Source organism: Kocuria sp. CPCC 204721, from assembly GCF_040980945.1.
Taxonomy (GTDB): domain Bacteria; phylum Actinomycetota; class Actinomycetes; order Actinomycetales; family Micrococcaceae; genus Kocuria; species Kocuria marina.
The window spans coordinates 1-57,671 of the sequence record NZ_JAVKPO010000011.1 but is presented as its reverse complement, the minus strand read 5'-3'; the positions used below and the strand labels follow the sequence as shown (position 1 = coordinate 57,671).

48 protein-coding genes, 2 pseudogenes and 4 riboswitches (1 of these 54 running past the window's edge) are annotated in these 57,671 nt (G+C 68.9%); of the genes and pseudogenes, 28 read left to right on the top strand and 22 right to left on the bottom strand.

The genetic code is table 11. The features are described from left to right. The 4 genes from purQ to cls form a co-directional block, all read left to right on the top strand. Positions 1–655 carry the 3' portion of a phosphoribosylformylglycinamidine synthase subunit PurQ gene (purQ, locus tag RF637_RS10395; protein WP_368844787.1) on the top strand. 137 nt of this gene lie to the left of the window's left edge, so 655 of the gene's 792 nt are visible here — the last part of the coding sequence; its start codon lies off the left edge, out of view; its stop codon occupies positions 653–655. 160 nt (positions 656–815) lie between these two features. Further along, entirely contained in the window at positions 816–3,113 is a 2,298-nt protein-coding gene (gene purL / locus RF637_RS10390; RefSeq protein ID WP_368844786.1) for a phosphoribosylformylglycinamidine synthase subunit PurL, read from the top strand. 39 nt (positions 3,114–3,152) lie between these two features. Next, positions 3,153–3,668, top strand: coding sequence for a GNAT family N-acetyltransferase (locus RF637_RS10385; protein WP_098053516.1), 516 nt, complete (start codon positions 3,153–3,155; stop codon positions 3,666–3,668). 13 nt (positions 3,669–3,681) lie between these two features. After that, on the top strand, positions 3,682–5,172 hold the full coding sequence (cls, locus tag RF637_RS10380) for a cardiolipin synthase (RefSeq protein WP_368844785.1): 1,491 nt from the start codon (positions 3,682–3,684) through the stop codon (positions 5,170–5,172). A gap of 181 nt (positions 5,173–5,353) precedes the next feature. On the opposite strand, the gene RF637_RS10375 is transcribed toward cls, so the two are convergent. From RF637_RS10375 to RF637_RS10365, 3 genes are all read right to left on the bottom strand, one after another. Then, a complete protein-coding gene (locus RF637_RS10375; protein WP_131332228.1) occupies positions 5,354–6,418 on the bottom strand; it encodes an alcohol dehydrogenase in 1,065 nt (354 codons plus the stop codon). Positions 6,419–6,575: 157 nt separating this feature from the next. Beyond that, positions 6,576–6,968: an SdpI family protein gene (locus RF637_RS10370; protein ID WP_222119037.1), complete on the bottom strand. Its 393-nt coding sequence runs from the start codon at positions 6,966–6,968 to the stop codon at positions 6,576–6,578. A gap of 285 nt (positions 6,969–7,253) precedes the next feature. Beyond that, positions 7,254–8,681, bottom strand: coding sequence for an LLM class flavin-dependent oxidoreductase (locus RF637_RS10365; protein WP_144997104.1), 1,428 nt, complete (start codon positions 8,679–8,681; stop codon positions 7,254–7,256). 77 nt (positions 8,682–8,758) lie between these two features. Next, a riboswitch (SAM riboswitch) is annotated at positions 8,759–8,873 on the bottom strand. Positions 8,874–9,001: 128 nt separating this feature from the next. After that, positions 9,002–9,093: riboswitch (SAM riboswitch) on the top strand. A 7-nt stretch (positions 9,094–9,100) separates the two neighbouring features. Between RF637_RS10365 and RF637_RS10360 the strand changes: the two genes are divergently transcribed. The 9 genes from RF637_RS10360 (at position 9,101) to RF637_RS10320 (ending at position 18,994) form a co-directional block, all read left to right on the top strand. Continuing rightward, entirely contained in the window at positions 9,101–9,904 is an 804-nt protein-coding gene (locus RF637_RS10360) for an ABC transporter ATP-binding protein (RefSeq protein ID WP_368844784.1), read from the top strand. Between the two features lie 4 nt (positions 9,905–9,908). Then, entirely contained in the window at positions 9,909–10,958 is a 1,050-nt protein-coding gene (locus RF637_RS10355; RefSeq protein WP_064846527.1) for an aliphatic sulfonate ABC transporter substrate-binding protein, read from the top strand. After that, on the top strand, positions 10,955–11,944 hold the full coding sequence (locus RF637_RS10350; RefSeq protein ID WP_368844783.1) for an ABC transporter permease: 990 nt from the start codon (positions 10,955–10,957) through the stop codon (positions 11,942–11,944). The genes RF637_RS10355 and RF637_RS10350 overlap by 4 nt, the downstream gene beginning before the upstream one ends. A 132-nt stretch (positions 11,945–12,076) precedes the next feature. Beyond that, positions 12,077–14,209: an AMP-binding protein gene (locus RF637_RS10345; RefSeq protein WP_368844782.1), complete on the top strand. Its 2,133-nt coding sequence runs from the start codon at positions 12,077–12,079 to the stop codon at positions 14,207–14,209. A gap of 9 nt (positions 14,210–14,218) precedes the next feature. Continuing rightward, positions 14,219–14,737, top strand: coding sequence for a DUF3995 domain-containing protein (locus RF637_RS10340; RefSeq protein ID WP_064846526.1), 519 nt, complete (start codon positions 14,219–14,221; stop codon positions 14,735–14,737). A 145-nt stretch (positions 14,738–14,882) separates the two neighbouring features. Then, entirely contained in the window at positions 14,883–15,857 is a 975-nt protein-coding gene (locus RF637_RS10335) for a succinate dehydrogenase cytochrome b subunit (RefSeq protein WP_064846525.1), read from the top strand. Beyond that, a complete protein-coding gene (locus RF637_RS10330; RefSeq protein WP_368844781.1) occupies positions 15,857–16,552 on the top strand; it encodes a succinate dehydrogenase/fumarate reductase iron-sulfur subunit in 696 nt (231 codons plus the stop codon). The genes RF637_RS10335 and RF637_RS10330 overlap by 1 nt, the downstream gene beginning before the upstream one ends. Before the next feature lie 370 nt (positions 16,553–16,922). Continuing rightward, a riboswitch (SAM riboswitch) is annotated at positions 16,923–17,020 on the top strand. Between the two features lie 61 nt (positions 17,021–17,081). Beyond that, positions 17,082–18,506 (top strand): O-acetylhomoserine aminocarboxypropyltransferase/cysteine synthase family protein, encoded by a 1,425-nt coding sequence (locus tag RF637_RS10325; RefSeq protein ID WP_167318005.1) that lies wholly within the window; start codon positions 17,082–17,084, stop codon positions 18,504–18,506. Continuing rightward, positions 18,503–18,994, top strand: coding sequence for a CoA-binding protein (locus RF637_RS10320; protein WP_167318004.1), 492 nt, complete (start codon positions 18,503–18,505; stop codon positions 18,992–18,994). The genes RF637_RS10325 and RF637_RS10320 overlap by 4 nt, the downstream gene beginning before the upstream one ends. Before the next feature lie 173 nt (positions 18,995–19,167). On the opposite strand, the gene RF637_RS10315 is transcribed toward RF637_RS10320, so the two are convergent. After that, entirely contained in the window at positions 19,168–19,353 is a 186-nt protein-coding gene (locus RF637_RS10315; protein ID WP_368844780.1) for a hypothetical protein, read from the bottom strand. 200 nt (positions 19,354–19,553) lie between these two features. Between RF637_RS10315 and RF637_RS10310 the strand changes: the two genes are divergently transcribed. Further along, entirely contained in the window at positions 19,554–20,828 is a 1,275-nt protein-coding gene (locus RF637_RS10310; protein ID WP_368844779.1) for a hypothetical protein, read from the top strand. Between the two features lie 136 nt (positions 20,829–20,964). Here RF637_RS10310 and RF637_RS10305 read toward each other — a convergent pair whose 3' ends face one another. The 3 genes from RF637_RS10305 to ilvD all read right to left on the bottom strand — a co-directional run bounded on the left by RF637_RS10305 (position 20,965) and on the right by ilvD (position 26,129). After that, a complete protein-coding gene (locus RF637_RS10305) occupies positions 20,965–22,455 on the bottom strand; it encodes an alanine/glycine:cation symporter family protein (protein WP_368844778.1) in 1,491 nt (496 codons plus the stop codon). Positions 22,456–22,585: 130 nt separating this feature from the next. Next, positions 22,586–24,250 carry an amino acid permease gene (locus RF637_RS10300; protein ID WP_368844777.1) on the bottom strand — a complete coding sequence of 555 codons (1,665 nt, stop codon included), beginning with the start codon at positions 24,248–24,250 and terminating at the stop codon, positions 22,586–22,588. A gap of 40 nt (positions 24,251–24,290) precedes the next feature. Continuing rightward, positions 24,291–26,129, bottom strand: coding sequence for a dihydroxy-acid dehydratase (ilvD, locus tag RF637_RS10295; RefSeq protein ID WP_167318001.1), 1,839 nt, complete (start codon positions 26,127–26,129; stop codon positions 24,291–24,293). 265 nt (positions 26,130–26,394) lie between these two features. On the opposite strand from ilvD, the gene RF637_RS10290 reads away from it, so the two are divergent. After that, on the top strand, positions 26,395–27,921 hold the full coding sequence (locus RF637_RS10290) for a gluconokinase (protein ID WP_368844776.1): 1,527 nt from the start codon (positions 26,395–26,397) through the stop codon (positions 27,919–27,921). A gap of 20 nt (positions 27,922–27,941) precedes the next feature. Here the strand turns inward: RF637_RS10290 and bioD are convergent, their stop codons facing one another. From bioD to bioB, 4 genes are all read right to left on the bottom strand, one after another. After that, a complete protein-coding gene (gene bioD / locus RF637_RS10285; protein ID WP_368844775.1) occupies positions 27,942–28,658 on the bottom strand; it encodes a dethiobiotin synthase in 717 nt (238 codons plus the stop codon). After that, complete coding sequence (locus RF637_RS10280; RefSeq protein WP_368844774.1) at positions 28,655–29,929, bottom strand: 8-amino-7-oxononanoate synthase; 1,275 nt, start codon at positions 29,927–29,929, stop codon at positions 28,655–28,657. The genes bioD and RF637_RS10280 overlap by 4 nt, the downstream gene beginning before the upstream one ends. After that, entirely contained in the window at positions 29,926–31,293 is a 1,368-nt protein-coding gene (gene bioA / locus RF637_RS10275; RefSeq protein ID WP_368844773.1) for an adenosylmethionine--8-amino-7-oxononanoate transaminase, read from the bottom strand. The genes RF637_RS10280 and bioA overlap by 4 nt, the downstream gene beginning before the upstream one ends. Positions 31,294–31,369: 76 nt before the next feature. Continuing rightward, positions 31,370–32,767: a biotin synthase BioB gene (gene bioB / locus RF637_RS10270; protein WP_368835932.1), complete on the bottom strand. Its 1,398-nt coding sequence runs from the start codon at positions 32,765–32,767 to the stop codon at positions 31,370–31,372. A 117-nt stretch (positions 32,768–32,884) separates the two neighbouring features. Between bioB and RF637_RS10265 the strand changes: the two genes are divergently transcribed. Further along, on the top strand, positions 32,885–33,514 hold the full coding sequence (locus RF637_RS10265; RefSeq protein ID WP_144997076.1) for a TetR/AcrR family transcriptional regulator C-terminal domain-containing protein: 630 nt from the start codon (positions 32,885–32,887) through the stop codon (positions 33,512–33,514). Then, entirely contained in the window at positions 33,511–34,005 is a 495-nt protein-coding gene (locus RF637_RS10260) for a GNAT family N-acetyltransferase (RefSeq protein WP_144997074.1), read from the top strand. Before RF637_RS10265 ends, RF637_RS10260 begins: the two co-directional genes overlap by 4 nt. Here RF637_RS10260 and RF637_RS10255 read toward each other — a convergent pair. After that, entirely contained in the window at positions 34,002–34,766 is a 765-nt protein-coding gene (locus RF637_RS10255; RefSeq protein WP_260850450.1) for a LysR substrate-binding domain-containing protein, read from the bottom strand. The genes RF637_RS10260 and RF637_RS10255 overlap by 4 nt on opposite strands. 51 nt (positions 34,767–34,817) lie before the next feature. Here RF637_RS10255 and RF637_RS10250 point away from each other — a divergent pair. Continuing rightward, a pseudogene (locus tag RF637_RS10250) lies at positions 34,818–35,501 on the top strand (NAD(P)-dependent oxidoreductase); the annotation flags it as partial. 79 nt (positions 35,502–35,580) lie between these two features. Here the strand turns inward: RF637_RS10250 and RF637_RS10245 are convergent. From RF637_RS10245 to RF637_RS10220, 6 genes are all read right to left on the bottom strand, one after another. Beyond that, positions 35,581–36,975 carry a short-chain fatty acid transporter gene (locus RF637_RS10245; RefSeq protein WP_167317995.1) on the bottom strand — a complete coding sequence of 465 codons (1,395 nt, stop codon included), beginning with the start codon at positions 36,973–36,975 and terminating at the stop codon, positions 35,581–35,583. Then, positions 36,972–37,853 carry a cytochrome c oxidase assembly protein gene (locus tag RF637_RS10240; RefSeq protein WP_368844772.1) on the bottom strand — a complete coding sequence of 294 codons (882 nt, stop codon included), beginning with the start codon at positions 37,851–37,853 and terminating at the stop codon, positions 36,972–36,974. The genes RF637_RS10245 and RF637_RS10240 overlap by 4 nt, the downstream gene beginning before the upstream one ends. Continuing rightward, entirely contained in the window at positions 37,853–38,377 is a 525-nt protein-coding gene (locus RF637_RS10235; RefSeq protein ID WP_368844771.1) for a DUF2243 domain-containing protein, read from the bottom strand. Before RF637_RS10235 ends, RF637_RS10240 begins: the two co-directional genes overlap by 1 nt. 150 nt (positions 38,378–38,527) lie before the next feature. Then, positions 38,528–39,718 (bottom strand): acetyl-CoA C-acetyltransferase, encoded by a 1,191-nt coding sequence (locus RF637_RS10230; RefSeq protein WP_368844770.1) that lies wholly within the window; start codon positions 39,716–39,718, stop codon positions 38,528–38,530. After that, a complete protein-coding gene (locus tag RF637_RS10225) occupies positions 39,715–40,392 on the bottom strand; it encodes a CoA transferase subunit B (protein WP_085107957.1) in 678 nt (225 codons plus the stop codon). Before RF637_RS10225 ends, RF637_RS10230 begins: the two co-directional genes overlap by 4 nt. Beyond that, entirely contained in the window at positions 40,389–41,183 is a 795-nt protein-coding gene (locus RF637_RS10220) for a CoA transferase subunit A (protein WP_368844769.1), read from the bottom strand. Before RF637_RS10220 ends, RF637_RS10225 begins: the two co-directional genes overlap by 4 nt. Positions 41,184–41,335: 152 nt before the next feature. Between RF637_RS10220 and RF637_RS10215 the strand changes: the two genes are divergently transcribed. Next, on the top strand, positions 41,336–42,022 hold the full coding sequence (locus tag RF637_RS10215) for an IclR family transcriptional regulator (protein ID WP_368844768.1): 687 nt from the start codon (positions 41,336–41,338) through the stop codon (positions 42,020–42,022). 212 nt (positions 42,023–42,234) lie between these two features. On the opposite strand, the pseudogene RF637_RS10210 reads toward RF637_RS10215, so the two are convergent. Next, a pseudogene (locus RF637_RS10210) lies at positions 42,235–42,984 on the bottom strand (3-hydroxybutyrate dehydrogenase). A 266-nt stretch (positions 42,985–43,250) separates the two neighbouring features. Further along, a riboswitch (SAM riboswitch) is annotated at positions 43,251–43,337 on the top strand. Positions 43,338–43,351: 14 nt separating this feature from the next. Here RF637_RS10210 and RF637_RS10205 point away from each other — a divergent pair. From RF637_RS10205 to RF637_RS10180, 6 genes are all read left to right on the top strand, one after another. Further along, complete coding sequence (locus tag RF637_RS10205; RefSeq protein WP_144997063.1) at positions 43,352–44,563, top strand: cobalamin-independent methionine synthase II family protein; 1,212 nt, start codon at positions 43,352–43,354, stop codon at positions 44,561–44,563. Positions 44,564–44,917: 354 nt separating this feature from the next. Beyond that, complete coding sequence (locus tag RF637_RS10200) at positions 44,918–46,345, top strand: MFS transporter (RefSeq protein ID WP_368844767.1); 1,428 nt, start codon at positions 44,918–44,920, stop codon at positions 46,343–46,345. A 198-nt stretch (positions 46,346–46,543) separates the two neighbouring features. Beyond that, positions 46,544–47,767, top strand: a complete 1,224-nt coding sequence (locus RF637_RS10195; RefSeq protein ID WP_144997059.1) for a thiolase family protein — start codon at positions 46,544–46,546, stop codon at positions 47,765–47,767. 7 nt (positions 47,768–47,774) lie between these two features. Then, positions 47,775–48,566, top strand: coding sequence for an enoyl-CoA hydratase/isomerase family protein (locus RF637_RS10190; protein WP_193519082.1), 792 nt, complete (start codon positions 47,775–47,777; stop codon positions 48,564–48,566). Beyond that, a complete protein-coding gene (locus RF637_RS10185; protein WP_368844766.1) occupies positions 48,563–49,429 on the top strand; it encodes a 3-hydroxyacyl-CoA dehydrogenase family protein in 867 nt (288 codons plus the stop codon). The genes RF637_RS10190 and RF637_RS10185 overlap by 4 nt, the downstream gene beginning before the upstream one ends. Before the next feature lie 71 nt (positions 49,430–49,500). Then, positions 49,501–49,947 carry a hypothetical protein gene (locus RF637_RS10180; RefSeq protein ID WP_368835926.1) on the top strand — a complete coding sequence of 149 codons (447 nt, stop codon included), beginning with the start codon at positions 49,501–49,503 and terminating at the stop codon, positions 49,945–49,947. A 91-nt stretch (positions 49,948–50,038) separates the two neighbouring features. Here RF637_RS10180 and rraA read toward each other — a convergent pair whose 3' ends face one another. Both rraA and RF637_RS10170 read right to left on the bottom strand, forming a co-directional pair. After that, positions 50,039–50,506, bottom strand: coding sequence for a ribonuclease E activity regulator RraA (gene rraA, locus RF637_RS10175; protein WP_064846504.1), 468 nt, complete (start codon positions 50,504–50,506; stop codon positions 50,039–50,041). 122 nt (positions 50,507–50,628) lie between these two features. Further along, positions 50,629–52,299 (bottom strand): XRE family transcriptional regulator, encoded by a 1,671-nt coding sequence (locus RF637_RS10170; protein ID WP_260849411.1) that lies wholly within the window; start codon positions 52,297–52,299, stop codon positions 50,629–50,631. A gap of 163 nt (positions 52,300–52,462) precedes the next feature. Between RF637_RS10170 and aceA the strand changes: the two genes are divergently transcribed. After that, on the top strand, positions 52,463–53,749 hold the full coding sequence (gene aceA / locus RF637_RS10165) for an isocitrate lyase (RefSeq protein WP_064846502.1): 1,287 nt from the start codon (positions 52,463–52,465) through the stop codon (positions 53,747–53,749). A 298-nt stretch (positions 53,750–54,047) separates the two neighbouring features. Here the strand turns inward: aceA and RF637_RS10160 are convergent, their stop codons facing one another. Beyond that, positions 54,048–54,530, bottom strand: coding sequence for a hotdog fold thioesterase (locus RF637_RS10160; protein WP_144997051.1), 483 nt, complete (start codon positions 54,528–54,530; stop codon positions 54,048–54,050). Between the two features lie 184 nt (positions 54,531–54,714). Here RF637_RS10160 and paaZ point away from each other — a divergent pair, with 184 nt between their 5' ends. Together paaZ and RF637_RS10150 are read left to right on the top strand one after the other, a co-directional pair. Then, positions 54,715–56,850, top strand: coding sequence for a phenylacetic acid degradation bifunctional protein PaaZ (gene paaZ, locus RF637_RS10155; RefSeq protein WP_368844765.1), 2,136 nt, complete (start codon positions 54,715–54,717; stop codon positions 56,848–56,850). Beyond that, positions 56,847–57,371 carry a GNAT family N-acetyltransferase gene (locus RF637_RS10150; RefSeq protein WP_368844764.1) on the top strand — a complete coding sequence of 175 codons (525 nt, stop codon included), beginning with the start codon at positions 56,847–56,849 and terminating at the stop codon, positions 57,369–57,371. The genes paaZ and RF637_RS10150 overlap by 4 nt, the downstream gene beginning before the upstream one ends. Positions 57,372–57,671: the final 300 nt, after the last annotated feature.

The following is a 57,671-nucleotide window of genomic DNA, read 5'->3' as shown; positions in this document are numbered from 1 at the left end:
CGCCGTCGAGATCGCCGGCGGCACCGCGGTGCCGCTGTGGTACGCAGACAAGGACCTCAACGGTGTGGACGCCATGATCCTGCCCGGTGGCTTCTCCTACGGGGACTACCTGCGCGCCGGTGCGATCGCCCGCTTCGCCCCCCTCATGGACAAGATCGTGGACGCTGCCAATGCCCGGGAGGGCATGCCGGTGCTGGGGATCTGCAACGGTTTTCAGGTACTCACCGAGGCCCACCTGCTGCCGGGGTCCATGATCAAGAACGAACAGCTCAAGTTCATCTGTCGGGACCAGGCGCTGCGCGTGGAGAACACGGACACTGCGTGGACCGGGCGATTCGAGCAGGGCCAGACCATCGTGGTGCCGCTGAAGAACCAGGACGGGCAGTACGTCGCGGAGCAGCGCACCCTGGACGAGTTAGAGGCCGAGCACCGGGTGGTCTTCCGCTACGCGGGCGGCAACCCCAACGGTTCCCGCAACGACATCGCCGGGATCACCAACGCGCGGGGCAACGTGGTGGGACTCATGCCCCACCCCGAGCACGCCGTGGAACCGGGCTTCGGCGCCGATCTTTCCGGCTCCGGTCCGGTCCAGATGCGCCAGGGAACAGACGGGCTGGACGTCTTCGTCTCCGCCCTGGAACACCTATTGCGCTGACCCGTCCACGCCGCGCTCGCCCGCAGCGAGGACCGCGGCGTCCCATCCGTTCGTCATCGGGCCAGTTCGGGGAACCGCACCCGGCCCACACCATGCCTCCGCGTGAGCGCCCGCCCGGCACCGCACGCCCCATCGTTCGCAAAGGGATCTAGTAGTCGTCATGAGCGAAACCCACTTCAACCTGGACACCGTGGAGCACGCCGCCTCCACCCCGGACACCGAGCTGCCCTGGGCGGAACTGGGGCTGAACGAGACCGAGTTCGAGCGCATCAAGGAGATCCTGGGCCGCCGCCCCACCGCGGCGGAACTGGCCATGTACTCCGTGATGTGGTCTGAGCACTGCTCGTACAAGTCCTCCAAGGTGCACCTGCGCCAGTTCGGGGACAAGGTCACGGACGAGATGCGCAAGAACCTCATGGTGGGCATCGGTGAGAACGCCGGCGTCACGGACATCGGGGACGGTTGGGCCGTGACCTTCAAGATCGAGTCCCATAATCACCCGTCCTACGTGGAGCCCTATCAGGGTGCGGCCACGGGCGTGGGCGGGATCGTGCGGGACATCATCTCCATGGGTGCCCGCCCGGTGGCCGTGATGGACCCGTTGCGTTTCGGCGCGATCGACCACCCGGACACCCAGCGTGTGGTGCACGGGATCGTGGCCGGCGTGGGCGGCTACGGCAATTCGCTGGGGTTGCCGAACATCGGCGGAGAGGTGGAGTTCGACCCGTGCTACCAGGGCAACCCCCTGGTCAACGCGCTCGCCGTGGGCGTGATGCGCCACGAGGACATCCGCTTGGCGAACGCGTCCGGGACGGGCAACAAGGTGGTGCTCTTCGGCGCGCGCACCGGCGGGGACGGGATCGGCGGCGCCTCGGTGCTCGCGTCCGAGTCCTTCGACGACTCCAAGCCCTCCAAACGCCCCGCGGTGCAGGTGGGTGACCCCTTCGCGGAGAAGGTGCTCATCGAGTGCTGCCTGGAACTGTTCAAGAGCTCGCTCGTGGAGGGCATCCAGGACCTCGGTGCGGCGGGCATCTCGTGTGCCACGTCCGAGCTCGCGTCCAACGGTGACGGCGGCATGCGCGTGGACCTCACCGAGGTCCTGCTGCGCGATCCGTCCCTGACCCCGGGCGAGATCCTGATGTCCGAGTCGCAGGAACGCATGATGGCCGTGGTCACCCCCGAGAAGGTCGCGGGCTTCGAGGCCGTGATGGCCAAGTGGGACGTGGAGTACTCGTGGATCGGCGAGGTCACGGACACCGGCCGCCTGGTCATCGACTACCAGGGTGAGGTCATCGTGGACGTGGATCCCCGCACCGTGGCCCACGACGGTCCCGTGTACGAACGCCCCTACGCGCGCCCCGAATCCCAGGACGCCCTGCAGGCAGCCCACTTCACGGGCTCCCCGGAGGACGCCGCCCGCCCGTCCGGCGCGGAGCTCGGCCCTGCGCTCGTGGAATTGATGGCCTCCCCGAACCTGTGCTCCAAGGACTGGGTCACCGACCAGTACGACCGCTACGTTCAGGGCAACACCGCCATGGCCATGCCGGATGACGCCGGCGTGATCCGCGTGGACGAGCGCACCAACCTGGGCGTGGCCCTTTCCACGGACTCGAACGGTCGCTACACCCGCCTGGACCCGTACCAGGGCGCCCAGTTGGCGCTCGCCCAGGCGTACCGCAACGTGGCCACCGCGGGCGCGCGCCCCGTGGCCGTGTCCGACTGCCTGAACTTCGGTTCCCCCGAGGACCCGGACATCATGTGGCAGTTCGCGGAGGCCGTGCGCGGCCTCTCGGACGGGTGCCAGACCGTGGGTGTGCCCGTGACCGGCGGTAACGTCTCCCTCTACAACCAGACCGGCGGCGTGGCCATCAACCCCACCCCGGTGATCGCCATGATGGGCGTGTTCGACGACGTCACGCGCCGCACGTCCTCGGGCTGGAGTGAGGATGGCCAGGCGATCTATCTGCTCGGCGAGACCGCGGACGAGCTGGACGGCTCCGAGTGGGCGCGCGTGCGCGGCCACCTGGGTGGGTTGCCCCCGCGCGTGAACCTGGCCCGCGAGCGCGTCCTGGGTGACATGCTCATCAACATGTCCCGGGACGGCATGATCGACGCCGCGCACGACGTCGCGGAGGGCGGCCTCGGGGCCACGCTCGCCGAGATGGCGTTGCGCTTCGGCGTGGGCGCCCGGATCGGCCTCGGTGAGGTCGCCGAGCGGGACGGCGTGGACCTGTTCACGCTGTTGTTCTCCGAGACGCAGGGCCGTGCCGTCGTGGCCGTGCCGCGCTCGGAGGAGGTGCGCTTCCAGGACATGTGCACCGTGCGCCGCTACCCGTTCGCGCGGATCGGCGTGGTGGACACCGAAGCCGGGGCCCTGGACTTCCAGGGCGAGTTCACGGTGGCGCTGGACGAGCTGAAGATCGCCCACGCATTAACCCTGCCCCGTCACTTCGGCTGACGGGCCGGGACCACAGCACGAGAACCCTCGGAGGGAGCCATGTTGGACGACATGCCGCGGCCGGTTCCGCCGCAGCCGTTGCGCACGCAGCGGTTGGAGCTGCGCGCGTTCACACCGGACGAACTCGAGGCCGTGGCCGGGGGCTCACGACTGCCCCAGTTCGCGCCGGGTTTCCCCACCCCCGAGAACGAGGACTGGGCCCGGGAGGCGATCGAGGCCGGTGAGCACTTCTTCACGGAGAGCGACTGCGCCCTGCTCGCCGTGATCCGGCTCAGCTCGGGGCAGATCATCGGCGCCGCGGGGTTCGCGGGACCCGCCATGGACCACGAACTGGAGATCAAGGGGTCCATCGTCCCGGAGCACCAGAACCAGGGGCTGGCCACCGAGGCCTTGCGCGCGCTCGTGGACCGCGCATTCGAGGACCCCGGGATCCGTGCGGTGCACGGCTCCGTCCCGGCCGACCACGAACCGGCACGCCGGGTGCTCGTGCGCTGCGGGTTCGTGAAACGACCCTCCGAGGGCTCGGAGGACACCTACTACCTGCGGCGCCCCTGACGAGCGGTCACGGATGTACCCCTGGATACCCTTCGACCTGCTCCCCGCGGACACCCTGCCGGAGTGGATCCTCATCATCCTGGCGGTCCTGGACCTGCTCCTGAAGATCCTGGCCCTGGGCTGGATCCCCCATCAGCGCCGTCCGTCCGTGGCGCTCGCGTGGTTGCTCGCCATCTTCCTGATGCCGTACGCGGGGCTCCTGTTGTTCGTGGTGATCGGTTCCACCCGGTTACCGCGTAAACGCATGGCCAAGCAGGCCCGGATGAACCACGTGATCCAGGAGAACACCCCCGAGCGCCTCCCGCTGGGGCCCGAGCTCGCCGAGTACCCGGAATGGGTGCGCACCACCGCGGAGCTGAACCAGAACCTGGGCGCCCTGCCCATGGTGGGCGGTAACGACTTCGAGATCCTCACCGACAATCACGATTCCATGGCCCGGATGGCCCGGGACGTGGACCGCGCCACGGACTACGTGCACTTCGAGTTCTACATCGTGGCCGTGGACCAGGTCTCCCGAGAGCTGCTCGATGCCCTGATCCGCGCCCACGAACGAGGTGTGCGCGTGCGGATCCTGATCGACCACGTGGGGTCTCTGGGTTACCCGGGGTACGCGGAACTGGTCCGCCAGTTCAACCGTTCCGGGGTGCCGTGGCGGCGCATGCTTCCCATCCGCCCGTGGCGCGGTGAGTGGCAGCGCCCGGACCTGCGCAACCACCGCAAGATCCTGGTGGTGGACGGCCAGGTGGCCTACACGGGCTCACAGAACATCATCCACCGCTCCTACAACAAGAAGAAGAACCTGCGGAAGGGCCTCGAGTGGAAGGACCTCATGGTCCGGGGCACGGGATCCGTAGTCACCGAGTTGAACGCGGTGTTCGTCTCGGACTGGTACTCGGAAACCGACGACCTCCTGCTGGACGAGACCCCCGCCGCGCTCGAGCACACGGCCGAGCCCATGTACGCCCAGGTGGTGCCGTCCGGGCCCGGGTTCGAGACCGAGAACAACCTGCGCCTGTTCAACCACCTGATCTACAACGCCAATCACCGCGTAGTGATCTCCAGCCCGTACTTCGTCCCGGACGAGTCCCTGCTCCACGCCATCACCACGGAGGCCCAGGCGGGCGTACGGGTGCAGTTGTTCGTGGGTGAGACCTCGGACCAGTTCCTCGCGCAGCACGCCCAGAACTCGTACTACTCCGAACTCGCGCGCGCCGGGGTGGAGATCTACCGCTACAGCTCCCCCACCGTGCTGCACGCCAAGTTCGTGCTCGTGGACGACATCGTCTCCGTGATCGGTTCCTCCAACATGGACGAGCGTTCCTTCGCGCTGGACCTTGAGGTCTCCGTCCTGATCGTGGACGAGTCGTTCCGCACCCGGATGGAGGACGTCGTGGGGCAGTTCCGCGCCAACTCCACCCTCTTGGACCTGGACGCCTGGGAGAAACGCTCGCTGGGGCGCAAGTTCGTGGAGAACGTCTGCCGCCTTACTTCCGGCCTGCTCTGACGCGCCCCGGACGACGACGCCGCGGAGCCGGGCGCGGCGTCGTCCGTCCCCTCGGTGCCGCCCACCCGGGGCGGGCGCGAGTGTCCGTTCCTCGCCCGGGTGCGCGAACGCCGTCGCCGCCCGCAGAGATCGGGGTGGCGACGGCGTCGTCGTGCACGGTGGGCACGGGGCCCGGTGCGGATCAGCCCGCTACGAGCACCGCGCGGCCGTTGAACGTGCGGTTGCGCAGGCCGTCCAGCGCGGAGTTGACCTCCTGTGCGGTGAGCGGGAGCTCCGTGATGGGCGGCTTGGGCAGATCCGTGTCCTGGGCGAGCGCCACGAGCTCCTTGAGTTCGGGAAGACTGCCCACGAAATTGCCGCGGATGTTCAGCAGGTTGAACGCGGTGAGCGCGGTGGGGAACTGGTACTGGCCCCCGAACAGGCCCACGCTGACCAGGGTCCCGCCGTTGGCCATGGCGAAGAGCGCGGCGTTGGAGGTGTCCCCGTTGTTGACGAGGTCGATGGCCGCGGCAATCTTCTCCCCGCCGGCCCGGACGATGTCGCCCACGAGGTCCTCGCCGCCCACGGCCACCGTGGCGGACGCGCCCACCGCCTGGGCGTTCTTCAACGCGGCCTCGCTCATGTCCACGGCCACGATGTTCTCGTGACCCAGGGCCTTGAGCACCGCAATGGTCATCAGCCCTACACCGCCCGCGCCGATCACGGCCACGGGCTTATCCGCGGGCAGTGGCATGATCTTCTTGACCGCTGAGTAGGAGGTCAGGCCGGAGCAGGCGAGCGTGGCGCCGAAGGACGGGTCGATGTCGCCCAGCGGCACCAGGTAGCGCTCGTCCGGCACGTGGACCTCCTCTGCGTAGCCGCCGCGGCGCTGCACCGAGAGGTTGCGCTTCTTCCCGCTGCAGTAGTTCTCGCGGTCCTCCGAACAGGCCTGGCACTCGCCGCAACCGATCCACGGGAACACGATGTACTTGGTGTCCCCGGGCGTCACCGTGGCGTCCGGTCCCGCGGCCACGACCTCCCCCACGATCTCGTGCCCGAGCACCACGGGGTACTGCGCGCCCGCCGCGGTCAGTTCGTAGCGTCCGGCGCTGCCGAGGTCGAAGTACCCGTCCTGGCAGTGCACGTCCGAGTGGCAGACCCCCGAGTTGGTCACGCGGATCATGACCGCGGAGCCTTCCAGTTCGGGCCGTTCCACCTCGAGTTCCTGGGCTGCTCCGCCCGGCTCCGTGTGCGCGAAAACCTTCATGGCCACTCCTTCGTTGCGTGTGTGTAAGTCGCCTTATCAGGTGAGCTGTGTCACTACTCTAGGCCGCTACGCCGAGTTGTCCACGGGTCCGTGCCCGTCGCATCGGGGGACGACGACGCCGCTGATGCGCCCCGGTCTCAGGCGCGGGGTTCCGGTCTCAGGCGCGGGGTTCCGGAGCCGACTTTTGCGCGGCCCGCCGAGCGGCGCGGTTGGCAGGCCCCACGGCGGACACCAGCACCGCGACCTGCAGCAGTACACCCGCCAGCCCGGCGACGATGCCCCATTCGGGCCGCCCCAGAACGAGCAACACGATCGCCGCCACCACGGCACACACGGCCACGGGAACGGACCACCGCACCCTCGGAAGGGCCGCGGCGTGACCCGCGGACCACGCGGCGTCGGACGCGCGCGTGTGCCGGGTCCGGAGGCCCACGGCCCCGTTGCGATCGAGCGAGCCGACGGCCGCTGCCCTGACGGTCACCACGGTCACGACGCACACCAGGACCGTGCTGAACGACAGCATGATCACTCCGAGCAGGTCCTCGTCCACGGTTCCCTCCGGGTCACGGGCATTTCCTCCACCCTACGACCGTCACGGATCCGGGCACTGCGGATCCGGTGACGTCATCCGCGAACGCCTCCACCGCAAGGTGCTCCGCCGCAGGGCAGAACCCAGTGGGGAATCCTGGTCGTCGTCAGCTGACACAAGGTCATGACGAGGTCGCTCTCTTCCGCATCGCCAGGGATGGGGCGGTCACGGTGACCGGGGTCGACGACGCCGCCCTGCCGGGCCTGCGGGACCGGGCGCGAGCGGCGTCGTCGTCGGAGGGAGGTGTCAGCCCACCAGCTCGCGGGACGGCGTGTCCGCGACGGAGGGCTCGCCCACGAACGCGCCGCGGTACTTCGCGGCGGGGTGGGTGTCCTTGACCCGCGGCTGGCCCTCGCCGTAGAGGGACTCGCGCAGGGTGGTGCCCTCGTACTCGGTGCGGTAGCGCCCGCGCTTCTGCAACTCGGGGACCACGTACTCCACGAAGTCCTCGAAGGAACCGGGGCTCACGTGGTAGGCCAGGTTGATGCCGTCCAGGCCGCCCTCGTCCACCCAGGTCTCGAGCTGATCCGCGACGGTCTGCGCGGAACCCACGAGCACGGCACCCATCCCGCCCAAGGCGCAGTGCTTGGCGATCTCCTCGCGCGTCCACTGCTTGTCCTTGGACTGCAGCGTGAACGGGGTCAGGAAGGACTGGATGGAGTCGGTCTTGATGTAGTTCAGGGCCTCGTCCTCGTCGAACTGGGACAGGTCCACGCCGGACCACCCACCGATGATCGCCTGGGAGGCCTCCAGGTCCACGTATTGCAGGTAATCGCGGTACTTCTCCTGGGCCTGCTCGTCCGTGTCCGCGACGACCACGGAGAGCATCGCGTAGATCTTGACGTCGTCACGGCTGCGGCCCTCGGCCTGAGCCCGGTCGCGGATCTTGTCAGTCACGAAACGCGTGAGGTCCGGGCGCAACCCGCCGATGAACACGGCTTCCGCGTGCTTACCCGCGAACGCCTGCCCGCGCGAGGACGCGCCGGCCTGGAAGATCAGCGGTGTGCGCTGCGGGGACGGTGCCGTGAGCCCCGCTCCGGGAACCGTGAAGTGCTCCCCGCTATGCCGGATGGGATGGACCTTGGTGGGATCCGCGTAGACACCCGTCTCACGGTTCTGAACCACAGCGTCCTCCTCCCACGAGCCCTCCCAAAGCTTGTAGCACACGTCCAAGAACTCCTCCGCGATCTCGTAGCGCGTATCGTGCTCAATCTGGCGCGGCAGGCCCTGGTTCTCCGCAGCGGACGGAAGGTAGGAGGTCACCACGTTGAATCCCACGCGGCCCTTGGTGAGGTGATCCAGTGTGGCGTACTTGCGGGCCAGGGTGTAGGGCTGCTCGTAGGTCACCGCGCTCGTCACGCCGAAGCCCAGGTGCTCGGTCACGGCGGCCATGGCCGAGACCTGCATGAACGGGTCGTTGACCGGGACCTGGGCCCCGTCACGCACGGCCGGAGCCGCGGAGTTCTTGTAGATGTCGTAGATGCCCACCACGTCCGCAAGGAACAGGGCGTCGAACTTGCCCCGCTCCAGCAGCTTGGCCAGCTCCGTCCAGTACTCGATGGTGTTGTACTCGGTGGCCCGGGACCGCGGGTGGCGCCACAACCCGAAGCTCTGGTGATCCACGCAGGTCATGTCGAACGCGTTGACGGAAATCCGTTTGCTCATCTCGGTCAGCCCCTCAGCAGGAACACGACCCGCGCCCCGTGCACCACCTACGGCGGCCTACCTTGCGGGTCCAGCGCGCTTGTGTGGCGCCGTACTTGCCGCATGCGGTGTGTCATGCGGCCCGATCCTCACCTGGGGCACCCCGCTACGGGAGAGGGTTGCCGTCCGACAAGCCAGGGCTAAACGTCGGCACTCGTGATCGTTGTGGCATCGATCCTAACGGGGATCCCCGGTCCTCGGAAACACCTCGGGTTACGGCACGTCACGACGGCGCCCCGGCGCGTCACACGATTTGCACCCGCGGGCTCCCGGCCCGTTCAATGGTGGGGTTCCCATCCGGAGCGGCTGAGAGACCTGGCTCGTTGACGTCGCAGCAACCAGCCCCACGCGGGCAAGGTGCTAATGCCAGGAACGATGGAGTTGATGAATTGAGCCATATCCTCACGCGCCCGGAATCTGCCGTCGACGCCGCTGCGGTCACCTTCGACCGGGTCGGCAAGTCCTTCCCCGCACACCACGGAGCGCATGTCCACGACGTCCTGAGGGACGTGACCTTCACGGTGCGTCCGGGCGAGATCGTCTCCGTCCTGGGCCCCTCGGGGTGCGGCAAGTCCACCCTGCTACGCGCCGTGGCCGGGCTCGGCACGGCGAGCGAGGGCGAAGTCCGGATTGACGACTCGGTGGTGCGCGAGATCGACCCGCGCTGCGCCGTCGGCTTCCAGGAACCGCGGTTGCTGCCGTGGCGCAGCGTGGCGCGCAACGTGGCACTGGGTCTGCCCCACGGGACTCCCGCCCGGGAAGGGAAGCGGCGGGTGGCGCAGCTGTTGGAGCTCGTCGGCCTGTCCCACCACGCGAATCACCGTCCCTCGGAGATCTCCGGGGGCATGGCACAGCGCGCATCCCTCGCCCGGGCCCTGGCACGGAACCCGCGGGTCCTGCTGTTGGACGAGCCCTTCGGGGCCCTGGACGCCCTGACCCGGATCAGGATGCAGGATCTGCTGCTGGACGTGCACCGCGCCGATCCCACGACCGTGCTCATGGTCACCCACGACGTCGAGGAAGCCCTGGTGCTCTCCGATCACGTGGTGGTGCTCGCGCGGGAAACGGCCACGGGCCCCGCGACCATCGCCGAGATCATCTCCCCCGAGCTGGCCCGCCCGCGCTCCCGCGAGGACAGTGAGATCACCGCGCTGCGCGCCCACCTGTTGGCCTTGCTCGGCGTGGAGCGCTGAGCGCATGGCGCAGTTGTCCCGACGCCGCGCCCTGCAGGCACTCGGCCTGTCCGCGCTAGCGCTGCCCCTGAGCGGATGCGTCATGGAGGGCGAAGGTCCGGGCCGCGGTGTGGCCGGCGGTTCCGCGCACGAGATCTACCTGGACTACGCGACCTACAACCCGCTGTCCCTGATCATCAAGGCCAAGGGCTGGCTCGAGAAGGTCGCCGAGGCCCACGGTCAGACCGTGACGTGGGTGTACTCGGCCGGTTCCAACAAGGCCAACGAGTCGCTACGCGCCGGGGTCGTGGACGTGGGCTCCACGGCAGGTTCCGCCGCACTGCTCGCGCGTGCCAACCGCTCGCCGATCAGGACGATCGACCTGTTCTCACAGCCCGAGTGGTCCGCGCTCGTGCGCACCCCGGACTCCCCCGTGCGCACCGTGGCGGATCTCGCGGGCACGTCCGTGGCCGCGACGAAGGGCACGGATCCGTACTTCTTCCTCCTACAGTCCCTCGGCGCGGCGGGCATGAGCGCCCAGGACGTCACCGTGGTGAACCTGCAGCACGCGGACGGGCGCACCGCGCTGGACACCGGTCAGGTGGCCGCATGGTCCGGACTGGACCCCGTGATGGCCGCCGCGGAGAAGGCGGGGGACGTGCTGTTCCACCGGCAGTTGGAGTTCAACACGTACGGGTTCCTCAACGCGCGGGAGGTGTTCCTGCAGCTGAACCCCACGGGTGCGCAGGACGTGGTGAACACGTACGCCTACGCGCGGCAGTGGGCGCTGCAGCACCCGGAGGAGGGGATCGCGATCCTCGCGGAAGGCGCGAGCATCGATCGCGACACCGCCCGGCGGGTCTGGCAGCGCACCCACCTGGACATCGACCCCGTTCCGGGCCCCGAACAGCTCGCGGTGCTCGAGCGGGTCGGGCCCATCCTGGTGGAATCCGGGGACGTCTCCTCGCAGCAGGACGTGGACGAGGCGCTCGCGAACATCGTGGAGCAGCACTACGCACAACACGCCGATGCGGCCGCCGTGGCCCAGGTGATCGAAGGGAAGCAGTCCTCATGAGCACTCACGACACCTCCTCCGCCGCACCGCGGTCCTCGGACGGCGCGTCCCGCGAAGCACCGGGCGGCACGTCCTCCGAAGCAGCTGGCGTCACTGCGGTGGCCACACTGTCCGACGACGACGGACGCCACGGGGCGGGCGCGGTGGCGCCCGGCGACGTCGCAGCCCCATCAGACACCCCTGCCGCGGCGGATTCCCGCACGCGTCCCAGCGCGCTGCGCAATCCTTGGGCCCTGGGGCTGATCGGGATCGTCCTGCCCGTGCTGCTGGTGCTCGTGTGGCACGCCCTCTCCACGAACGGGACCTTCTCCCCCGTGCAGTTGCCGCGCCCGTCTGCGGTGCTCGCCGCGGGATGGGAGCTGCTGCGCAGCGGTGACCTGTGGTTGCACGTGGGGATCTCCACGCAGCGCGTGATCGTGGGCTTCCTGATCGGCAGTGGGCTCGGGCTGTTGCTCGGCGCGTTGCTGGGGCTCTCCCCGTGGGCGCGGGCCATCGGCTCGCCCACGATCGGCGCGCTGCGCGCCGTGCCGTCCCTGGCGTGGGTGCCGCTGCTGTTGCTGTGGATCGGGATCGGGGAGAACTCCAAGGTGACCCTGGTGGCGATCGGCGCCTTCTTCCCGGTGTACACCACGGTGTCCGCCGCGCTGCGCCACGTGGACCGGCACCTGATCGAAGCCGCACGGTCCTTCGGGCTGCGCGGGGTCAAACTCTTCACCACCGTGCAGTTGCCCGCGGTGCTGCCCTCCGTGATCTCCGGGCTGCGTCTGGCCCTGGCCCAGGCGTGGTTGTTCCTGGTGGCCGCGGAACTGCTGGGTTCCTCCATGGGCCTGGGGTTCCTGCTCACCGATTCGCAGAACAACGGCCGCACGGACCGGTTGCTGCTCGCGATCCTGTTGCTGGCCGTGCTGGGCAAGCTCACGGACGCCCTGCTCGGCATCTTCGAGCGGTGGACGCAGCGGCGCTGGAGCGTGGCCGGAACCAGGTGACAACCCGCCCGGTTCCCGCCGGCGCCCGCCGTTCCACCGGGGCCCGGTCGTTCCACCGGGGGCCCGGTCGTTCCACCGGGGGCCCGGCCGTTGCAGACACCGACCGTTCGGATCGACATCACAGGAGGACTCGTGACCGGTACGCACTCGTACTCAGACCCCGCTCACCCCACACCGAACCCGGCGTTGATCTCTGACGACGCCCGGGTGCAGTTCTGGGTCGAGCAGGCCGGGCGGCTGGACTGGGCGCAGCCGTGGCACACGGCTCACCGGTTCGAGAAGCCGCAGCGCACGGGTGAGGACCACGACGGCAACCCCACTTACACCGTGCCCGAGATCGCGTGGTTCGAAGGCGGGAAACTCAACGTCTCGTACAACTGCGTGGACCGCCATGTGGCAGCCGGGCGTGGTCAGCACGTGGCCCTGTACTTCGAGGGTGAACCCGGGGACCGCCTGGTCTATACCTACGCGGACCTGCAGCGTGAGGTATCCAGGGCCGCCAACGCCCTGCTCCAACTGGGCGTGGAGAAGGGCGACCGCGTGGTCATCTACCTCCCGGTCATCCCGGAGACCGTGATCATCACGCTCGCGTGCGCGCGCATCGGGGCGATCCACTCGCTCGTGTTCGGCGGGTTCTCCGCAGAAGCCCTCAAGTTCCGGGTCGAGGACACCGGAGCCAAGGTCCTGGTGACCACGGACGGGCAGAACCGGCGCGGCGCCGTCGTCCCCGTGAAGACCAATGCGGACGAGGCCTGCAGCGGCGAGAACAGCATCGAGCACGTGATCGTGGTGCGCCGCACGTCCCGGCCCGGGCGCACCGATCTGCCGCGCGGCACCCGGGGCCTGCATTCCAAGGACGAGGAACTCGTGCCGTGGACCCCCGGGCGTGACGTGTGGTGGCACGAGCTCACCGCGGGCGTCTCGGACGTCCACGAGCCCGAGGCGTTCGACGCGGAGACGCCCCTGTTCATCATCTACACGTCCGGCACCACGGGGAGGCCCAAGGGCCTGGTCCACACGATGGGCGGATACATGGTGCAGACGGCATACACCCACGCCCTGCTGTTCGACCTGCTCCCGGACGTGCCCGACGCGTCCGGGGTGCTGCGCCCGGAGGAGCTGTCCGCCGTGAACGACCCCACCAAGGTGGACTCCACCGTGCACTGGTGCACCGCGGACCTCGCGTGGGTCACTGCACACACCTACGAGATCTACGGCCCGCTGGTCAACGGCGTGTCCCAGGTGATCTACGAGGGCACGCCCAACACCCCGGATTACGGCCGCCACTTCGAGATCATCGAGCGCTACGGCGTGACCAACTACTACACGGCACCCACCCTGATCCGCTCGCTCATGGGCGCGTTCCCCAAGGGGCTGCCCCCGGTCTACAACCTCTCCTCGATCCGGTTGCTCGGCTCCGTGGGCGAGTCCATCAACCCGGAGGCGTGGCGCTGGTTGCGCGCCCAGGTCGGCCGCGACGAGGTGCCCTTCGTGGACACGTGGTGGCAGTCCGAGACGGGCTCCTGCGTCGCATCCCCGCGCCCGCACGATCCGCAGTTCGCCCCTCCCGGCACGTTCGACGAGGCCGCAGCGCACACCCCCCTCAAGCCCGGTTGCGCTACGCGTGCGGTCCCCGGCGTATCTGTGCGGGTACTGGACGAGGCCGGTGAGGAAGTGGGCCCCAACCTGCAGGGCTATGCCGTGATCGACAAGATCGGCCCGTCCATGGCCCGCACGGTATGGGGCGATCCGCAGCGCTACCTGTCCTCCTACTGGGCGGCCTACGGCGAGCGCGGTTGGTTCCGGGCCGGCGACGGCGCACGCACCGATGACGAGGGCGACCTCTACATCCTGGGGCGGGTGGACGACGTGATCAACGTGAGCGGGCACCGGTTGTCGACGATCGAGATCGAATCCGCCCTGGTGACCCACCCCCACGTAGTGGAGGCCGGGGCCACCCCGATCCGCGACGCGGTAACGGGCCACGCCATTTTGGCGTGCGTGGTGCTCACGGCGGATGCGCAATCGCTGTCCACGGACGAGGTCCGCGAGGAGCTGCGCGCGCACGTGGCCCGGGAGATCGGCCCGATCGCCAAACCGCGCGAGGTCATCGTGGTTCCGGATCTGCCCAAGACCCGTTCGGGGAAGATCACGCGCCGCCTGCTGACCCAGCTCTACGAGGGCGAGCAGCTGGGCGACCGTTCCTCGCTGCAGAACGAGGAAGCGCTAAACGCGATCGCGGAGGTCTTGGCAGGGCGTGCTTAGCTTGACCACATGAGCTTGTTGCCCCGATCCCACGGCGGTCGCGGCTGGGTCTGGTTGGCGTGTGCGGCCGGAGTCGTGCATGCCGGATTCAGCCTCTACTGGGCTTTGGGCGGGCACTGGTTGCTGGACACCGTGGGGCAGTGGACGGTACGGCTGTCCTACGAGGCACCCCTGGCCGCCGGGCTGGGGCTGGGCATGGTTTCGCTTTTCAAGCTCATGGCGGCCGTCATCCCAGTGGCGGAAGCCTACGACAGGGTGCCCTGGCGACGGTTCTGGCGGGCCATAAGTTGGGTGGGTGCCGTGGTCCTGGTGGTCTACGGCGGGACCAACACGGTGATCAGCAATGCCGTGCTCATCGGGCTCATCCGCCCCGCCACCGGATACGAGCGACTAGCCATGATCGGTCACGCATGGTTGTGGGATCCACTGTTCCTGGTCTGGGGTGCCGCGCTGCTGATCCATCTGTGGCGGTCCCGGCCGGCGCGGACGCGCCCGCACGGCACACGTGAGTCACTTATCGGGAGGTGAACATCCGCACGAAGGAGACGACCGGGGAACCCACGCCGCCAACTGCGGATGACCACCCCCCAGGCTTCTTCCCGATCTGCGGGCATGACCGCGTGTGACCCCGCGAACTGTTATGCCCCGAAGGAACTTCTAGGATGGCTCAGTGATGAATTCCGCCGCGCAGCCCTCGACCGAGCGACCCGTCACCGGCACTACCCGCACGGCCACCGCCCCCGCGGACGCGTCCGTCACTGCCGGGATTGCTGCCGTGGCCGGCGATGCCTGGCAGCGCATGTTCGGGGACACCCACAGCTCCGACCTCAAGCTCGCCATGGCCGCCTCGGGCACCGTGTTGAGCGTGTTCACTGTGGGGCACATGGCCGGGAACATGCAGGTCTACCTAGGCCGGGACCACTACAACGAATACGCCGAGTTCATTCGCACGGTGGGCGCGCCGGTGCTGCCCCGCAACTCCGTGCTGTGGGTCGTGCGTATCGGGTTGATCGGAAGTGCTGCGACCCACGTGTTGGCCGGAACCGAGCTCACGCTGCGGGCCATGAGCGCCGAGGGCCGCACGGTCGCTGATGCGCTCCGACCCATCACGTGGCGGGTGGGCGCCGCCGCTCAGAAGATACGGAACGGTTTCCCCACCGCGCCTGCCCCGAGCGGGACGCAACGGTACCGGAAAGCGGCGTTCGACGGAGCCTTCCTGGCCAGCCACTTCGACCGCCACGCGCCACGTCAGCGTCCCCGAGGCCGACGCCGCTCCGTCCCCCGGATCATCGCTCGCTCGATGCGCTCCACGGGCGCGGTGCTCGGCCTGTTCACGGTGTACCACGTGCTGGACCTGACGGCGGGCGCCCGGCCTGCTGCTTCCGTAAGCCACACCCACGGTGACGCGTACGGCAACCTGGTGGCGAGCCTGTCCCGGCCGTCCGTGGCGGTGTTCTACACGGCCTCGATGGCCGCGCTCGCCGGACACATGATCCACGGCTTGCGGACCGCCGCGATGGACACCGGGGTGACCGGAACCGCGCGACGGGTACGACAGGTGGACACGATCGCTAAGGCCGTGGGCGGCGTCGTCGCCCTGGGGAACGTGAGCATTCCCGTGGCCGTACTGACCAAGGTGGTGCGCTGATGCTGTTGACCGTTCACGTGTGGCGCCAGGCGGGCGAGGACGAGCCCGGTGGCTTCGAGACCGCCCACCCCGTGCAGGCCCGCGAGGAGATGAGCGTGCTCGAATTGCTCGATGCCGTCAACGAGACGCTCGAGCGCCAGGGTGCAGAGCCGGTGAGCTTCGACGACGGCTGTCGCGAGGGCATCTGCGGCAAGTGCGGCGTGACCGTGGACGGCGTGGCCCACGGGCCGGAGAAGAACCGGGCCTCGTGCACGCAGTCGCTCAGAGCCTACCGGGACGGGGACGAGATCTGCATCGAGCCCCTGCGCGCGGGAGCATTCCCGGTCAAGAAGGACCTGTCCGTGGACAAGAAGGCCCTGCGGCGCGTGGCCAAGGAGGCCAAGTTCCCGGTCGCGATGAAGGCATTGAACACCGCTGGGTGCATCAGTTGCGGCGCGTGCGTGGCCGCGTGCCCCAACGGCTCGGGCCAGCTCTACGTGGGCACGCTGCTCAAGGAACTGCCGCCGCTCGCCAAGACGCCCGAGGAACGCGACGAGCGCTCGAGCAAGGTGCTCGACGCCGCCGAGCACGAGTTCGGCCCGTGCTCCCTGCTGGGCGATTGCACGGAGGTCTGCCCGGCGGGGCTGCCACTCGAGAACCTCACCGCGGTGGCGCGGGAGAACCTGCGCCGGAAGGACCCCGAGAAGTACGGCTGAGTTCCGCCCCGAAGCCAGCGAGCTCACCAGCAGTCGGCGACCCCACGGGCGGGAAGTTCACCGCTTTCACCGCGGGCCCCACCGACCGGGGGCCGAACCGCGGACGGGCGGGTCAGCCCTTGCGCCACCGGGGAAGGGGCAGCCGCAACGGCCCGGCGGGACGCGCGGTGGTGCGGGCCGCCGAGCGTGAGTCCTCGACCACCGTGGCATCCGAGATCCTGCGGGCCAGAGAACGCTGGAACCTGTTCTGTAGCGTGACCTTCGCGGCGGGGCACCCGTGGCGCGCGCCCTCTGAATCAATCGCACCCGCTTTCGGGTGGCTGCGATCCGCACGGTTTGGTCCGTCACCCACGCGCGCGACACAATAGACGCACCATCCCGAGCGGCCGAGAGACCTGGATCCATGACGCCGCAGCAACCCGCAGTGCTCGGCCAACTGCACGGTGCTACCGCCAGGACCGATGGAGTGCTGCGCGGCCCCGGGCAGCTGTCGGACGGGAGCCGTACCCGGCCGACGAGGAGGACATCCATGGCCGAGCACCAGTTCGGTTTCCGCACCCGCGCCCTGCACGCCGGCGGCACCCCGGACGCCGAGCACGGCGCCCGCTCCGTGCCCATCTACCAGACCAGCTCGTTCGTCTTCAAGGACGCCGACGACGCCGCCAACCTGTTCGCGCTGCAGAAGTACGGCAACATTTACTCGCGCATCGGCAACCCCACCGTGGCGGCCCTGGAAGAGCGCATCGCCTCCCTCGAGGGCGGGATCGGGGCGGTCGCCACGTCCTCCGGGATGGCCGCCGAGTTCATCACGTTCGCCGCGCTGTGTGGCCAGGGTGACCACGTGGTGGCCTCGTCCCAGCTCTACGGCGGAACGGTCACCCAGCTGGACGTGACCCTGCGTCGCTTCGGTGTGGAAACCACCTTCGTCCCCGGGACCGACCCGGCGGACTACAAGGCTGCGATCACCGAGCACACCAAGGCCGTGTACACCGAACTCGTGGCCAACCCGTCCGGCGAGATCGCCGATCTGGAGGGGCTCGCCGCGGTGGCCCGCGAGGCGGGTGTCCCGCTGATCGTGGACGCGACCCTCAACACCCCGTACCTGTGCCGCCCGTTCGAGCACGGCGCGGACATCGTGATCCACTCGATCACCAAGTTCCTGGGCGGGCACGGTAACACTCTGGGCGGCGTGGTGGTCGAATCCGGCCGCTTCGACTGGGGCAACGGGAAGTTCCCGGCCATGACCGAACCGGTTCCCTCGTACAACAACGTGACGTGGTGGGGGAACTTCGGTGAGTACGGATTCCTGACCAAGCTCCGTTCCGAGCAGCTGCGCGACATCGGGGCGTCCCTGACCCCGCAGGCCGCGTGGAACCTGCTGCAGGGTGTGGAGACCCTCCCCCAGCGCATGGACGCCCACGTGGCCAACGCGCAGGAGGTCGTGCAGTGGCTCGCCACGGATCCACGCATCTCCTACGTCAATTACGCGGGACTCGAGGACCACCCCCACCACGAACGCGCGCAGAAGTACCTGCCCCACGGCATCGGATCCGTCTTCGCCTTCGGTGTGGCTGGCACGGACGAGTTGAGCGGCCGTGAGGTGGGCGCCCGATTCATCGGGAGCCTGCAACTGGCCTCACACCTGGCCAACATCGGGGACGCCCGCACCCTCGTGCTGCACCCCGCGTCCACGACCCACCAGCAGTTGAGCTCCGAACAGCTCGCCGCGGGCGGGGTCAAAGAGGACCTGATCCGGATCTCCGTGGGTCTCGAGGACACCGCGGACATCCTGTGGGACCTGGACCAGGCACTGAGCGCAGCCAGCGGCAGGGACCGGGAGGGCGGCGTCGTCGCCCCCTCCGCCGCGCTCACGGGCGCGGCGCGCACCACCCTGGACCAGGGCAACAGTGCGGCGGCCTGCGCGCTGCCCGGAGACGAAGGAGAACAGGCATGAGCACGCAACGCACCTGGGTGGGCCCCAGCGCCCCCGAACGGCTCGGCATCCTCCGAGGCACGCGCTCGATCGCGATCGTGGGGATGTCCAACAAGCCGTCCCGTGCGAGCTACTTCGTGGCCACGTACCTGCAGTCGTCGAGCCCGTACCGCGTGTACTTCGTGAACCCCGTGCTGGACGAGGTGCTGGGCCAGAAGGCCTACCCGTCGCTCGCGGAGCTGCCCGAGGTCCCGGACCTCGTGGACGTGTTCCGCAAGGACGCGGACCTGCCCGGCGTGGCTCGGGAGGCCGTGGCCGTGGGCGCCAAGACCCTGTGGCTGCAGCTGGGCTCGTGGAACGAGGAAGCGGCGGCCATCGCGGAGGACGCCGGGCTGGACGTGGTGATGGACCAGTGCGTGAAGATCGAGCACGCGCGCTTCCACGGCGGTCTCCACCTGGCCGGGTTCAACACCGGAGTGATCTCCTCGAAGCGCCAGGTCCTGGCCTGAGACCGGGGCGCGACGGCGCCGGCGCGCGGCTGCCGACGCCGCTGACCGGCCACCCCCGCTGACGCCCGCCCCGGTAATCGTATTTCTCGTGGAGTAAAAGCAGATTTGGGCGCGAAACCCTGCTTTTACCCAGTTAAATCGCGAGGGTTACCGGCGCTGCGAGTGCGGGTCGCTCAGGGTGGAGTGCACCACGGGTGACCCCATTCGTCCACCTCGAAGCGCGAGTAGTCACCCATGGGTGCGTCGAACGATCCCGCCTCCCCGGAGCACACCAGGACCTCCTGCTGCGGGGCGTCGTCGCGGACGGCGTCCCAACCGGCCACCCAGCTCTCGAGATCTGCCTGCCACTGCTGCGTCACAGGGTGCGCCCTTCGTCGAATGCTCCACCTCCGCGTATTCCACCGACCCTTGAACCGGGAGGTGTCGGCATCATCACGTCACGGGCAGGCCACTGCCACGTGGCGCGGAGGAGCCCACTCCCTATGCTTGACCGGTAGAGAAGGCCCGGAATGTGATCCGAGCCACATAAGAACCGTCCGACCCCCGAGGAGTTGCTCCCGTGTCCGCCAAGAAAACCCTGCAAGTCACCCTGGCCTTCGTGGGCCTGCTGGTGGGTGCCGGTTTCGCCACCGGTCAAGAAGTCATCCAGTACTTCATCTCGTTCGGTGTCTGGGGGCTGGCCGGCGCGGTGGTCTCGGGGATCCTGATGATCGCCGCGGGTGCCGTGATCATCCACATCGGCAGCTACTTCCTGGCGGACGAGCACCGCCGGGTCTTCCGGTCCGTGTCCTCTCCCGTGGTGTCCCGGTTCCTGGACATCGCGGTGAGTCTGACCCTGCTGGCCATGGGCATCGTGATGCTCGCCGGCGCGGGTTCCACACTGGAACAACAGTTCGGGCTGCCCGCGTGGATCGGTTCGGCCATCATGGTGGTGCTCGTGATGGTCACGGGGCTGCTCAACGTCAACAAGGTCACCAACATCATCTCGGCGGTCACCCCGGCGATCTTCGTGGCCGTGATCGTGGCGTTCGGTTACACCCTGACCAAGCTCCCCGTGGATCTCGGATCGCTGCACGAGCTCGCGGTGCAGGCGGGCTCCCCCGTGAGCCCGTGGTGGCTGTCCGCGATCAACTACACGTGCATGGCCCTGATGCTGGGCGTGTCCATGTCCCTGGTGATCGGCGGCAACGCCCTCAACCCGCGCGATGCCGGCTGGGGCGGGCTGCTGGGCGGCGTGGTCTACACCGTTCTTCTGGCCATGAACGCCTTCGCCCTACTCGTGAACTTCGATGCCGTGGGCGGCTCCGAGGTGCCCATGCTCCAGCTCTTCCAGACCATGCACCCCTGGGCCGCACTCGGGATGGTTGTGGTGACGTTCGTGATGATCTACAACACGACCATCAGCATGTTCTACGCCCTGGGTCGCCGGGTCACCGTGAACCACCGCCACCGCTACGTCCCGATTTTCCTGGGCCTGTGCGCGGTGGGTTACGTGGTGAGCCTCGTGGGCTTCGGCACCCTGATGAGCGTGGTCTACCCGATCATCGGGTACGTGGGCATGGTCCTGGTGGTCGTCATGCTGTGGTGGTGGTTCCGTCACCGCGAGGACATCAGCGTCGAGGCCGGGCGCCGCAACCGAATCCGCGCCCTGCTGACCAAGCGTCGCGCGCAGGACAAGGAGTTCTCCGAGTTCAACGAGCACCAGCTCCGGGACGCGGCCCACGATTCCCCCGCGGACGACGACGCCCTCACCGGCGCGATCGGCACCCAGGTCCAGCAGGATCTCGCGGACGGCTCGGGCGATTCCCCGAGCCCCTCGCCCGAGCGCGGCTGAGCGCAGCCGTCGAGCGGTCCCCGCGAGCGGCGTCGTCCGCGCGCGCCGCGCACAGACGACGGCCTGCGCGCGGGAACGACAGCGGCGTCGTCGACCCTGCAAAGAGCCGGGGACGACGACGCCGCGTACGGGTCGATCAGCGGCGCGCCCCGTTCTTCTGGTTGGCGCGCTGTTCCCAGAACACGGGGAGCGTGACGGTGTCCGTGCCGTCCCAGGCGGAGAGACCGGTGATCCCGGGGACGTCCCCGGCCTTGAACACGGGCTCCACCCCGGCCTTGCGCTGTTCCATGTAGTTGGCCAGCACCTTGGCGGCGACACCCGCGAGCATGCACAGCGCGATGAGGTTCAGCGTGGCCATGAGGGCCATGAACAGGTCCGCGAGGGACCACACGAGGTCCAGCGCGAGCATGGCACCCAGGAACACGCACACGAGCACGGCGAAGCGGTAGATGTTCATGGCCGCACGGGACGTGGTCATGAAGCGGATGTTGGACTCGCCGTAGTAGTAGTTGCCGATCACCGAGGACCACGCGAACAGGAAGATCGCCACGGTCAGGAAGTGCACGGCCCAGTCACCCAGCTGCATGCCCAGGGCGCTCTGCGTGAGGGAAGCACCCTGGCGCTCGTCGCCGAACGTGGGGTTGGAGAGCAGCACGATGAACGCGGTGATCGAGCACACGAGCATGGTGTCGAAGAACACCCCCAGGGACTGCACGAAACCCTGCTTGGCCGGGTGGGAGATGGAGGCGGTCGCACCGGCGTTGGGCGCGGAACCCATGCCGGCCTCGTTGGAGAACAGACCGCGCTTCATACCCTGGATGATCACACCGAGCACGCTGCCCGTGACGAACTCTCGGATGCCGAACGCGCCCTCCACGATCATGAGCAGCATGCCGGGGACCGCGGTGATGTTCAGGACCATCACGAGCAGCCCCAGGACCAGGTACAGCACGGCCATGACGGGGACCAGGATCTGCGTCACGGAGGAGATGGAGCGGATGCCGCCGAAGATCACGGCCGCGGTGATGACCACGAGCGCGAGACCCAGGACCACGCGCATCCACATGCCCTGGCCGTTGGTGATGTCCACGTCGAAGGACCCGCTCACGGCGTCCACGATGGAATTGGACTGCACGGAGTTGAACACGAAACCGTAGGTCACGGTGATGATGACCGCGAACAGCAGACCCATCCAGCGCTTGTTGAGCCCGCGCTCCATGTAGTACGCGGGACCGCCCACGTAGCCGTCGCCGGTCTTGACCTTGTACAGCTGCCCCAGCAGGGACTCCACGAACGCGCTGGCCGCGCCGATCGCGGCGATGACCCACATCCAGAACACCGCACCGGGCCCACCCAGGCTGATGGCGATGGCCACACCGGCGATGTTGCCCGTGCCCACGCGAGCGGCCGCGGAGACCGTGAACGCACGGAACGAGGAGATGCCCTTCCGGCCGTTCTCGGCGTCACCGGGCGGATCGGTGAGCACCCTGAACATCTCGGGGATCCCGCGCAGCTGAATGGCCTTGGTACGGATGGTCAGGTACAACCCCACACCGATCAGGACCGCGAAGACGACGTACCAGATGTAACCGCCCAGCGTTCCCACGAGTTCTGTCAACGCATCCATGTGATTCCCCGGAATTCTGCCTCAAGACGGTTCCGGCCACTGCGCGATGGACAGCGGGGAACCGGGTGACTGATGTGTGCTGTTGCACTGATCTAGGTCACAGTAGCGGAAACAGGGCCCCGTGCGGGTGTCAGCGGGACGTGTCCGGGCCCTGGTGCCCCAGACCCTGGTCTCCCGGGGGCGGCGTCGGGGCACCGGCGGTGGAACCCGGCCCCGGGGCCCGATGCAGGGACGCCGTGGACGTGGTGGACCCGGAACCCGTGGAGTTCTCCCGGCCCACCGGGCGGAACGCGCCCACCGCGGGCCGCTCCGCGAGCACCGGGAACGCCCCCGTGAAGCCCTCGCGTTCGGCGGCGATCTCGCGCACCCTGCCCCGCACCATGAACCACCCGATCACCAGGATCGGGATCAGCACCAGGGAGGACGCCAGGGTGAAGGTGCCCACGGGGTAGTCCACGGCCATCAGCACAAGGACCCCCGCGAGGAAGAACATGGTCAGCCAGTTGGTGAACGGCGCCAGCGGCGCCCGGTAGGTCGGGCGGTTGTAGAAGCCCTTCCGCGCCAGGGAGACGTATCGCTGGTGGGACAGCGAGATCGCGGCCCAGCCCGCCATGGTGCCCAGTGCCGCGAGGTTCAGCACGATCTCGAACGCCTGCTCCGGGACCACGAAGTTCAGCCCCACGCCGAGCACGGCCACCCCGGCGGTCAACAGGATGCCGCCGTAGGGCACGCCGGACGCAGACAGCTTGCCCGTGAACCTCGGGGCGGAACCGGCCTGCGCCATGGAATGGACGATGCGCCCCGTTGAATAGAGGCCTGCGTTGAGCGAGGACAGCGCCGCGGTGATCACCACGAGCTGCATGATGGGCCCCGCCGCGTCCACGCCAATGGACGAGAAGAACGTGACGAACGGGCTCTCGGTGGCGCTGTAGGCGGTGTAGGGCAACAGCAGGCACAACAGCAGGACGGAGCCCACGTAGAACACCGCGATCCGCAGGATCACCGTGTTGATGGCCCGGGGGATGACCTTCTCCGCGTTGCGGGTCTCCCCGGACGTGGTGCCCACGAGCTCGATACCGGCGTACGCGAACACCACACCCTGCACCACGATGAGCGCCGGCAGCACGCCGGACGGGAAGAGGCCCCCGTTGTCCCGGATCAGGGAGAACCCCACCTCGGAACCGGTGGGCGTGCCGAACAGCACGAAGAACGTGCCGATGACCAGGAAGACCACCAGGGCCAGGACCTTGATCAGGGAGAACCAGAACTCCAGTTCGCCGAACACCTTGACCGAGACCAGGTTCAGCGACACCACTAGGACCACCACGATCAACGCGAGGATCCACTGCGGGATCCCCGCCACGAACGCGCTGTATTGACCGAACCACTTGATGTAGATCGCGATGGCCGTGGCGTCCGCGACCGCTGTCATGGCCCAGTTCAGCCAGTACAACCACCCGGAGACGTACGCGGCCTTCTCGCCGTAGAACTCACGGGCGTAGGAGACGAACGAACCGGAGGACGGCCGGTGCACCACGAGTTCGCCCAGTGAGCGCAGGATCAGGTAGCCGAAGAAACCGCACACCGCGTACAGCAGGAACAGGGACGGACCGGCCTGCTCCAACCGGCCACCGGCGCCCAGGAACAGCCCGGTCCCGATCGCGCTGCCGATCGCGATCATCTGCAACTGACGAGCGCCCAGCCCCTTGTGGAACCCCGCCGTCTCGTCCTCGAAGCGCCGCCGCAGGACGTGTTTCTCCTGGACCTCGGTCAACCGCGGGCCGTTCTGGGACATATCCGTTCCCTTCGTCCTGACCGCCCGGGTCGGACCGTCCTCAGTCCTCTACGACGCGCACTGCGCCCTTGTCCGCGGAGGTCACCATGGAAGCGTACGCCCGCAGCGCCTTGGACACGCGACGTTCACGCGGCTTGGTGGGCTTCCAGGGGGCGTCACCCTTCTCCTGGCGACGGCGCGCGAGCTCGGCGTCGTCCACGTTGACCCGCAGCACGCGGTTCTCCACGTCGATCTCGATCTCGTCACCGTGCTCGATGAGACCCACGGCACCGCCGGCCGCTGCCTCCGGGGAGATGTGGCCGATCGAGATCCCGGAGGTTCCCCCGGAGAAGCGGCCGTCCGTGATGAGCGCGCACTTCTTCCCGAGCCCCAGGCCCTTGAGGTAGCTCGTGGGGTACAGCATCTCCTGCATGCCCGGTCCGCCCTTGGGTCCCTCGTAGGCGATGACGACGATGTCCCCCTCCTTCACGTTCTTGGAGAGGATCTCGTGCACGGCCTCGTCCTGGGACTCCACCACGAAGGCCCGGCCGGTGAAGTGGAACAGGTCGGGGTCGATCCCGGCGGTCTTGATCACCGCGCCGTCCTCGGCGATGTTGCCGAACAGCACGCAGAGCCCACCCTCCTTGGTGTAGGCGTGCTCCACGGAGCGGATGCAGCCCTCGGCGGCGTCCACGTCGTGGTCCTCGTACTCGTTGGCCTGCGAGAACGCCTGGGTGGTGCGCACGCCGCCCGGTGCCGCCAGGAAGAACTCCTTGGCGGCGTCGGATGCCTTGCCCGAGCGGATGTCCCACTCGTCCAGCCACTCGCCCATGGTCTGCGAGTGCACGGTGTGGACGTCCTCGTTCAGCAGCCCGCCGCGCCGCAGTTCACCCAGGATCGCGGGGATGCCGCCCGCCCGGTGGACGTGCTCGATGTGATACTTGGTGGAGTTCGGCGCCACCTTGGCCAGGCACGGGACCTTCCGGGACAGCGCGTCGATGTCCGAGAGATTGAAGTCCACCTCGGCTTCCTGCGCGGCGGCCAGGATGTGCAGGACTGTGTTGGTGGAGCCACCCATGGCGACGTCCAGGGCCATGGCGTTGCGGAACGCCGCCTTGGTCGCGATGTTGCGAGGCAGCACGGAGTCGTCGTCGTGCTCGTAGTAGCGCTTGGCGGATTCCACGATCCGCCGCCCGGCCTCCAGGAACAACCGCTTGCGGTTCACGTGCGTGGCCAGCGTGGTGCCGTTGCCGGGCAGGGACAGACCCAGCGCCTCGGTCAGGCAGTTCATGGAGTTGGCGGTGAACATCCCGGAGCACGAACCGCACGTGGGGCACGCGTTCTCCTCGATCTGGGCCAGCTGCGCGTCCGTGACGGACTCGTCCACGGCCAGGGCCATGGCGTCCACGAGGTCCACGCGGTGCTCCACCACGCCCTCCACGCCCTCGCCGGATTCCATGGGGCCGCCGGAGACGAAGACCACGGGGATGTTCAGGCGCAGCGCGGCCATGAGCATGCCGGGGGTGATCTTGTCACAGTTGGAGATGCACACCAGGGCGTCCGCGCAGTGCGCGTTGACCATGTACTCCACGGAGTCGGCGATGATGTCCCGGGAGGGCAGGGAATACAGCATGCCGTCGTGGCCCATGGCGATGCCGTCGTCCACGGCGATGGTGTTGAACTCCTTGGCCACGCCTCCGGCCTCGCGCACCGCGGAGGCCACGAGCTCCCCCATGTTCTTCAGGTGCACGTGACCGGGGACGAATTGCGTGAAGGAGTTCGCGATCGCGATGATCGGCTTGCCGAAGTCCTCGCTGCCCATGCCGGTGGCGCGCCAGAGGGCGCGGGCACCCGCCATGTTCCGACCGGTGGTGGACGTTGCTGAACGTAGCTGCGGCACTGTGACCCCTTCCCGAAGGCTGGACCGGGACGTGGACGGCGCGAAATGCGCCGTTCTCCCGGCAAAAAGTGTTCCCTCCAGGATACGCGTGACCCCGACACAGTTTTCACATAGCAGACAGCCGTCTCACCATTCGGAACGAGAGGACGACGACGCCGCCGTCCGTCCCGCGCGCCCCGGACCCCGGCGCCGTCGTCCGCCGAGCGCACACCGGGCCCGTCCCTAGACTGGGAGGACGGCACAACCGCGAGGGAGCAAGACGCAGATGGGCAAGCACAAGAACACACCGTGCACGGACGACGGCGTGGACTTCGCCGTGGAACTGGACCGGGCGCAGGACCCCCTGGTGATGACCCTGGACATCGGCTCCACCGCCACCCGCGGCTCCGTGCACGACGCCACCGGGACCCCCGTGCGCGGGTACCGCCACAAGATCCCCCACGCGTTCACCACCGCGGCGGACGGCACCTCCGTGATCGACCCGGACCAGGTCGCTGACGAGATCAGCGAGATCCTGGATGTGGTGTGCGACCGGAAGGAGCTCGCGGGGCGGGTGCGCGGCGTCGGCCTGGATTCCTTCGCCTCCTCCCTGGTGGGTGTGGACGCGAACGGTGACCCCGTGACCGAGTGCTTCACCTACGCCGACTCACGGTGCGCGCCGCAGCTGAAACAACTGCGCGAGGAACTCGACGAACGCCAGGTCCAGCAGACCGTGGGCGCGCGACTGCACACGAGCTACCTGGCCCCGCGTTTCCGGTGGCTCGCGGAAACGCGCCCCGAGGACTTCGAGGCCGCCGCGCGCTGGTTGAGCATCGGCGAGTACGTGTGGCTGCGCCTGCTCGGTACCACTGCCGCCGGTACCGCGACCGCCGCGTGGACGGGGCTGCTCAACCGCCGTTCGGGCAACTGGGACCGGCGGATGCTCAAGGCCGCCGGCATCACCGCGGACGTGCTCTCCCCGATCCTGGATCCCCACCAGCCGCTCCCGGACGTGGATCCCGAGCGCACCGCGCGTTGGCAGGGGCTCGCGGACGCGCAGTGGTTCGCGCCCGTGGCGGACGGGCTGTGCGCCAACCTGGGGGTGGGCGGTTCGGACGAGCACACGATCGTCGCGTCCGCTGCGACCTCCGGCGCCATGCGGGTCTTGCTGCACCACCGCCCCCAGGACATCCCGCCGGGACTGTGGTGCTACCGCATCGACTCCTCCCGGTGCCTGCTGGGCGGCGCCCTCAACGACGTGGGCCGCGCCGTGAGCTGGCTCCTCGACACCCTCGCACTCGACGATGCCGTGCTCGACGAGATCGCCGCCGCGGACCCCTCCCCGGACACCCCCGGGGTGCTCCCCTTCCTGACCGGCGAACGCTCCACCGGGTGGGCGGGCAGCGCACGGGCGGTGTTCGCGGATGTGTCAGCATCCACGGATGCCTCCGCGATGGCCCGCGGGATGCTAGAGGGGATCGCCGGTTCCTACCGGAGGGTCTCGGACGAGCTGGAACGGGCCGCCATGGACGTGGAGCGGATCGTGGCGGCTGGCCGGGTCACACAGGAGCTGCCGTCCTGGTTACAGATCCTGGGCGACTACCTGGGCACACCCGTGATCCACCAGACCATCAAGCGGTCCACGTGCCGCGGCAACGCCCTGCTCATGCTCGAGTCACTCGCCCCGGATGTGGAGCGCTCCTCCCCGGAACCCGCGGGGACGTACACGCCTCGCGATTCCGCGCAGGAGTACTACCGGGGTGTCCACGACCGTTTCAAGCGGCTGTACGGGGCGGTGGTGGAGGGCTCGTGAGCCCCGTCCATGTGCCGTCTTCAGCTCACGCCGACGTTCCACCCCGCGGGGACCGCGCCCAGTAGGGGGATGTGGCGGCCGCGCACATCCGGCAGGTCCTCCAGGTAGTCCCGATTGGATTCCTGCACCGGATCGGGGTGGGCTGGCCAGGATCCCAGCACGACCCCCGACGCCCGCACGCCCCGGTGGTGCAGGGCCTCCAGAGTCAGCAGGGTGTGGTTCAGGGTTCCCAGGTCCGGGCGGGTCACCACGACCGTCCCCACCTCTTCCCCCGCCCTTCTCTGCAGCTCCCGCCCCAGATCCGCGATCGTGTGCCGCTGCCCGTCCAGCTCCACGAGCACACCCCCGCTGCCCTCCACGAGTACGAGGTCGTGGGATTCGTGTAATTCCAGGGCCCGGTTCACGTGCGCAGTGATCGGCAGGAGATCCACCCCGTCGATCGCCGCCGCGGGAGGCGGGGCCATGGGCTCGGTGAGCCGCTGTCCCTCCGCCACGGTGAGCGACGCGGTCGGCACGCCGGCTGTATGAGCCAGCCGAGCGACGTCGTCAACGTCCCCCGGATCGTCGCCGCGCACGCCGGTCTGTTGGGGTTTGTAGACCGCGATCCGTTGGACTCCGGAGGACCACGCGGCCACCGCGAGCGCCGCGGTCGTGTAGGTCTTGCCCACGTCCGTGTCCGTCCCCGTGACGATGGTGATGCGGGGTAGGGGCGTGTGGGCGAGTGGGTTGCGAGTCATGCGGTGACCTCCTGGACGGATGGCGTACCTCCATCGGCACCGGAACCCGGGGCCGGAACGAGTCGCGACGGCGCGATCCGGCCGAGGCCGGCGCCCATTCCTGGCGTGGGCGGCTCCAGAGCGCGCAGAACCTCCCGCACCCGATCCACCGCCCCCGACAATTCTTGTAATTCCACGTTCGCGCGCGCCGTGAGACGCAGCCTGCTGATGCCGTCCGGCACCGACGGCGGGCGGAAGCATCCCACCGCCACCCCACGCTCACGCAGGGTCCGGGCGGCGTCCACGGCGAGTTCCACCGATCCCACGGGCACCGACTGCACCGCAGCGCGCGCGAGAGGCACGTCCAGCGCGCGGGCCACGAAGGCCGCGCGCTCGTGCAACCGGTCCGCAAGCTCGGGCCGCCCGAGGACGATCCGGGCGGACTCCGCGGCGGCCGCGGCACTCGCCGGTGCGAGGGCGGTGTCGTACACGAACGGGCGCGCACGGTTGAGCAGGTGGTCGCGCAGCAGCTCGGACCCGAGCACCGCCCCGCCCTGCGCGCCGAGCGCCTTGGACAGCGTCACGGTCAGGACCACGTGCGGCGCGCCCGCGAGACCGAGTTCGTGCACGAGCCCGCGACCACGGCCGGCGACCCCGATCCCATGGGCCTCGTCCACGAGTAACAACGCATCGTGCGCGCAACACACCCGCGCCAGCGCCTCGAGCGGTGCGTGATCCCCCCACACCGAGTACAAGGATTCGACGACGACGATCGCCCGCGACTGCGACCGCTCCGCCAGCAGCTGCTCCACGTGGGCCACGTCCGAGTGCCGCGCGATCCGCACGGGCGAGCGGGACAACCGGGCACCGTCCACGAGGGAGGCGTGCACGTGGGCGTCCGAGACGATGAGGGTGTCCACATCTCCCAACGCCGTGAGCACACCCGTGTTCGCCGCGTACCCGCTCGAGAAGACCAGGGCCGCGGGCTGACCCGTGAGCTCGCACAGGGCGCGCTCAAGCTCCTCGTGCACGGGCAATGTGCCCGTGACGAGCCGCGACGCCCGTGAACCGGCCCCGTACCCGTCCAGTGCGCGGTGCGCCGCGGCCACGACGCGGGGGTCCCGCGACAGACCCAGGTAGTCGTTGGACGCGAGGTCCACACACGGCCCTCGCATGGGCCGCAGTTCACGCCGCAGTCCCAGTTCGTCGCGTTCCCGCGCCCGGTCGTGAAGCCAATCGTCAAGGGGTCCCGCGGCGGTTCCGGCCGCGGCCGCTTCCGTGTGCGCGTTCATGCTCCGGCCTCCCTTGTCACGTCCCGGGCCGCGTGCACCACGGCGTGGGCGATGCGGCGGGCGTCGTCGTCCGAACAGATGTAGGGCGGCATCGCGTAGAGCAACCGACCGAAGGGCCGCACCCACACACCGTGCTCGAGGGCTGCGCGCGTCAACCGTGCACTGTCCGGGGCCCGATGGAATTCCACGACACCCACCCCGCCGATCACCCGCACGTCCTCTACCGCGTCGAGTTCGGCGGCCGCGGGGAGGATCTCCCGGAAGGCGGCTTCCAGTCGGGTGATGTCCCGGCGCCACGTGTCCCGGAGCATCCGCACGGACTGCAGGGCCACCGCGCACGCGAGCGGGTTGGCCATGAACGTGGGCCCGTGCATGAGCGCACGCTGCGGTGACGCCGTGATGACCGTTCCCACGAATCCGGACACCAGCACAGCGGCGAGGGTCATGTATCCGCCGGTCAGGGCCTTGCCCACGCACATCACGTCCGGGACCACCCCGGCCCACTCGCACGCGAACCACCGCCCGGTGCGTCCGAACCCCGTGGCGATCTCGTCCGCGATGAGCACGAGGTCCAGCTCGTCCGCGACCTCCCGCAGGGCTCGCAGACAGCGCGGGTCGTACGTGCGCATCCCGCCGGCTCCCTGCAGAACGGGCTCCACGATGACGCCCGCGAGCTCGTCCCGGTGCGCCCGGGCCGTGGCGCGCACGTCCGCGATCCACCGCGCGACGTCCTCGTCCGACCCCACCCACTCGTGATCCTCCCCCGACGACGACGCCGCGGGCGGCGGTGCCATGAAGAGCTGTTCCGCCACGAGACCCGAGAACTCCGCGTGCATCCCGCCCTCGGGATCGCACACGCTCATGGCGCCGGTGGTGTCCCCGTGGTAGCCGCCGCGCACCGTGAGGATGCGCCGGCGCTGCGGCCGGCCGCGCGCCGCCTGGTACTGCACCGCGAGCTTCAGCGCGACCTCCACGCTCACGGAGCCCGAGTCTGCGAAGAACACGTGCTGCAGCTCGGGCGGGGTGACCTCCACCAGCAGCTCCGCGAGTTCTACGGCCGGGCGGTGCGTGAGCCCCCCGAACATCACGTGGGAGAACTCGGTGATCTGGTCCACGGCGGCGCGGTCCAGTTCCGGGTTGCGGTAGCCGTGCACGGCGCACCACCACGAGGCCATGCCATCGATTGCCCGGATCCGGTCCCCCTCAGGAGTCTCCAGGGTCAGGGTCACGCCCTCCGCGGCCAGCACCGCGTGGGGTGCGGGTCCGTCCAGCGGTGCGTAGGGGTGCCAGAGCAGCCCGCGGTCACGAGCGGCGAGGCGGGTGGGCTCCACGGCGTCGTCACCCTGTTCTGCCGTCTCTGCCACGGCACCCGCGGCGGGGCAAGAAGCCTCCCCGCTGCCCTCGGCGGGCGCGGTGCCGTGTGTGATCTGCGGTGCCGGTTCAGGCATTCGGCGCCACCGAGGTCCCCGCACCACGACGCCGCACGGTCGGGCTCAGCTCGATCCTCACCCGGGTGTCGTTCTCGTCGCGTTCGGGCCCGTCGCCCGAGCTCAACAGGGCGGCGAGCGCCGCGGAGACCGGGGCAGCTGACCGAGCAGGGACCGGGCCCTGGGCGGTCGAGGGCAGCGCGGCGTCGTCACCCTGATCGGAAAAGACGGGGTCGAAGGGGGCCGGACCGCCGCCCGAGGTGGCATCGGGACCGGCAGCTCCACCGGTTCCGCACGTGGACCCGCAGGGCGTGCTCGCCGGGCCTGCCGAGCCCGTCTGACCTGCCTGGCCCGCCGCAGCCTGCTCGGGAGCCGTACCGCTCGAGGCGTGGGCGGGCGCCGCGGCGTCGTGCTCACGGGAAAGGTCTGGCCCCGCACCAAGGACGGTGAAGCCGGCGTCCGCGATCATGTCCAGGTCCGCCTGGGCCGCCTGCCCTTCGGAGGTGAGGTAGTCGCCCAGGAACAGGGAGTTGACCACGTGCAGGGCGAGCGGCTGCAGCGAACGCAAGTGCATCTCGCGGCCACCGGCCATGCGGATCTCCTTGTCCGGGCACACGAAGCGCACCACGGAAAGGATCTTCAGGCACTTCTGCGGGCTCAGCTGCCACGTGCCTGCCAGGGGCGTGCCGTCGAAGGGCATGAGGAAGTTCACCGGCACGGAGTCCGAGCCCAGGTCCCGCAGCGCGAAGAGCGCCTCAACGAGCTGCTCGTCCGTCTCCCGCATGCCCACGATCAGCCCGGAGCACGGGGAGAGCCCGGCGTCCTTCGCGCGCTCCACGGTGTCCACGCGGTCCTGGTAGGTGTGGGTGGAGCAGATGGACTCGTAGTTGGACTCGGCGGTGTTGAGGTTGTGGTTGTAGGCGTCCACGCCCGCGCCGCTCAGCGTCTCCGCCTGGCCGTCCTTGAGCAGGCCCAGGCATGCGCAGACCTCCACATCCGGGTGCTGCTCCTTCAGCGCCTCGACCGTGCGGGTCACGTTGCCCACCTCACGGTTGGACGGGCCGCGACCGCTCGCCACGAGGCACACGCGGCTCGCACCACCGCGGATGCCGTACTCGGCCTGCTCCACCGCCTTTTCGGGGCTCAGCCACGAGTACTTGAGGATGTCTGTCCCGGCGTTCAGGCGCTGGGAGCAGTAGCCGCAGTCCTCGGCGCACAACCCGGACTTCAGGTTGACCAGGTAGTTCACCTTCACGGTCATCCCGAAGTGTTCGCGGCGCAGCCGTGCGGCGGCGGCCACGAGGTCCAGCATGCCGGGGTCGTCGGTGTGCAGCAGCTCGAGGGCTTCGTCCGGGGTCACGGGGTCGCCGGCGAGGACGCGCTCGGCCAGCTCGGCAGGGTTCTTGAACATTGTTCAATTATTGAACGCCGTTCAAGAAAGTCAATTCTCCGACGCCCGCCCCGCGCCGCACCGGCCGATCGGTAGAGTCACACGCAGCACCCGACCGAGCACCCCGAGAGGAGCACCGTGGCCCTGAAACGCGATGACGTGGTGGATGCCGCGTGGCACATCCTGCAGAGCTACGGCCTGGGTGATCTCTCCATGCGCCGCCTCGCCAAGGAGCTCGAGGTCCAGCCCGGCGCCCTCTACTGGCACGTGGCCAACAAGCAGGAGTTGCTGGCGGTGCTCGCCCAGCGCATGGTCGCACCGCTCGCCGCCGACCGCGCGGTGCACGACGACGCCGCTCCCCGCGCCGTCCGCTCGGCCGGTCACGACGGGGCGGGTCCGGGGCACTCCGATAACGGCCGCACCGAGCCCGGCCACCTCGACCCCGCTCGGGTGGCCGCGGAGTTCCGTCGGCTGATCCTCGCGGTGCGCGACGGCGCGGAGGTCGTCGGCGTGGCCCACGCCCTCGATCCGCTCGACCTGCCGCCGGTTCCGCTACTCGTCGCGGCCCTGTCCGCCACGGGTCTCACGCAGCGGACCGCCGAGAACACGGCCCTGACCCTGGTCCGGTTCACACTGGGCTCCGTCACCGCTCAGCAGACCCGCGAGGCCATGGGGCTGCCCACCACTGACAGCGCTCCGCGGTTCGAGGCCGGACTGGCCCTGATCCTCGGTCGTGAGGCAGCGCCCCTCGAGAGGTCCGACCCATGACACGGCCCGCCTTCACCATCCGTCTCCCCGAGCCCGACGACGCTCCCGCCCTCGCCGCCGTCCACGTGCGTTCCTGGCGTGAGACGTACGCGGGCATGCTCCCGGAGCGCTTCTACGACGAGACGGCGCAGCGGCGTCGTCGCACCATGTGGGACGGACTCCTGCGCGATGAAGCCGGCCGGAGGGCGGTGCGCGTCGCGGAGGTGGCCGGACGGATCGTGGGCTTCGCCGCGGTCGGTGCACCGGAGGAGGCGCAACCGGCGCGGGAGACCGCGCTGCGCATGGTGTACGTTCTGCGCGAGCACCACGGCGGCGGAGCGGGACAGGCGCTGCTGGACACCGCACTGGGGGCCGAGCCCGCGCAGCTGTGGGTCGCCGCGGCCAATGCGCGCGCCATCCGGTTCTACGAGCGCAATGGCTTCCGCGCGGATGGGACCGAGACGGTGGACCCGCGACTGTCGGACCTGCGCGAGCTCAGGATGGTGCGCTAGCGAGCGAGTGCGTTGGCGCGCGGACCCCGGCGCTCGCCGCGGGGCCGCGCACGACCGGTGCCGGCTGAAGCGGCCAATTGGTCCTTCATGTCCTCGACCGCCGCCCGGAGCGCGTCCATCACGGCCTTCACCGCGGGGCGCTTCAACAGGTCCGGGCGCGAGACCGCCCAGTAGGACGCACGGAACGCGAACTCCTCGGGGAAGAGCCGCACGAGGTCCCCGGCGCGATCGGCCAGGTAGCACGGCAGCAGGCCGATACCCGCCCCGGACCGGGTCAACTCCACGTGCACCATGGAGGACGTGGCCCCGATCGACTGGTGCATCCGCGGCAGATGCCGCACGGGATCGATCAGCTCCGGGACGTCCTGCATGGACTCGATGAAGTAGAGCAGAGGGTGCTCCTGCAGTTGGGCGGGGGACTCGATGGCCGGGTGGCGTTCCACGTACGCCGCGGGCGCGTAGAGCCCCAGGAAGTAGTCCGCCAAGTGGAACGACTCGTTCCGGGAGACCTCTGGGCGCCCCACGACCACCGCGACGTCGATCCCCACGAGGTTGGCGCTCGGGCGGCGCGCCGCGTTGATCATCTCGAGCCGCACACCGGGGTGGGTCTCGGACAGCCTGCACATGGCCTCACCCACGGCGATCCCGCCCAGGCCGTCCGGGGCCAAGACCCGCACGAGCCCCTTCACTCCGCCTCCCGCACCGCCCGATTCCAGGGCGAGGGAATCCAGGGCCCTCTCGATGCCCTCGGCGGCACTCACGAACTATCGACCCAGATCCGTGGGCTCCCACGCCCCGTCCGATCGGACCAGGGCGTCCTGGCGCTCGCCCCGAAGGACGCCCTCCTCATTGACAGTTCCACGATCGACGTGGAAACCGCCCTGGAGCTGCACAAGGCCGCGGCGGAGAAGGGTTTCGCGTTCGTGGACGCCCCGGTCTCGGGCGGGATCAGCGGTGCTGCGGCGGGAACACTCACGTTCATGATCGGGGGCGACAAGGACACCGTGGCCCGGGCCGAGCAGGTCATCACTCCCATGGCGGGTCGGATCGTGCACACCGGCGGGCCGGGCATGGGGCAATCGGCCAAGATCGTGAACAACATGATGCTCTTCGTCAATCTCGAAGCGTGTGCGGAGGGTTCCGTCCTAGCCGAACGACTGGGTTTGGACCCGCGGGTGTTCTGGGACATCGCGTCGGTGTCCTCCGGCGATTCCTGGGCCCTGCGGACGTGGTACCCCGTCCCGGACATCGTCCCCTCGGCCGCCGCCAACAACAATTTCGAGTCCACGTTCTCCGCGGTCCTGGCCGCCAAGGACGTGGGGCTCGCGCTGTCCGCCGGTGAGCAGACGGGCGTGGACCTCCCCGCGGCCGAACTCGCGGCCCAGCGCTTCCAGCGCCTGATCGACGAGGGGTACGGGGATCTGGACTGCAGCCTGATCGTGAAGTACGCGGCCCCGGACGGCAAGGTCCAGGGCTGGAACCCGGACGAGGTCTGACACCCCGGCCACCTCAGCGAGGTGACGTCGAGCGCCGTCGTGCTCCGAGACCGCAGTGCGCCCGGAGCACGACACGCGCTCAGACCCCCGCGCCCACGACCAGCATGGTGGCGGCGAAGACGATCCCGGAGACCAACAACACCACGGTCGTGTAGCCCAGGATGTCCCGGATCTTCAGTCCCGCGATGGCCAGCAACGGCAGGGCCCAGAACGGCTGGATCATGTTCGTCCATTGATCGCCGTAGGACACGGCCATGATCACCACGGCGGGGTCCACGTCCAGGCGGGCGGCGGCGTCCAACAGGATGGGTGCCTGGATGGCCACCTGCCCGCCGCCGGACGGGACGAAGAAGTTGACCAACCCTGCAGACAGGAAGGCCAGCAGGCCCAGCGTCTGGGGCGATGCCACGGCGACGATCGAGTCGGAGAGCACCTGGATCAGCCCCGTGGCGGTCATGATGCCCATGATCCCGGCGTACAGGGGGAACTGCAGCAGGATGTCCCCCACGTTCGACGCGGCGTTCTTGACCAGGCCCATGACCTCGAACGTGTTGCGGGACAACAGGAAGATCAGCCCCAGGAACATCCAGTTCACGATGTTCAGAGTGACCGTTCCACCCCCGGCGAAGTGGATGACCAGGTAGGCCACCAGTGCCAGGCCCACGAGAGTCGTGGGGATGCGGGAGGCATCCAACCGGTCGGCCGGGGCCTCTATGACCGGACGCTCGATCTCCTGTTCGGACTGGGCGAGCGCCTCGGCCGTGACCGTGTGGGACTCGGGAACGCTGCGCGGTGCCACGAGCCAGAGCGCCAGGGCCACCAGGATCAGGGTGACGACGATCGCGCTGATGTTCCACCACGAGAAAATGGTCTCCCTGATGGGAATGATGTGGCCCACCTGCTTCTCGATGAACGAGCCCGGGGTCGCGGCGGTCAGTGGGCCGGAGCCCGAATACCCCATGTGCCACACCACGAACCCGGAGAACCCGGACGCCACGAGCATCGGGAAGCTCACGGCCTGGCGCCTGCGCGCGAACTCCGCGGCGACCTCCCGGGCGAGCAGACCGCCGACCACCAGGCCGAAACCCCATGTGATGAGCGAGGCCACCGCAGCGATGACGAACACGAAGACGTAGGCGCGCAGGGGTGAGCGGGGCACCGAGGCCAACTTGCCGAGACCGGCGCGCACGGGCCGGGTACTGGCCAGGGCATGACCGAGCAACAGCACCAGCGCCATCTGGGTCATGAACTCCAGCAGCCCGGACAGTCCCGTGCCCCATCCCTGGATCACGGCCACGGGCCCGGAATCGGTCAGCAGCAGGGCCATGAGGGCCACCAGGACGGTGAGGACTATGGCGAAGATCAGCGCCGAGGGGATGAACCTCTCCACGGCGGTGTTGAGCGGCCGCATCACGCGGGCCAGCGGCGGTTCGCACCGGGCGGCGGTGGCCTGCGGGGTTCCCGGGGTGCTCATGACAACGGCTCTCGGTGGTGGCGGGACACGGGTGGTTCTCCGATCTGGATCAGGGTTGGGTACATGCGATCGGTTGCCGGGCGCGGGCGCGTGGCCCGGTGGTGGCCCAGGAACAGCAGGACGATCAGCAGGACGTCCACGACGTCGCCGCCGTAATACATGACCTGCGCGCCCACGTGAGCGTCGTGGGGCGCGACTCCCGCGGGCGGATGCGCGTAGAGCCACTTGGCCAGGACCGAGTGCGCCGCGATGAAGAGCACCAGGACCACGGCGCGCACCCGGAAGGGCGAACGATGCGGATCGGGGTCCGGTCCGGCGATGGCCGCCGTGAACACGTAGCCGGCCAGGAAGATGTGGGTGTGGACGAGCGCGTGGCCCCACGCGGAGGCGTGCATCCAGTGGAACAGCGCGGTGGTGTAGAGCAACCACAACCCGCCGGCATTGAGGATCGCGGCCACCACGGGGTGCGTGACCCAGCGGACGACCGGGAACCGCAGCACCCGCGAGACCCGGCGCGCCCCGGCGGTGGACAGCCCGCGCAGCGCCACCCGCACGGGCGCGCCCAGTACGAGCAGCAGGGGTCCGAGCATCCCCACCAACAGGTGCCCCACCATGTGAGCGGTGAAGCTGGTGTGCCCGGCGTGGGCGAGGGGCCCCACGAGGCCCACCCCCACGCCCAGCAGGCCGACGTAGAAACTCACGGGACGCCACGGACTCGGGCCCGTCCTGTGACGGCCCGACCACAACAACCACCCGTACCCCGCGGCAGCGAGCACCAGCACCGCCACGACCAGCCACTCGAACACAGGCCATCCGACAGCAGCGGCGGTCTCCGCGTGGTGGGTGTGATCCGCATGGTGGGCGTGGTCCGAGGACATCAGCGGGTCCGATAGGCCCGCGCGCCGCGCCGCAGCACCACGAACCCGATGAGCATGAGGATCACCGCGGTGCCGTTCCACAAGAGGTCGTACGGCAGGATGTCCACCCCGTAGCGGATCTGGTGGATGCCCAGCAGCTTGTGGTCCACGATGCCATCGAAGAGCTGGAAGGTCCCCACGCCCAGGATCACGGCCCCGATCCAGTGGGGCCAGTGCACCCCACCCCGTCGGCGCACGTCAGCGAGCAGGAACAGACCCCAGATGGTGATGAACCACCCGAAGGCGTGGAAGAACCCGTCCGTCACGAGGGCCACCTCGTGCGTGGAGAGGTCGTAGAAGTGATGCCACTGCAGGCCCAGGTGGAAGATGAACAAGTCGATCATGGAGGCGGCGATACCGCATCCGAACAGGAACCCGGACAGCGCCGCCCGCTTGCGGGTGCGCCGGGGGTCCGGGACAGGCCCGCCCCCTGATCCAGGGCCCTCCGACGATGTCGAGTCCGGTGTGGATGCCGTGTGCGCCATGGTTCCTCCTGAATCCATTCGATCAACCCGGCCGCCCGCCCCCGGCTAGCACCCGGGTCGGTCAGCCGGCTCGAGCCGGGCCGCCCCTGGTGTGGGTCACGCCCACCCCGGGTCCGGGACGGGCGTGACCCACCTGCAAGGCTCAAAGGCTCAACGGCTCAACAACAACGCCTCACCCTGACCGCCGCCACCGCACAGGGACACGGCGGCCTTGCCGGAGCCGCGCCGCGCCAGTTCCAAAGCGGCATGCAGCGCGATCCGCGCGCCCGAGGCCCCCACGGGGTGGCCCAGGGCGATCGCACCACCGTGGATGTTGACCTTCTCGGGGTCCACGCCCAGGTCGCGCACCGACTGCACGGCCACGGCCGCGAACGCCTCGTTGATCTCGATGAAGTCCAGATCCTCCAGGGTCCAGTCGGACCGCGAGAGCGCGTGCTCGATGGCCCGGGAGGGCTGGGAGTGCAGGGAGGTATCCGGGCCGGCCACCTGACCGGGCTTGCCCACCACGGCGAGCCACTCGAGTCCGTGCTCCTCCGCGTAACCGCGCGTGGTCAGCACGAGGGCCGCAGCGCCGTCGGAAATGGGGGACGAGTTGCCCGCGGTGATGGCGCCGTCCTTCGTGAAGGCGGGGCGCAGCTTGCCGAGGCCCTCCGCGGTGGAATCCGGGCGCACGCCCTGGTCCTCGGACACCGTGATCGGATCGCCCTTGCGCTGGGGCACCTCGATGGGCGCGATCTCGTCCGCGAAGATCCCGTCCTGCTGGGCCTTGCCCGCGAGTTGGTGGCTGCGCGCGGCCACCGCGTCCTGCTCGGCGCGGTCGATCTGACGCTCGCCGTTGCCGGACTCGGTGAGCTCACCCATGGGCACGCCCTTCTCGACGTCCACGAGCCCGTCGTGGGCGAGCGAGTCCGCGAGCCGTATGTCCCCGTAGGACTTGCCCTTGCGGGCGCCCAGGGCCAGGTGTGGCGCGTTGGTCATGGATTCCATCCCGCCGGCCACGACGACGTCCGCCTCACCCAGGCGCAGCATTCGCGCCGCTTCCGTGACGGCCACCAGACCGGACAGGCACACCTTGTTCAGGGCCGCCGCCGGGACGGTCTTAGGCAGTCCGGCCTTCACCGCGGCCTGTTTGGCCGGGTTCTGCCCGGTGCCCGCCTGCACCACGTTGCCCATGTAGACGTAATCCACGTCCTCGGGGGAGACCCCCGCGCGCTGCACGGCGTGCTTGATCGCGTGCGCGCCCAGGTCCACGGCGCTCAGGTCCGCGAGCGCGCCCAGCAGTTTGCCCTGGGGTGTGCGTGCTCCGTTGACGATCACCACGTCATTGGCGTTCTCTGTCATTTCTCCTCCTGTACGGGCACGGAGTCCGGGGTGACGTCCACGAGCTCAACCCGGTACTCGGCCTCGGTCTTGGCTGCTACTTCTTCTTCGGTCACACCCGGGGCGAGGGTCCGCAATACCAGCCCGTGTTCCTCCACGTCGAAGACGCACAGGTCGGTGATGATGCGGTCCACGACCCCGACACCGGTCAGGGGCAGATCGCACTCCCGCTTGAGCTTGGCGGAGCCGTCCTTGGCAACGTGTTCCGTCAAGACCAGCACACGAGGTGCTCCGGTCACAAGGTCCATGGCCCCGCCCATTCCCTTGACCATCTTGCCGGGAATCATCCAGTTGGCCAGGTCGCCGCGCTGCGAGACCTGCATGGCCCCCAGGATCGCCATCTTCACGTGTCCACCGCGGATCATCGCGAAGGACATCGCGGAGTCGAAGATCGCGGCCCCCGGCTGCAGGGTGATCGTCTGCTTCCCGGCGTTGATCAGGTCCGGGTCCTCGTCCCCCTCGTACGGGAACGGGCCCATGCCCAGCGCCCCGTTCTCGGTCTGCAGCACCACGCTCACGCCCTCGGGCAGGTTGTTCGCCACGAGTGTCGGGATCCCGATGCCCAGGTTCACGTAGTCGCCGTCGGTCAGTTCCGACGCCGCGATGGCCGCCATCTCATCACGCGTCCAGCTCATGCCACCGCTCCTTCCGCTCCGCCGTTGCCCGCGCCCCGGGCGGCACCACCGCCGGTCCGCACGTCCGTTCCGCCCTCCGACGACGACGCCGCGGGCCTCGGTCGCGTGGTGCGCTGCTCGATCTCCTTGGGCGCCCCCGAGTACTGAACCACGTGCTGCACGAAGACCCCGGGGGTCACGATGTGGTCCGGGTCCAACTCGCCCGGGGCCACGACCTCCTCGACCTCCGCAAACGTGATCCGTGCGGCCGTGGCGCACACCGGGTTGAAGTTGCGCGAGGTCCGCCGGTAGATCAGGTTGCCGTCCGTGTCCCCTCGCCACGCGTGCACCAGGGCGATGTCCGCGACGATCCCGCGTTCCAGGACGTAAGTGCGCCCGTCGAACTCCGCGGTGGGCTTCCCCTCCGCCACGCGCGTGCCCACACCGGTGGCGGTGTAGAACGCGGGGATCCCCGCACCGCCCGCGCGCAGCCGTTCGGCGAGCGTGCCCTGCGGGTTGAACTCGACCTCGAGCTCACCCTCCAGGTACTGGCGGGCGAACTCCTTGTTCTCCCCCACGTACGAGGACAGCACCTTACTCACCTGCTTGTTCTCCAGCAGCAGACCGAGCCCCTTGCCGTCCACGCCCATGTTGTTGGACACCACGGTCAGGTCCTTGGCTCCGTTGTCCCGGACCGCTTCGATGAGGTCCCGCGGGATCCCGGACAGTCCGAAACCGCCCACCGCCACGGTCATCCCGTCCCGCAGCGTCTCGGCGAGCAACTCGGCCACGTTGTCCCTGAGTTTGGACATGGTCACCCCTCCAGTGCGTGATCTGCCTCTCAGGCTAGAAAGTGACCACATCTTGGTCAATGCTTCACCCGTAATCGTCGGTGAAGGGATCACAATCTGAAAACCTGTCGCTAGTCTGTCCATATTGTGAACGTCCCGACGCAGGAGCGTGTATGACCCCGCAGAAATCCCGGAACCCGCAGCCCTCCCCGCATCGATTGCTCGCAGCGCTCGCCGCCGAGGGGCTCGTGGACCGCACGGAGGACGGCAACTGGGCCCTGGGTCCCGAACTGCACATCCTGGGCACGGTGGCCGCCCAACGTTATCCCGCCCAGGACCTCGCGACCCCGTGCCTGCAGCGGCTCGCCGAGGCCACGGGCGAGTCCGCGTTCTTCTCCGCTCGCCGCGGCAACGAGGTCATCTGCCTGGCCCGGGTGGAGGGGGCGTTCCCGGTGCGCTCACACGTGCTCTACGAGGGCCTGCGGTTGCCCCTGGGCGTGGCCTCCGCGGGACTCGCGATCCTCGGTCACCTACCCCCGGACCAATTGGAGACCGCCCTCGCGGACACCCGGGAGGAGCGGACGCGCCTCGGTCCACAGCACGACGACGCTCACGTCCGCCGCCTCGTCGCCCAGGTCCGGGAGGACGGCTGGTCCCTGAACCCCGGACGTATTGTGGAGGGCTCGTGGGGCATGGCGGCCGCGGTGTTCGACGCGACCGGCCAACCCCGCTACGCGCTCTCCCTGACGGGGATCGAACCCCGGTTCACCGCGGAACGCAGACCCCGCCTCGGGGCGGCTTTGCTGGACCAGGCCCACAGGCTCTCCACGGCGCTGCGCGCGGGGGCCACGACCGTGTGAACCGGACGCAGCGGCGTCGTCCCGTACCGTCAGACCCCGCGTCCTCGCACCCCGGAACATCTGTGCCCCGATACCGCACGCGTTGTGCGACTGCGGGTGTTTTTCCGGGACGCAGATGTTCGGGCCCTTGGCCGGAGAGGGGCCGTGGAACGCGGGCCATTGCCTCGACACCGAACGGCAGCGAGGGTGGACGCGGCGACGTCGCCCCGCGCTCAGGACGCCGTCCAGCCACCGTCCATCGTGTAGGACGCACCCGTGACCATGCCCGCGGACGGGCCGGCCAGGAACGCGATGAGCTCGCCAACCTCCTCGGGTTCCACGAGGCGCTTGATCGCGGACTCGGTGAGCATGATCTTCTCGATCACCTGGTCCTAGGGGATCCTGTGGGTCGCGGCCTGGTCCTTGATCTGCTTGTCCACGAGCGGGGTGTGCACGTAGCTGGGGTTGACGCAGTTGCTGGTCACACCGTGCTCAGCGCCCTCCAGGGCCACGGTCTTGGACAGCCCTTCGAGCCCGTGCTTGGCCGTGACGTACGCGGATTTGTACGCGGACGCGCGCAGACCGTGGATGGAGGAGACGTTGATGATTCGGCCCCATCCGCGCTCGTACATGTGCGGCAGTGCGGCACGGATCAGCAGGAACGGAGCCTCGAGCATGAGCGTGAGGATGCGGTGGAAGTCCGCGGGGTCGAAGTCCTGCACGGGGGCCACCTTTTGGATCCCCGCGTTGTTGACCAGGATGTCCACGTCCAGGCTCAGTTCGGCGAGCGCGGCGGTGTCCGAGAGGTCCACGACCCAGGCTTCCCCGCCCACCTCGGAGGCCGTCGTCTGAGCGGCTTCTTCATTGATATCCGCGACGACCACGTGGGCGCCGCGGTCCGCGAACGCCTGCACGGCGGCGCGGCCGATCCCGCTGGCCCCACCGGTGACCAGGGCCTTCTTCCCCTCGAGCGATTGCTCCATGACAGCCTCTTTGCGCGTGGACGGTTCTCCTACCGCGTCACGCTACGCCCCCGGGGGGCCGCCGGGTCACGATCCGGAACGGACTACCCCGGACCAGCTACGAGTCACGGCCCGCACCGGGGGCCGCCCGGTCACGGAAGCCCCGGTGACCCGAGCCCGAGGGGCCGGGCAGGAGGAACCCGGGGAGCGGCGTCGTCGTCCGACACGCCACGACCCCGCGCGCCACGAATGGCCTCCGCGCCTCGCGATGCTGTTGGATGGAGCAGTACCCATCCAGAGCGGCCGAGAGATCTGGCTCGTGGAAGCCGCAGCAACCGGGGTGACACCGGTGCTAACGCCAGAACCGATGGAAAGGATCAGCACAGCCATGCCCTTGAACACCGATCGCATCCAGACCACCCACGTGGGGTCCCTCCCCCGCACGCCGCAGTTGCTCGAGGCCAACAACCGCTTCCAGGCCGGGGAGATCGACCTGGCGCAGTTGGGTGAGGCGCTGGACGCCGGGGTGATCGACGTCGTGCGCAAGCAGCGGGAGATCGGCCTGGACATCGTCAATGACGGCGAGTACGGCCACACCACGTCCGGCGCCGTGGATTACGGGGCCTGGTGGAACTACTCGTTCCACCGCCTGGGCGGGCTGACCCCCACGGACGAGGACCGCTGGCAGACGGCGGAGACGCTGCGCTCGTCGCCAGGCAACATCGTGCTCACGAGCTTCCCGGACCGCCGCGACCGCTCCAAGTTCCGGGAGGCCTACGAGGATCCCACGGCCGGGGTCCTGGCCCACCGCGCAAGCGTGTCCCAGCCGAAGATCACGGGCCCGCTGACCTACACGGGTCAGGAAGCCGTGGCCGGTGACATCCGCCGGATTAAGGAGGCCATGGCCGAGACCGGGGCCACGCAGGGGTTCGTGGCAGCGCTGTCCCCCGGCTCGTGCGCGCGCGTGAAGAACGAGTACTACGCGAGCGACGAGGAACTGGTCTACGCGTGCGCGGACGCGATGCGCGAGGAGTACAAGGCCATCACGGACGCCGGGTTGACCGTGCAGATCGACGACCCCTCGATCGCGGAGTCCTGGGACCAGATCAACCCCGAGCCCACCGTGGAGGACTACCTGGCCTTCACCCAGCTCCGCGTGGACGCGCTGAACTACGCACTGCGCGACCTCCCCGAGGAGCAGATCCGCTTCCACCTGTGCTGGGGTTCGTGGCACGGCCCGCACACCACGGACCTCGAGTTCAAGTACCTCGTGGACCTCATGCTCACCATCCGCGCGCAGGGCTACAGCTTCGAGGCGTCCAGCCCGCGCCACGGCCACGAGTGGAAGGTCTGGAAGGACCACCAGCTGCCCGAGGGCAAGGTGGTCTACCCCGGTTTCGTCTCTCACTCGACCAACGTGGTGGAGCACCCCGAGCTCGTGGCGGACCGGATCGAGCAGTACGCGTCCGTGGTGGGCAAGGAGAACGTGATCGCCTCCACGGACTGCGGTCTGGGCGGGCGGTTGCACCCGCAGATCGCGCTGGCCAAGCTCGAGTCCCTCGTGGAGGGTGCGCGGATCGCGTCCGAGCGCCTGTTCTAATCAGGCCGCGCGGCTGGTCCTGCAGCTTTTAGTCTCACCGCGTCGCTGACCGTTCCGGTTCCCCGATCTTCCCGGACGACGACGCCGCCCGCCCCCTTCCGCTGCGCCCGCACCTTCCACGGTGCGGCACGGCGGGAGGGGGCGTTGCCGTGTCATGAACGCGTCACAACGGCCGACATGCTGCCCGCCCGGGTGAACGGCCCGGGAAAAATATACGATTTAATACACGAAACGTGTGGCGCACTTCACATTATTTCGTACACTTATTTCGAGACCAATCGGTCGGTTATTCCCCTGATCCACTCCGCCACTGGCACCCCACGGACCCCGCGTCCGCCGATCCTGGAGACCCACATGGCATCCACCACCTCAGCGCCCGCTCAGCCGGCGCACACCATGACCCGAGAAGAACGCAAGGTCCTTGCGGGCACCCTCGTGGGCACCACCATCGAGTGGTACGACTTCTTCATCTATGCGCAGGCGGCCGCCTTCATCCTGGCCACCCACTTCTTCAACCCGGCGGGCGAGCAGAACGCCACGCTGGGACAGATCGTCGCCTGGGCGTCCCTGGGCATCAGCTTCCTCTTCCGTCCCCTGGGTGCGATCGTGGCCGGTCACATCGGTGACAAGTACGGGCGCAAGATCACCCTGGTCATGACCCTCTTCGGGATGGGCGCGGCCACCACGCTGATCGGCCTGCTGCCCACGTACGAGCAGATCGGTATCGCGGCCCCCATCATCCTGCTGGTCCTGCGTATCCTGCAGGGCTTCTCCGCCGGTGGTGAGTGGGGTGGTGCGGCCCTGATGTCCGTGGAGCACGCGCCCGCGAACAAGCGCGGCTTCTTCGGCGCCTACCCCCAGATCGGTGTGCCCCTGGGCGTACTGATGGCCACCCTGTTCATGTTCGGTCTGAGCACCATCCTGACCCCCGAGCAGTTCGAGGCCTGGGGCTGGCGCGTTCCGTTCCTGTTCTCCATCGTGCTGATCTTCGTGGGCTGGCTGATCCGCCGCTCCGTGGACGAGTCCCCCGTGTTCCTGGAGATGCGCCAGCGCGCCAAGGAGTCCTCCGCTCCCCTGGGCCAGCTGTTCCGGACCAACTCCCCGCAGGTCATCCTGGCCGCGCTGATCTTCGCCGCGAACAACGCCGCAGGCTACCTGGTCATCGCGTTCTTCGCGTCCTACGGCACCAAGGCCCTGGGGATGTCCCGCCCCGAGACGCTGATCGCCACGCTCGTGGGCGGCGTCGGGTGGCTCATCTTCACGATGTTCGGCGGGTGGATCTCGGACAAGATCGGGCGCAAGCTCACGTTCCAGATCGGCTACGGCATCATCATCCTGTGGGCCATCCCCATGTGGTGGATGCTCAACACGGCGTCCCTGCCCCTGTTCGCGGCCGCGATCTTCATCCTGACGATCGGTCTGGGTCCGTCCTACGGTCCGCAGTCCGCCATGTACGCCGAGATGTTCCCGGCCCGCGTCCGCTACTCCGGTGTCTCGATCGGTTACGCCCTGGGGTCGATCATCGGTGGCGCGTTCGCCCCCATGATCGCCCAGCTGCTGCTCAACCGCACCGGCGCCGCGTGGACCATCGGCCTGTACATCTCCCTGATCTCGCTCGTGTCCTTCATCGCGGTCTCCTTCGTCAAGAAGTCGGACCAGGGCAAGGACCTGCACGTCGCGGAGGTGCACCAGGAGTACGTCCGGGCGCACCCGCACGAGATCGTTCCCCCGGTGGCCGGTGAGCCCGAGACCACCGCTCCGGCGCGCATCCGCCGCCACTGATCCCCGACACACGAACCAACCGTCCCGGCCTCTGATTCGTCGGAGGTCACGACGGCGCACGGCGGGCCCGGCAGCCATACGGTTGCCGGGCCCGTCGCGCTCTTCCCCGCGTGACCGTCATCGATTGACGTGGCTCACATGATCGGGGAACCTTTGCAGTGAACGCTCGGTCAGTTATTGCCCCACTTAGGAGTTGCCATGTCCTCGATGCCCCAAGCCTTCCTCGTCGGAGGGGCGCGAACCCCCGTGGGTCGTTACGGCGGTGCCCTGTCCTCGGTGCGCCCGGACGACATAGCCGCACTGTGCATCCGTTCCGTCGTGGAGGACGCCGACATCGATCCCGCGCTCGTGGACGAGGTGATCCTGGGCAACGCCAACGGCGCCGGTGAGGAGAACCGCAACGTGGCCCGGATGGCGTGGCTGCTCAACGGGTACCCGGACACGGTCCCCGGGATTACGGTCAACCGGCTGTGCGCGTCGGGGATGTCCGCGATCACGATCGCGTCCCAGATGATCAAGTCCGGGGCCGCGGACATCGTGGTGGCCGGTGGCGTGGAATCCATGTCCCGCGCGCCGTGGGTCATGGAGAAGCCCCGTACGGCGTTCGCCAAGCCCGGGGAGGTCTTCGATACCTCGATCGGGTGGCGGTTCGTGAACCCCGCGTTCGTGGAGGGCCCGCTCTCGCGGGACGGCAAGGCCACCTACTCGATGCCCGAGACGGCCGAGGAGGTCGCCCGGGTGGACGGAATCTCCCGCGAGGACGCGGACGCCTTCGCCGCGCAGTCGCACGAGAAGGCCCTGGCCGCGATCCGCGCCGGTCATTTCGACGCCGAGATCGTGCCCGTGGAGGTCCACGGCCGCAAGGGTGCGGTCACGGTCGTGGACACGGACGAGGGCCCCCGCGAGGGCTCCACCCCGGAGGTGCTCGCCAAGCTGCGCCCCGTGGTCAAGGGCGGGTCCGTGGTCACGGCCGGTAACTCGTCCTCGCTCAACGACGGCGCGTCCGCCGTGATCGTGGCCAGCGAACGGGCCGTGACCAAGTACGGGCTCAACGCCCGAGGCCGCGTCGTGGACGGTGCTTCCGCCGGTCTCGCCCCCGAGATCATGGGCCTGGGCCCGGTGCCCGCATCCGAGAAGGTCCTGGAGCGCGCCGGTTGGAACGCGGGCGATCTGGGCTCCGTGGAGATCAACGAGGCGTTCGCGACCCAGTCGCTCGCATCGATCCGCCGGCTCGGCCTGGACCCGGAGATCGTGAACCGGGACGGCGGGGCGATCGCCCTGGGCCACCCCCTGGGTTCCTCGGGCTCGCGCATCGTCATCACCCTGCTAGGCCGGATGGAGCGGGAGCAGACCGCCAAGGGCCTGGCCACCATGTGCATCGGCGTGGGCCAGGGTGCAGCACTGCTCGTGGAGCGGGTGTGATCCAGCCATGACGCAGCACGACACCCCCGAGTGGGCCGCGCAGTTCACGGCCCTGCGCATCACCGACACCCCGGACCGCATGCACGTGGCGCTGGACCGCCCCGCGGTGCGTAACGCCATCGACGAGGTCATGGTGGACGAGTTGCACGCTGTGTGCACCCGTCTGGAACGCGATCCCCGGATCATGATCCTGAGCGGCACGCACGTGAACGGGAAGGGGATCTTCGCCTCCGGTGCGGACATCGCGCAACTGCGCGAGCGGCGTCGTGAGGACGCCCTGCGCGGCGTGAACTCGCAGCTGTTCGACCGGATCGCCAAGCTACCCATGCCCGTGATCGCGGCCCTGGACGGCTACGCGCTGGGCGGGGGCGCGGAACTCGCGTGGGCCGCGGACTTCCGGATCGGCACGCCGCGGGTCACGGTGGGCCAACCCGAGACCGGCCTGGGCATCATCGCCGCCGCGGGGGCCCTGTGGCGACTGCGGGAACTGGCCGGTGAGTCACTCGCCAAGGACATCCTGCTGGCCGGTCGGACCCTCTCCGCGCAGGAGGCCCTGGAGGCCCACCTGATCACCGAGATCCACGAACCAGACGAGCTGCTGGCCGCGGCGGACGCCCTGGCCGATCGCATCGCCGCGCAGGACCCGCTGGCCGTGCGCGTGTCCAAGCGCGTGTTCGCCATGCCGCGCGAGGCGCACCCCCACGTGGACGAGCTCGCACAGGCCATCCTGTTCGAGTCGCAGGCCAAATTCGACCGTATGCAAGCGTTCCTGGACCGCAAGAAGGAGCCCAAGACATGACCGAGAACGCCACCGCAACCGTCCCGTCCCGCGTGGGAGTCCTGGGAGGCGGGCGCATGGGCGCGGGGATCGCCCACGCGTTCCTGATCTCCGGAGCGCGCGTGACCGTGGTGGAGGTGGACGGGCTGGCCGCGGAGAGCGCCAAGGAGCGGGTGGAATCGGACCTCGTCAAGTCCCTCGAGCGCGGGAAGATCGACGGCAACCTAGACACGTGGACCCAGAACTTCTCCGTGAGCGTGGACTACGCGGACTTCGCGGACTGCGAGCTCGTGATCGAGGCCGTTCCCGAGACCTGGGACCTCAAGGTCTCCTCCCTCCAGCGGGTCGAGAAGAACCTGTCCGAGACGGCGTGGCTGGCCACCAACACGTCCTCGCTCTCCGTGGACGGGCTCGCCGATGAGCTCCAGCGCCCCGAGCGGTTCTGCGGCATGCACTTCTTCAACCCTGTCCCGGCCTCCACGCTCGTGGAGATCGTGATCGGGCGCAAGACCCGTCAGGAGCTGAAAGAGCTGACCCTGCAGTGGGTCGCGGGCATCGGCAAGACGCCGGCCACCGTGAACGACGCCCCCGGCTTCGCGTCCTCCCGGCTCGGGCTGGCCCTGGGCCTCGAGGCCATTCGCATGGTCGAGGAGGGTGTGGCGTCCGCGGAGGACATCGACAACGCCATGGTCCTGGGCTACAAGCACCCCGTGGGTCCCCTCGCCCTCACCGACATCGTGGGTCTGGATGTGCGCCTGGGGATCGCGGAGTACCTCGAATCCACGCTCGGCCCCCGCTTCGCCCCGCCCCAGCTCATGCGGGACATGGTCGAGCGCGGCGAACTGGGCCGTAAATCCGGCAAGGGGTTCTACGACTACTCCTGAGCGCGTGCACGGCCGTACTCGTGGCGGGTCGGGTGCGCATCGGCTGTTCCGCGCGTCGAACCCCTTCTGACTTGGGGTTCCACGACGCCGCGGGGTTGTTCCCCACCCCCGGCCCGGTCACCGCTGCGAACACCGCGGGTGCGGGCAGCACCCCGGCCGCGTCAGCCACCGCTACGGCGCCGTCCCTGCCGGCCGTCGCGGACCCCTGCGCGGGGCCGTGCGACAAGACCGCAGCGATCCCGGTGCACCACCCCGTCTTCGGCGCCATGGAGATCGTGAGCTACGAACGTGTCGTGGAACCCGGCAGTGTCCCCGCGGACAAGCAGGCCAGCTACGCCGTGTACCAGAACGGTCAGGCCGTGGGGTACGTACCGCCCAGGGAGGGCACCACGGTGGTCTCCTCCGGCCCCGCTCCCGTGCTGGGAGTTCAGGAGTGGGATCTGCGCACCAACTCCACCGTGGACAAGTACGGCAACGTGTACCTGACGGATGGCCAGGAGTTCGTGGCCCAGAAGTAATCACAACACCCGGCCCCCACCGGAACGACGACGGCGACCCCCGCGGGTGCGGAAGTCGCCGTCGTATATCCGTCCAGCGGAGGTGGCGGGTTCAGCGCTCCACCAGGACCCCGTCCTCGTCCGCCCACAGGGTCCTGCCCGGGCGGAAGGTCACGCCGCCGAAGGTGACGATCACGTCCACTTCCCCGGAGTCGTTGGGTTCGGACTTGCGGGGATTCGTGCCCAGCGCCTTGATGCCGATGTCCAGGGTGCCCAGTTCCACGCGGTCCCGCACGGGGGCGTTGATGATCAGCCCGGCCCACCCGTTCTCCATGGCGGTGCGGGCCACGTTGTCCCCGAGCAGCGCGCGGTTCATGGATCCCTGCCCGTCCACCACGAGCACCGCGCCCTCACCGGGGGTGGCCACGAGCTTCTTGACGTCCACGTTGGACTCGAAGCAGCGCACCGTGCGGATGGGTCCGGTGAACCGGTGGACACCACCCACCGAGATGAACTGGGTGGTCACGGACTGCAGGTCCTCGCCGTGTTCGTCGTACAGGTCGGCGGTCGCGAAGCTCATGGGTCACCTTTCATGCCTACGGATCGCCGACGACGCTCGGGGCCCGGGCACGCGGCGTCCGGACACGGACGGTCCGGGCGCGTAGGGGTGGCGCGGCGTCATCGGCGGGAACGTGATGGAGGTTACGTGAGGTCGCCGGATGAGGCAACGGGGGCGTGTCGCTGCAGGAAGCGGTAGACCTCGGTCTCGTCCACCCCGGGGAACGCACCGGCGGGCATGGCGGCGAGCATGTGGGACGCGGGGCGGGCGGAGGGCCAGGACTGGCCGTCCCACTGCTCGGCGAGCGCCGGGGCGGGCTGTTGGCAGCACGCGGGGTCGGGGCAGGTGGAGGTGTGGCGCACCGTGGTGGCGCGGCCCCGGAACCACTTGACGTGCTCGTACGGCACACCGAAAGAGATGGAGAATTCCCCGTTCTCGGATCCCTCCACGCGGGCCGAGCACCAGAACGTGCCGTGCGGGGTGTCGGTGTACTGGAAGTGGGACAGCAACCGGTTGGTCCCCGAGAACGCCTGCCGCGCGGAGAAGAACCGGCAGGCCCTCTGCCCCTCCACCGCGCCGCTGTGGTCGGTGGGCAACTGCAACCCGTCGTTCTGCCAGGCCTTGTGGATGATCCCGGAGGAGTGCACCTTCTCGAAGTGGGTGGGGATGCCGAAGTGGTGGGTCATCAAGTTGGTCATCCGGTGTGCCGCGGTCTCGTGGGACACCGCGAACGCGTCCCGTAGGTCGTCCACGGACAACTCCCGCTGGGACTTGGCGCGGCCCAGCAGGTCCACCGCGGAGGCCTCCGGGATCATCAGGGCCGCCGCGAAGTAATTCGTCTCCACGCGCTGTTCCAGGAACTCGCCGTAGTCCGCCGGGCGGTGGTGTTCAAGCAAGTGATGCCCCACGGCCTGCAACAACACCGACCACGGCGAGCCCGCCCCGGCGGTGGCCGGCAGGTAGAACCGGCGGTTGCGCAGGTCCGTGACCGAGCGCGTGGAGTGCGGCAGGTCCGGGACCTGGTGGATCTCGAATCCCACGTGCTCCACGAGCCGCGAGATGTGGTGCTCGGACAGCGGTCCGCCCGTGTGGCGGATCGCGGCGAGCAGGTCCGCGGCCATGGTCTCGATGCGTTCGAAGTAGTTGTCGATCCCCCGCATGCGTGCTCGCAATTGCGTGTTGGCGCGCCGGGCCTCCTCGGGCGTGGCCGCTTGTTCCTCGAGCCGCTGGGCGAGTTGCCGCTGCAGTGCCGCGAGCGCCTCGAGGGTCTCGGTACTCGTGCCCGGCCCCACCCGCACCGTGGGCAACCCGAGGGACGCGTACATGGGTCCGCGCTGCACGCGCTCCACCTGGATCTCCAGTTCCATGCGGCGCGACGGCGCCTTGGTCCCCAGCAGTTGCTCCACGCTCATGTCCAGCGCGGCAGCGATGGCGGACAGCGCGCTGAGCTTGGGTTCGCGCTTGCCGTTCTCGATCAGCGACAGCGCCGACGCCGCCATGCCCACGGTGCGCGCGAGCTCCTCGAGCGTGATCCGCAGTCGCTTGCGGCGGTAGCGGATCCGCCGCCCCAGCACGATCGGATCGGTCGGGTCCCCGGACTCCTCGGGTGGCACGTCGGACGACGAGCGCGCGGGGACCCGCGTGCCGGACGCGGGGTCCGTGCGCCGCGGTGTTGCCGTCCGGGCGGGCTCCGTGTCCCGCGACCGCGCAGCGCGCGCGGGTTCCGAGCCATGAGCGCTCCGCGGTGCGGCGGGGCGAGGGGGAGCGCCGTCGCCGGTGCGACGGCGCCTGCGGGGTCCTGTGTCCGGGGTCATAGTCCGAGTTTAGGCAGATTTTTCTCAAACGTGAAGAAAACCAATTCTTCATCCTAAAAGCCTCTATGCGGGAGTGCAGATCGCGGCAAAAGTGGAACACATCAAGTTACCCGTGCGGAGCTCCCACCGAGGCCGCCGGCTCGAACGATCAAAGGAGAACGAGATGAGCAACGAGAACAGCAACCTCCGCAGCGCCGAGGAACTCGCCCGGGACTGGGAGGAGAACCCCCGCTGGGCCGGCGTGACCCGTGACTACGCCCCCGAGGAGGTCCTGCGTCTGCAGGGTTCCTTTCGAGAAGAGCACACCAACGCCCGCCGCGGTGCGGAACGGCTCTGGTACCTGCTCAACTCGGAGGATTACATCAATGCTCTGGGCGCTCTGACCGGTAACCAGGCCGTCCAGCAGGTCAAGGCCGGACTCAAGGCGATCTACCTCTCCGGTTGGCAGGTCGCCGGTGACGCGAACCTCGCGGGCCAGACCTACCCGGACCAGTCTCTCTACCCTGCGAACTCGGTTCCCCAGGTGGTGCGCCGGATCAACAACGCGCTCAAGCGTGCGGACCAGATCGAGCACGCCGAGGACGTCCACACCGTGGAGAACTGGATGGCGCCGATCGTCGCGGACGCGGAGGCCGGCTTCGGCGGACCGCTCAACGCCTTCGAGCTCATGAAGTCCATGATCGACGCCGGTGCGGCCGGTGTGCACTGGGAGGACCAGTTGGCCTCCGAGAAGAAGTGCGGTCACCTGGGCGGCAAGGTGCTGATCCCCACCCAGCAGCACATCCGCACCCTCAACGCGGCCCGCCTCGCGGCGGACGTGGAGGACGTCCCCAGCATCATCATCGCCCGCACGGATGCCGAGGCGGCCACCCTGATCACCTCGGACATCGACGAGCAGGACGCCGAGTTCATCACCGGCGAGCGCACCCCGGAGGGCTTCTACAAGGTCCGCAACGGTGTGGAGCCCTGCATCGCCCGCGCCAAGGCGTACGCCCCCTACTCGGACCTGATCTGGATGGAGACCGGCACGCCGGATCTCAAGCTGGCCCGCCAGTTCGCGGATGCCGTGCATGAGGACTTCCCGGACCAGATGCTCGCGTACAACTGCTCGCCGTCCTTCAACTGGAAGAAGCACCTGGACGACGAGACCATCGCCAAGTTCCAGCGCGAACTCTCCGCCATGGGCTACCGCTTCCAGTTCATCACCCTGGCTGGTTTCCACGCGCTGAACTACTCGATGTTCGATCTGGCCCACGGCTACGCCCGCAACCAGATGACCTCGTACGTGGAACTGCAGGAGCGCGAGTTCGCCGCCGAGGAGCGCGGTTACACCGCCACCAAGCACCAGCGCGAGGTGGGTACCGGGTACTTCGACCTGGTCTCCCAGGTGGTCAACCCCAACTCCTCCACGATCGCCCTCACGGGCTCCACCGAGAGCGCCCAGTTCTGAACCCGGCGCCCTGAAGACCCGCGGAGACCGGAGCACGGTCACTGAGGCCAAAGAACTCCGGGCATCCGGTCTCCGCGTCCACCCTGTCCGCGCGGCATGAGAGGGGACTCCTCAGCCCTCCCGCGGACCACGAACCGCCCCGACACCGTTCCCATGCGGTGCCGGGGCGGTTCCGTGTATTCCCTGCGGCGCCGGAGCGGTTCCGCGCTCCCTCCGCGGTGCCGGAGCGGCTCAGCGGACGACGACGCCGCGGTGCCCTTCCCGAGGGACGGGCACCGCGGCCTCGTCGGACGAATGCTCAGGAGCGCTTCGCGGGCTTGAGGTAATTGGTGATCCGCACGGTGCACAGGCGCTTGCCGGTGTCGATGTGGGTGATGACCACCTCGTGGTTCGTAACGCTGCGCCCCAGGTGGATCGCCGTGGCCACGCCGCGCACCCGGCCGCTTGTAGCGGAGGCGTGGTGGGTCGCGTTGATGTCCACGCCCACGGCCACCTTGCCCATGGTGGAGCCGTGGATCACCGCGGCCCACGAGCCCAGCATCTCCCCGAGCGCCACGGACGCGCCGCCGTGCAGCAGCCCCAGGGACTGGCGGTTGCCCTCCACGGGCATGGTCGCCACCACGCGCTCGGCGGACTGCTCCTCCACCACCACGCCCATCTTCTCGTCCAGTTCACCCAACTCGATGGTCCATGGCTCGTACGCCTCACCGAACTCCTCGGCGGGGGACGCGACTCGTGCGTTCTCGGCGCGGACGTCCGCGCGGGTGGGATCCTCGTGCATGCTGACTCCTCGGTGATCAGGCCCCACGCCGCGCCGGTGGGCCGCGCCGAGCGGTGCCCAGAGCGGCGTCGAACGCCGACGGCGGAGCGTGGTGACCATGGTGCCCTTGTGTGACCTAGGTTATCCTGGACCATATACTGACCGATCGTTCGGCTGATGGCCGCGACAGTCCGGAGGACCCCGCGTGAACACCCAGACCCAGGCATCCGAGACCCAGGAACCGCAGATCCTGCCCAGCTTCGTCGCCGGGAAGTGGTGGCGGCCGGAGGACCCGCAGAAGATCGCGGACGTGCGCAATGCCACCACCGGGGAGCTCGTGGCCCGGGTGAGCACGGAGGGGATCGACACCGCGGGCGCCGTGGACCACGGACGCACCGTGGGCCAGGCCGCACTGGGGCAACTGCGCATCCACGACCGCGCCCTGATCCTCAAGCAGCTCGCGCAATACCTGGGCGAGCACAAGGAGGAGCTGTACGAGATCTCCTACGCGACCGGGGCCACGGCCAAGGACCACCTGATCGACATCGACGGTGGGATCGGGACCCTCTTCACGTTCTCGTCCAAGGGACGGCGCGAACTGCCCAACGCCAACGTGATCGTGGACGGCGCGGTGGAACAGCTTTCGCGGGACGGTTCGTTCCTGGGTGAGCACGTCTACACCCGCGTGCCCGGGGTGGCCGTGCAGATCAATGCGTTCAACTTCCCCGTGTGGGGCATGCTGGAGAAGTTCGCGCCGGCGTTCATCGCGGGCGTGCCCACCATCGTGAAGCCCGCGACCCCCACCGGGTACGTGACGGAGGCGTGCGTGCGCCTCATGCTGGCCTCGGGTCTACTGCCGGAGGGTTCCCTGCAGCTGATCTCCGGCGCCGCGCGCGATCTGCTGGACCACCTGGACGCCCGCGACCACGTGGCCTTCACCGGCTCGGCCGCCACCGCCCAGTTGCTGCGCGCCCACACCAACGCGCAGGAGAAGGGCGTGCGTTTCACGGCGGAGACCGATTCGCTCAACGCCGCGATCATGGCCCCAGACGTCACCGAGGACTCCCCCGAGTTCGAGGCGTTCGTGAAGTCCGTGGTCCTGGAGATCACCGCCAAGGCCGGGCAGAAGTGCACCGCAATCCGCCGGGTCATCGTTCCGCAGTCGCTCAAGCCCGCCGTGATCGGCGCGCTGCGGGAGCGGGTGGCGCAGCGCGCCGTCGTCGGCGACCCGCGCGATTCCGCCACCACGGTGGGCCCGCTCGCGTCCGACGACCAGCACTTCGAGGTGCTGCGCTCCGTGCGCACCCTGATCGACGCCGGCGCCACCGTGGAACTCGGCGGTCCCGAGGAACTCGCGTCCCTGCCGGACCAGGGCGCCTTCTTCCCCGTCACGGTGCTCTCGTTCGACGACGCCCGCACCCCCGCCGTCCACGAGCTCGAGGCGTTCGGCCCAGTCACCTCGGTGCTGGGCTACTCGGGGGACATCGCGGACGCCGTGGAGATCGCCGCGCTGGGCGGCGGCTCGCTCGTGGCGACTGTGTGCACTCACTCCCCCGAGCTCGCGGCGCAGTTCGCCTCCGGAATCGGTGCGTACCACGGTCGCGTGCTTTTCCTGGATCGCGACGACGCTAAAACCTCCACCGGTCACGGCTCCCCCGTTCCCCACCTGGTCCACGGCGGCCCCGGCCGCGCCGGTGGTGGGGAGGAACTCGGTGGCGTGCGCGGGGTCAAGCACTACATGCAGCGCACCGCCGTCCAGGGCTCCCCGGACCTGCTGACCGGGATCACTGGCAAGTGGCACTGGGGCGCGACCGCCAACACCGTGACCCGCGAGGACGTGGAGAGCGGCACCGGGGAGCACCCCTTCCGGAAGTCGCTGCAGACCCTGCGGATCGGGGACCAGTTCGTCTCGGACCTGCGCACGGTCTCACTCGAGGACATCCTGGAGTTCGCGGAGAAGACCGGGGACACGTTCTACGCCCACACGGACGAGGAAGCCGCCATGGCCAACCCGTTCTTCCCCCGGCGGGTGGCCCACGGCTACCTGCTGGTCTCGTGGGCCGCGGGGCTCTTCGTGGAGCCCGCCCCCGGGCCAGTACTCGCCAACTACGGGCTGGAGAACCTGCGGTTCATCACCCCCGTGACGTATGACGACGCCATCCGGGTCACCCTGACCGCCAAGAAGATCACCCCGCGCGTCACGGACGAGTACGGCGAAGTCGCCTGGGATGCCCGCCTGACCAACCAGAAGGACGAGATCGTGGCCACCTACGACGTCCTGACGCTGGTGGCCAAGCGGTGGCCGGTGGCGGACAGCGGGGCAGACCAGGACGTGGCGTGACGATCCATGTGACGGACACCACCTGGACACTGTTGGACGGGTCCCGGTACCGCCCCATCCGGGTACGTCCGGAGGACCTCCCCGCAATCGTGCGCCTGCTGGCGGACGATCCGCTGGGGAGCACTCGGGAAGGCGGGGACATGGGTGCCTACGAGCGCGCCTTCCAGGAGATCGCCGCCGATCCGCACCAGTTCCTGACCGCCGTCCGGAACGACGCGGGCGATGTGGTGGGCACCATGCAGCTCACGGTGATCCCGGGCCTGTCTCGCAGGGGCACACGCCGCCTGCAGATAGAGTCCGTTCGGGTGTCCTCCACCCTTCGCGGTCAGGGGCTGGGGGAACGAATGTTCGCCTGGGCGGAGACCGTTGCGCTCGACTCGGGCTGTTCACTGCTGCAGCTGACCACCGACACCTCGCGGCCTGATGCCCACCGTTTCTACGAGCGTCTGGGCTACCGCTCGTCCCACGTCGGTTTCAAGAAGCAGCTGCAGAACCCGGGCCCGGCATCCCAGCTGTACTGACCGGGCACGTTGGCCAGAAGCCTCTATATACTTCTTTATAGTTCAGCGGTTTTTATAAAGGAGTATCCATGCAGCGCTCCCCGTACACCCCTGGCGAGGTCACCGCATTCCTTCCCGGGCGAGAAACACACATGGTTCGACTACGCGTTCAGATGCAGCATGTAGCGGACGAAAAAGCATTCATTGCTCGGCCACGCGTGTACGTAGGGAGCCGAGGGGTCGGCAAAACGGGCTCTTCAGGATCCAGGGTGTAGTTGGGGTCGGCGCGTCGGTCGCCGGATAGGGGTCGAGGCCTCCCGA

What these genes read in the sequence shown, in the direction of transcription:
- purL (WP_368844786.1), top strand. Translation starts at nt 816, where the DNA reads ATGAGCGAAACCCACTTCAACCTGGACACCGTGGAGCACGCCGCCTCC.
- RF637_RS10385 (WP_098053516.1), top strand. Translation starts at nt 3,153, where the DNA reads ATGTTGGACGACATGCCGCGGCCGGTTCCGCCGCAGCCGTTGCGCACG.
- cls (WP_368844785.1), top strand. Translation starts at nt 3,682, where the DNA reads ATGTACCCCTGGATACCCTTCGACCTGCTCCCCGCGGACACCCTGCCG.
- RF637_RS10375 (WP_131332228.1), bottom strand. Translation starts at nt 6,418, where the DNA reads ATGAAGGTTTTCGCGCACACGGAGCCGGGCGGAGCAGCCCAGGAACTC.
- RF637_RS10355 (WP_064846527.1), top strand. Translation starts at nt 9,909, where the DNA reads ATGGCGCAGTTGTCCCGACGCCGCGCCCTGCAGGCACTCGGCCTGTCC.
- RF637_RS10350 (WP_368844783.1), top strand. Translation starts at nt 10,955, where the DNA reads ATGAGCACTCACGACACCTCCTCCGCCGCACCGCGGTCCTCGGACGGC.
- RF637_RS10340 (WP_064846526.1), top strand. Translation starts at nt 14,219, where the DNA reads ATGAGCTTGTTGCCCCGATCCCACGGCGGTCGCGGCTGGGTCTGGTTG.
- RF637_RS10335 (WP_064846525.1), top strand. Translation starts at nt 14,883, where the DNA reads ATGAATTCCGCCGCGCAGCCCTCGACCGAGCGACCCGTCACCGGCACT.
- RF637_RS10330 (WP_368844781.1), top strand. Translation starts at nt 15,857, where the DNA reads ATGCTGTTGACCGTTCACGTGTGGCGCCAGGCGGGCGAGGACGAGCCC.
- RF637_RS10325 (WP_167318005.1), top strand. Translation starts at nt 17,082, where the DNA reads ATGGCCGAGCACCAGTTCGGTTTCCGCACCCGCGCCCTGCACGCCGGC.
- RF637_RS10320 (WP_167318004.1), top strand. Translation starts at nt 18,503, where the DNA reads ATGAGCACGCAACGCACCTGGGTGGGCCCCAGCGCCCCCGAACGGCTC.
- RF637_RS10305 (WP_368844778.1), bottom strand. Translation starts at nt 22,455, where the DNA reads ATGGATGCGTTGACAGAACTCGTGGGAACGCTGGGCGGTTACATCTGG.
- RF637_RS10300 (WP_368844777.1), bottom strand. Translation starts at nt 24,250, where the DNA reads ATGTCCCAGAACGGCCCGCGGTTGACCGAGGTCCAGGAGAAACACGTC.
- RF637_RS10290 (WP_368844776.1), top strand. Translation starts at nt 26,395, where the DNA reads ATGGGCAAGCACAAGAACACACCGTGCACGGACGACGGCGTGGACTTC.
- bioD (WP_368844775.1), bottom strand. Translation starts at nt 28,658, where the DNA reads ATGACTCGCAACCCACTCGCCCACACGCCCCTACCCCGCATCACCATC.
- RF637_RS10280 (WP_368844774.1), bottom strand. Translation starts at nt 29,929, where the DNA reads ATGAACGCGCACACGGAAGCGGCCGCGGCCGGAACCGCCGCGGGACCC.
- bioB (WP_368835932.1), bottom strand. Translation starts at nt 32,767, where the DNA reads ATGTTCAAGAACCCTGCCGAGCTGGCCGAGCGCGTCCTCGCCGGCGAC.
- RF637_RS10260 (WP_144997074.1), top strand. Translation starts at nt 33,511, where the DNA reads ATGACACGGCCCGCCTTCACCATCCGTCTCCCCGAGCCCGACGACGCT.
- RF637_RS10245 (WP_167317995.1), bottom strand. Translation starts at nt 36,975, where the DNA reads ATGAGCACCCCGGGAACCCCGCAGGCCACCGCCGCCCGGTGCGAACCG.
- RF637_RS10240 (WP_368844772.1), bottom strand. Translation starts at nt 37,853, where the DNA reads ATGTCCTCGGACCACGCCCACCATGCGGATCACACCCACCACGCGGAG.
- RF637_RS10235 (WP_368844771.1), bottom strand. Translation starts at nt 38,377, where the DNA reads ATGGCGCACACGGCATCCACACCGGACTCGACATCGTCGGAGGGCCCT.
- RF637_RS10230 (WP_368844770.1), bottom strand. Translation starts at nt 39,718, where the DNA reads ATGACAGAGAACGCCAATGACGTGGTGATCGTCAACGGAGCACGCACA.
- RF637_RS10225 (WP_085107957.1), bottom strand. Translation starts at nt 40,392, where the DNA reads ATGAGCTGGACGCGTGATGAGATGGCGGCCATCGCGGCGTCGGAACTG.
- RF637_RS10220 (WP_368844769.1), bottom strand. Translation starts at nt 41,183, where the DNA reads ATGTCCAAACTCAGGGACAACGTGGCCGAGTTGCTCGCCGAGACGCTG.
- RF637_RS10215 (WP_368844768.1), top strand. Translation starts at nt 41,336, where the DNA reads ATGACCCCGCAGAAATCCCGGAACCCGCAGCCCTCCCCGCATCGATTG.
- RF637_RS10205 (WP_144997063.1), top strand. Translation starts at nt 43,352, where the DNA reads ATGCCCTTGAACACCGATCGCATCCAGACCACCCACGTGGGGTCCCTC.
- RF637_RS10200 (WP_368844767.1), top strand. Translation starts at nt 44,918, where the DNA reads ATGGCATCCACCACCTCAGCGCCCGCTCAGCCGGCGCACACCATGACC.
- RF637_RS10195 (WP_144997059.1), top strand. Translation starts at nt 46,544, where the DNA reads ATGTCCTCGATGCCCCAAGCCTTCCTCGTCGGAGGGGCGCGAACCCCC.
- RF637_RS10190 (WP_193519082.1), top strand. Translation starts at nt 47,775, where the DNA reads ATGACGCAGCACGACACCCCCGAGTGGGCCGCGCAGTTCACGGCCCTG.
- RF637_RS10185 (WP_368844766.1), top strand. Translation starts at nt 48,563, where the DNA reads ATGACCGAGAACGCCACCGCAACCGTCCCGTCCCGCGTGGGAGTCCTG.
- rraA (WP_064846504.1), bottom strand. Translation starts at nt 50,506, where the DNA reads ATGAGCTTCGCGACCGCCGACCTGTACGACGAACACGGCGAGGACCTG.
- RF637_RS10170 (WP_260849411.1), bottom strand. Translation starts at nt 52,299, where the DNA reads ATGACCCCGGACACAGGACCCCGCAGGCGCCGTCGCACCGGCGACGGC.
- aceA (WP_064846502.1), top strand. Translation starts at nt 52,463, where the DNA reads ATGAGCAACGAGAACAGCAACCTCCGCAGCGCCGAGGAACTCGCCCGG.
- RF637_RS10160 (WP_144997051.1), bottom strand. Translation starts at nt 54,530, where the DNA reads ATGCACGAGGATCCCACCCGCGCGGACGTCCGCGCCGAGAACGCACGA.